Source organism: Staphylococcus sp. EG-SA-10, from assembly GCF_017151945.1.
GTDB classification, from domain to species: domain Bacteria; phylum Bacillota; class Bacilli; order Staphylococcales; family Staphylococcaceae; genus Staphylococcus; species Staphylococcus aureus.
Genome location: NZ_JACVZJ010000006.1, coordinates 1 through 57,671, shown reverse-complemented (window position 1 = coordinate 57,671; position 57,671 = coordinate 1). Strand labels below are relative to the sequence as shown.

Below are 57,671 nucleotides of genomic sequence, written 5' to 3'. Positions count from 1 at the left end.
GTCGTATTGTAAAATAAATATACGGACAAATTGAGAGCCTGAACTTTGTTCAGGCTCTTTTTAAATGTATATCAGACATGGGCAGCGACTTGATAGTGAAAGTCCATATATGCTTTGTAGTCAAAACTGCTAGCGGATATTGTTATCTTAACAAACGTGAAGCTCAAGCAGCAATTTAGTCATTTTATTTTTTATTGAAAGAAGTGGAAAACATGACAATGATATATAGAAATAATTTCATTGTGTTCGTTTTATCATTTTTTATTAGTATTATATTGTATTCATCGCACGTATTACTCCCATTTATGTTTGGTCCTATTATCGCATCAATCATTTGTGTGAAAGTTTTCAAACTTGATATTAAATGGCCATTCTTACTTAGTGAATTAGGGATTGTACTATTAGGTGTGCAAATCGGATCAACGTTTACGAAAAATGTCGTTATGGATATTAAAGACAATTGGCTTTCGATTATTGTTGTATCTATTTCGATATTATTAATTGCATTAGTAATGGCATTTATTTTCAAAAAAATTGCACGTATTAATACAGAAACAGCTATTTTAAGTGTTATACCAGGAGCACTAACACAAATGCTGGTCATGGCTGAACAAGACAAACGTGCTAATTTGTTAGTAGTTAGCTTAACGCAAACATCACGAATTATATTTGTTGTTGTTTTAGTACCGTTCATTTCATATTTTTTTCATGATGGTAACATGCATGCGAATGGTAAGTTAACAAAAGTCTTGCCTTTATCACAAGTATTAAACATAGGGCAAATAGTTATTTTAGTGATAGCTATCTTTATAGTTTATCTAATTATGTCTAAAATAAAGTTTCCAACATTTCAATTATTAGCACCACTCATTGTATTAATTGTTTGGAATTTTTCTACAGGTTTAACATTTACACTAGATCATTGGTTGTTGAACATGGCACAACTAATATATATGATTAGAATTGGAGTTCAAATAGCGCATTTATTGTCAGATTTAAAAGGTAGACTAGCAATCGCAATTACAATTCAAAATATTATGTTGATAATTGGTGCGCTAATCATGGTTTATGTCATACATTTCTTTGATAATAATCCTATAAATGAATTGTTTCTTGGTGCAGCACCAGGAGGGGTTAATCAGATAGTTTTAGTTGCATTAGCTACTGGTGCCGATGTTGCTATGATTACGAGTTATCATATTTTCCGAATCTTTTTCATCCTATTTATTATTGCACCAGGAATTAATTACTTTTTAAAATATCGTTCGAATAAGCGTGAAGATTAGAAACTATCATCCATTTAAGTTAAATTATGCTTAGGATAGAATTCATTATTAAGGTTTAAGCAAAGGTTGTACATCTATTTTTAGATTAAGATATTTAATATTAGCAGTGCATTAACATGGAACTTTAACTTGTGATTTGAATAAATTTCTACATTAAAAAACGAGACAGTCTATTAGTTAAAAATAGATGATGTCTCGTTTACTTTATGATGCTATAGCAAATTAATTGTGTTTAGGCTTTGATGGACAATCTTTTAAATGTGCATCATATAAACCGGCTGCTTCTAAAAACGAAAATACTGTTACTGGACCTAAAAATTTAAACCCGTATTGTTTTAAATCTTTAGATAGTTGTGTTGCAGTATCATCAACTGTGATACGATCAGAAGCATGTTCATACTGTAAATCTTTAGGCTTACCATTTACATAAGACCATAAAAATTTACTAAAACTACCATATGCTTGTTCAATTTTTAAATACCCTTGAGCTTGATTAACAATTGCTTCTAATTTTTTACGATGATGAACGATATTTGGAAAAGTCATTAAGCGGTCGATATCATGAGCGGTCATTTGTGCTACCTTTTCTGGTTCGAAATCATAAAATGCTTCTTCATAGGCTTCTTTCTTTTTTAAAATAGTTAACCAAGATAGCCCAGCATGTTGTGATTCTAATGCTAAAAGTTTAAACAATGCCTTGCTATCATAGAGCGGTTGCCCCCATACATGATCATGATAGTCTAAGTAGACTGGATCTTTAGTTCCAAATGCGCATTCATTCATTTTATTCCCACCTATACATTGACTTATTTTGTCAATCATTATACTATAAGTTAAGAGTTTAATATAGGATTTGGGAAGAGTAAGTTCAAATTATTTTAAAGAGAGCATATGATTTGGTGTGAGTATGTAAATGATTTTTACTGAAGGTAGCCCACAGAGTATCTTAGCTGAACGTGATTAATAGTAGGCTAAGACGTGTTTGAGCGTTAATCATAATCTAGAGTGCTTGAAGAGATGAAGCATTTCAAATTTCACGATGATAGTATTGGTATGAGTATTCCAATTATGTTAAAAGAGTGAATTTGATATTAATCATCCTTCTTGAATATAGGTGGTACCACGGAATATCCGTCCTATTTGTATATAGGATGGATATTTTTTATTTTTTAGGAGGTATAGCAAATGGAAATGAAACCAAAATATGATCCTCGTGAAGTTGAAGCGGGACGTTATGAAGAATGGGTAAAGAATGGTTATTTTAAACCGTCAGAAGATAAATCAAAAGAAACATACACAATTGTTATCCCGCCACCAAATGTAACTGGTAAATTACATTTAGGACATGCATGGGATACAACTTTACAAGATATCATTACACGTATGAAACGTATGCAAGGATACGATACGTTATACTTACCAGGTATGGATCATGCTGGTATTGCGACACAGGCAAAGGTAGAAGCTAAATTAAATGAACAAGGAATAACTAGATATGATCTTGGTCGTGAAAAGTTTTTAGAACAGGCATGGGATTGGAAAGAAGAGTATGCGTCATTTATTCGTGCGCAATGGGCTAAATTAGGTCTAGGTTTAGATTATAGTAGAGAACGTTTTACTTTAGATGAAGGTTTAAGTAAAGCGGTTAAAAAAGTTTTTGTTGACTTATACAATAAAGGAATTATTTATCGTGGCGAACGTATTATAAATTGGGATCCTAAAGCACGTACAGCTTTATCTGATATTGAAGTAATACATGAAGATGTTCAAGGTGCGTTTTATCATTTTAAATATCCTTACGCTGATGGTGAAGGTTTTATTGAAATTGCAACAACAAGACCAGAAACGATGTTAGGTGATACAGCAATTGTTGTTAACCCTAATGACGAACGATACAAAGATGTAATCGGTAAAACTGTTATATTACCAATCGTAGGACGCGAACTGCCTATTTTAGCAGATGAGTATGTTGATATAGACTTCGGTTCTGGTGCTATGAAAGTGACACCAGCACATGACCCTAATGATTTTGAAATTGGTCAAAGACATCAATTAGAAAATATTATCGTTATGGATGAAAATGGTAAAATGAACGACAAAGCTGGCAAATACGAAGGTATGGACCGTTTTGATTGTCGTAAACAGCTAGTTGAAGATTTAAAAGAACAAGATTTAGTTATCAAGATTGAAGATCATGTTCATTCTGTAGGTCATTCAGAACGATCTGGCGCTGTTGTTGAACCATATTTATCAACACAATGGTTTGTGCGCATGGAAGACTTAGCGAAACGTTCATTAGATAATCAAAAAACAGATGATCGTATTGATTTTTATCCGCAACGTTTCGAACATACATTTAACCAATGGATGGAAAATATTAGAGATTGGACGATTTCAAGACAATTATGGTGGGGTCATCAAATTCCGGCTTGGTATCATAAAGAAACAGGCGAAATATATGTTGGAGAAGAAGCGCCAACTGATATTGAAAATTGGCAACAAGATGAAGATGTATTAGATACGTGGTTCTCAAGTGCTTTATGGCCTTTCTCTACGTTAGGTTGGCCTGATTTAGAAAGCGAAGACTTTAAACGATACTACCCAACAAATGCCTTAGTTACAGGTTACGATATTATCTTTTTCTGGGTAGCACGTATGATATTCCAAGGCTTAGAATTTACAGATCGTCGTCCATTTAATGATGTGTTATTACACGGCTTAGTTCGTGCTGAAGACGGGCGTAAGATGAGTAAATCATTAGGTAATGGTGTGGATCCAATGGATGTTATTGACGAATACGGTGCTGATAGCTTGCGTTACTTCTTAGCAACGGGTTCATCTCCAGGACATGATTTAAGATACTCAACTGAAAAAGTTGAGTCAGTGTGGAACTTTATCAATAAAATCTGGAATGGGGCACGTTTCAGTTTAATGAATATCGGTGAAGACTTTAAAGTTGAAGATATCGATTTAAGTGGTAACTTATCATTAGCAGATAAATGGATTCTAACACGTTTAAATGAAACGATTGCAACAGTTACTGATCTAAGTGACAAATATGAATTTGGCGAAGTTGGACGTGCATTATATAATTTCATTTGGGATGATTTCTGTGATTGGTACATTGAAATGAGTAAAATTCCAATGAATGGTAATGATGAAGAACAAAAACAAATTACACGTTCAGTATTGAGTTATACTTTAGACAATATTATGAGAATGCTACATCCATTCATGCCATTTGTAACAGAGAAAATATGGCAAAGTTTACCACATGAAGGTGACACAATTGTTAAAGCTTCATGGCCAGAAGTGCGTGAATCATTGATTTTTGAAGAAAGTAAACAAACAATGCAACAACTTGTTGAAATCATTAAATCTGTAAGACAATCACGTGTAGAAGTAAATACGCCATTGTCTAAAGAAATACCTATTTTAATTCAAGCTAAAGATAAAGAAATTGAAACAACTTTATCACAAAACAAAGATTATTTAATCAAATTCTGTAATCCTAGTACGTTAAATATTAGCACTGACGTGGAAATTCCTGAGAAAGCAATGACATCAGTTGTAATTGCAGGTAAAGTGGTATTACCATTAGAAGGGCTAATTGATATGGATAAGGAAATCAGCCGTTTGGAAAAAGAATTAGCTAAACTTCAAAGCGAATTAGATAGAGTAGATAAAAAGCTCTCTAATGAAAACTTTGTAAGTAAAGCACCTGAAAAGGTTATAAATGAAGAAAAACGTAAAAAACAAGATTATCAAGAAAAATATGATGGTGTGAAGGCAAGAATTGAACAATTAAAAGCATAGGAGTTAGTAACAATGAATTACCTAGAGAGCTTGTATTGGATACACGAAAGAACTAAATTTGGCATCAAACCAGGTGTTAAACGTATGGAATGGATGCTAGCACAATTTAATAATCCTCAAAATAACATTAAGGGTATTCATGTAGGTGGCACAAATGGTAAAGGCTCTACAGTTGCTTACCTTAGAACAGCTTTAGTTGAAAATGGTTATGAAGTAGGTACATTTACGTCGCCGTTTATTGAAACATTTAATGAACGAATTAGTCTAAATGGTGTGCCAATATCAAATGACGCTATTGTAGAATTAGTATCACGTATTAAACCAATTAGTGAAATGATGGAACGTGAAACAGATTTAGGTGTTGCAACTGAATTCGAAATAATCACAGCGATGATGTTTTTATATTTTGGTGAAATACATCCTGTTGATTTTGTCATTGTTGAGGCTGGATTGGGTATAAAGAACGATTCGACAAATGTCTTTACACCGATTTTATCAATCTTAACTAGTATCGGTCTAGATCATACAGATATTTTAGGTGGTACTTATCTAGATATTGCTAGGGATAAAGGCGCGATTATAAAGCCTAACGTTCCAGTGATATATGCTGTTAAAAATGAAGATGCATTAAAGTATGTTCGTGAACGCGCAATTGAACAACATGCAAAGCCAATTGAATTAGATAGAGAAATTGTTGTTGTATCGCAAAATGATGAATTTACTTACCGTTATAAAGATTATGAATTAGAAACAATCATTTTAAGTATGTTAGGTGAACATCAGAAACAAAATGCTGCATTAGCCATAACAGCTCTTATTGAATTAAATGAACAAGGATTAATTGAATTAGATTTCAATAAGATGATAGACGGTATTGAATCAGTTCGTTGGACTGGACGTATTGAGCAGGTGCATGACAAACCTTTAATCATTTTGGATGGCGCACATAATTCAGAGAGTATAGATGCTCTAATTGATACAATTAAACAGTACCATGATAAAGAAAAAGTAGATATTTTGTTCTCAGCAATAAACGGAAAACCGATTAACGAGATGGTCAAACATTTAAGTTTAATTGCGCATACGTTTTATGCAACTGAATTTGATTTTCCGAAAGCGTTACGCAAAGAAGAAATTGTAGGTAGTATTGAAAATGATGAAATACAATTAGTAGATGACTACGTTGAATTTATAAAAAATTATCAAGGTGATACATTAGTAATTACCGGTAGTCTGTACTTCATAAGTGAAGTTAAATCAAAATTAGACTTTGAAGCATTATAAAACTAAAACTAAAATAGCCGTGAAGAATCTATTTAATCAATAGGTAGCTTCATGGTTATTTTTTATGCTCTAAATCGTATGTGTTTATAAGGTTCAATTTCTTACCATTATTAATTTTGACGAGCAGAAATGGGTTATTAAAGTATCCATCAATTATGCTTAGCAATATTGAAAAATTTAAATGAACAAGAGGGGCAATTCTTGGAAGATAGTGTATATTTACATTTTGGTAATAACTAACTATACTTTACGTAAGGAGGTTGTCATTTGGTAGTATTGTTATCTTATAGTTGCAGTTGTATCTTTAGTTTTCTATATCAATTTATATCTATAGAAGAAACGTCATTTGATTATTTACATAGAAGATCGAAATGTGATTATTGTAATTCATCACTCAAATGGTATGAATTAATGCCGATTATTAGTTTTTTATTATTAAAAGGGCGATGTCGAAACTGTCGTAAGCGTATTTCCCTAACACATTTCTTAGGGGAAACCTTTGCTTTAATACCTATCGTCTTTATTAAGTATGATTTCACATACGTAAATGCTACGCTATTTATAACTACATATGTTTTTCTGCTTATTTTTACTATGACCGATATCACTTCTTTAATGTTAGATTGTCGCTTAATTATAATTTATTGTATCGTTTCTCTTTCGTTAAGTATTATTTATCCAGTACCTTTTATCATTATTAGTATGACCACGCATATATTCTACTTTTTATTTCGGGCATATATTGGTTATGGTGACGTTTTACTAATATCTGCACTTTCTTTGTTTTTCCCTCTCCAATTCACTATTTATGTCATTTTATTTACATTTGTTATTGCTGGTTTAGTTGCTTTAATTACCATGATATTTAAGCCGATAAAACTATTACCCCTTGTTCCATTTATATTTATTTCCTTTTTTATCAATTCACTTTTTTATAATGATATCCATCAATTTTTAGGAGGCGTATATTTTTGAAAATTAAAGAAATGGTAACTTCAGAAATGCCAAGAGAACGTTTGTTAAGCCATGGTGCAAAAAGTCTTTCGAATACAGAATTATTAGCTATATTAATTAACACCGGAAGAAAAGGATTCTCGAGTATAGACATTAGTAATGAACTGCTTAAATCTGCTTCGAATCTGAATGAATTGAAAAAATCTTCAATTAACGATTTGATACAAGTTAAAGGGATTGGATTACAAAAAGCAATTACATTAAAAGCAGCATTTGAGTTAGGGGAAAGGATGGGGAGAAGAGCTGAAAATAATCGTATAAAAATAACGCAACCAAGTGATGTTGCTGATTATATGATTCCAACAATGAAAGATTTAACACAAGAACATTTTGTCATTTTATTGTTAAATTCAAAAAATGTAGTGATTAAAGAAAGCTGTGTTTTTAAAGGTACATTAAATAGTTCGATTGTACATCCACGCGAAATTTTTAGTATTGCGGTGAGAGAAAATGCCAATGCAATCATCGCAGTTCATAATCATCCATCCGGTGATGTAACGCCCTCACAAGAAGATATCATAACAACAATGAGGTTGAAGGAGTGTGGTTTGATTTTAGGGATAGATTTATTGGATCATATTATAATTGGTGATAATAGATTTACGAGTCTTGTAGAAGCGGGTTACTTTGATGAAAATGATTGAAGTTGATAGAATTAATGACGTATCTTGTGTATAATACCTACGAAGTACTTTCATTGGAGGAAAAATAGTGACTCTATTTATTATTATCGGGGTTCTCGTGCCAATGGTTTATACCATGCAGTTAAATATTAAAAATGAACCTGTAACAAAGCGCAATCTATTAATAACATTAGCTTTATCTACGGTAGGTATTTTAGTAACGGCGTTAGCAGGTGTGATTGTTACGAAACAAGCTTTTCCTTTATTAAGTGTAGCAATAGGCTCAATTTTTACTGGAATCGTTTGGGGCCTTTTACTAAGTGGTAGCTACGCGCTGATACGATTTTTATCTAACGCATTTGGGCGTAAGTAATAGTAATCTGTTCATCAAGTAGTATCCGTGCTTGAAAACAAATTAAAACTCCTAATGTGGAACTAGTTAAAAAATTCTAAACTAGTACATTAGGAGTTTTGTTATGCAGAATAAATTTAATTGTTAATTTGAAAGTGTGGTAAAAACCCACTATTTATTTGAAAAAAATCGAGCAACCATATTAAACCTTGATATCCTAAGTAAATACATAATAAAACAAGTCCGACATAAATTAAAAATCGCAAAATAGAAAGTCCAACTCTAAAAAGGAGGATGACTAATAGTGCTATTAAAATAATTGTTAGTATACTCAATGCTACAAACCTCCTCATACGCTTTTAAATCATAACAAAATTATAAGCTATTTTAAATGAACGTGCATCAGTCCTAAGATATATCATGATTAAGGCTGAAGACTGAGGAAAATATACATAATAAAATATATAATTAGATGAAGACATTGGAGGCGAACTATGAGATTGATATTTAGTATGATTAAAAACATTATAGCAGTAATAGCAATTGTGATAATTGTTTATATCGCCTTGAAATACGCACCTTTTTTAAAAGAACAAGATTGGAATCCTGTAAATCACGATAATGATCAAACGAATCAAGTTACGCAACCCACTAATGATGCCCAACATGTTTATGTAAGTGGTGAGAAATATTCATTAAAAGAAAATGATTTAATAAAGAATGTACCATTAAGCCAAATTAAAAATGTATTTAAAATGATAGATAAACAAGAGTTTATGGCTGTGTCTGGAATGAATCGCATGGCTTACAATGATCAATATATTATAGGTCAAAGAGGAGACGAATTTATTCTTTATAAATTTGGAGATGAGTCAATGCGTGTTTACAATACTGAATTTGAAATGCAACAAGACTTAAATGAATTAGGGCAAAATTTACAACTAAAACCTGAAAATGCTTATCAATAGGAAATTATTGCATAAGAAATATATTTTAGTTATCCTGTCACTAGAATAAATTTAAAAGGTTGGTGTAGTTCAAATGGCAGAACAATCAAAACAGAAACAAGCTAATGAACAACAAAAGGCCCAGAACTTATTCGCACGTTGGAGACAACTTCAGAATTCGAACAGTGAATCCTCGAACGATACAAACAGATAATTTTAAAATTTAAATCGATTATTTAAACTACTAGTGACTGGAATTTTTGCTAGTAGTTTTTGTTTTTAAAATGCCACAAATTTTTTACGGAGTTGTTCATTTTCAAAGTAATTCGTAGTTAGTGCTTTATTTCATAATGGGAGTAATATAAAATAGAAAAGGATATACAATATTTTGACATAATAGAGGTGTTCTGGGTGCTTAAGTTTTTTAAAAATAACAAATTAATTGTTGTTTTATGTGCAATTATCGTTTTTATTGCATTAATTGGGCTGTCCATACGTTCACAATCTCAATCACCTCCTGAACAATATATAGGTGATTCTGTGTCTTTTGGACAACGAGTTGTGAGTTATCCAGTTAATTTTGTTGCTGGTACGATTGGGGACTTTTTTAAAAAAGGAGATTCTAAAGAATCTAAAAATAAGATTAGCCAGTTAGAATCTAAGAACCAACAATTAGAAGCGGAAAATGAAAAATTAAAAAAAGAGCTTGATTTAAAAGATATTTCAAAATTTGATCCTATTTCTACTACGGTTTTAGCAAGAAATCCGGATCAGTGGATGAATACAATTGTAATTGATAAGGGATCTAAATCAGGTATAACTTCAAATATGGCTGTGATGACATCACAAGGTTTTGTTGGAAGAGTTACTAAAGTTAATAAATTTTCTTCACAAGTTGATTTAATCTCAACTAATACACGTGCGGGTAAATTATCTGTAAATATACAACACGGTTCTAAAAACATATTTGGCTTAATTGATCGTTATGATGAAAAGAACTCAGAACTTGTTATTAGTGATATTAATAATAGAGATAATATCTCAAAAGGTGATAAAGTCGTTACAAGTGGATTAGCTGATCAATTACCAAGTAATTTATATATAGGAGAAGTGACTAAGGTTCAAAATGATCAATACGGCTTAGCTAAAGAAGTTAGAGTTAAGACTGGTGCAGACTTAACAGATTTGAGCCATGTTTATGTTGCAAAAAGAGATCCTAAAACAATTCCTGATGATGAAAGCAGGGATAAATAATGCGTACACTGTATTATTTTTTGATAGGTATTTTACTATTTTATATAGATACTACAATTGGGCTTCTTATTCCAATGCACATAGGTAAGTTTGAACTTGTATTTGTACCACACCTTACATTTATGTATATTTTAATGATGGTAGTGTATCATGGCTTTGGCGTATCATTATTGCTCAGCATATTTTTAGGCGTAATGACTGATGTATACTTTGGTAGTATTTATGGAGTTTACTTATTTGGCTATATATTGTTTTTAGCACTTATAGATCGATTCTTTAAAATTTTTTACAAAGATCATTCGATGTTATTCGTTATTATATTAGCCAGTACCTTATTATTAGAAGTCTATGTGGCATTAATATACCGTATGTTAGGATTCATTCAATTTGATATTATTCATTTTGTAGTCTTTAGATTATTGCCAACATTAATTATGAATTTTGTACTGTTGATCATGCTTTATCCGTTGATTATAAAGTTCCTTAAAAAAACAAACAATGACATTGACATGAAACGCCGTCAATGGTAAGATGCAATAGTTGAGTAGTTATAAGTAGCTACATACAACCGCTCAAATATAGGTTCAAGAACATTTTTAATGAAGAAAGCGATTTTCCCACAGAGTGCAAACGCTTGACTCATTTGTAGAAGTTATTGAAAGAAAGCGATTGTCAATCAAGGCGTTGAAGGAAGAAACGAGAAGAGTTTATCTTTATAAATGACTCGAGTTGCGACCGAAACAACGTAGAGTGCAAACGCTTGACTCATTTGCATAAGTTATTGAAAGAAAGCGATTGTCAATCAAGGCGTTGAAGGAAGAAACGAGAAGAGTTTATCTTTATAAATGACTCGAGTTGAGGCCGAAACAACGTAGAGTGCAAACGCTTGACTCAATAACGAAATGTCACCTATGTATGGCGTGACTTATTATACAGGAGGTGCAAAGTATGTTTGCTATTATTGAAACAGGTGGAAAACAAATCAAAGTAGAAGAAGGTCAAGAAATCTTCGTTGAAAAATTAGACGTAAACGAAGGAGATACTTTTACATTTGATAAAGTATTATTTGTAGGTGGAGATTCAGTTAAAGTTGGAGCGCCAACAGTTGAAGGTGCAACAGTTACTGCTACTGTTAATAAGCAAGGTCGCGGTAAAAAAATCACTGTATTCACATACAAACGTCGTAAAAATTCAAAACGTAAAAAAGGCCATCGTCAACCATACACTAAATTAACAATCGATAAAATCAACGCGTAATTATTATGATTACTGTTGATATTACAGTTAATGATGAAGGCAAAGTAACAGACGTTATTATGGATGGCCATGCTGACCATGGTGAATATGGTCATGATATCGTTTGTGCTGGAGCTTCAGCTGTATTGTTTGGTAGTGTTAATGCGATTATAGGATTGACATCTGAGAGACCAGATATCAATTATGACGACAATGGTGGTCATTTTCATATAAGAAGCGTTGATACAAATAACGATGAAGCGCAACTAATTCTTCAAACAATGCTTGTGTCTTTACAAACTATTGAAGAAGAATATAATGAGAATATTAGATTAAATTATAAGTGAGGTGCATTCCGATGTTAAAATTAAACTTACAATTCTTCGCATCTAAAAAAGGGGTAAGTTCTACAAAAAACGGACGTGACTCTGAATCAAAACGCTTAGGTGCTAAACGTGCTGACGGTCAATTCGTAACAGGTGGTTCAATTTTATATCGCCAACGTGGTACTAAAATTTACCCTGGTGAAAATGTAGGTCGTGGTGGCGATGATACATTATTCGCTAAAATCGACGGCGTTGTTAAATTCGAACGTAAAGGTCGCGACAAAAAACAAGTTTCTGTATATGCAGTAGCTGAATAATTTTGTCTAGTTAACACCAGAAGTGAATCTTCTGGTGTTTTTTACTTTTTATAAAACGTTTTTCATTATTATTTTCATTTTGTTATTAAAAAATGGGAATTTTAGACGTTATACTAAATGTGCAACTGCATAAGAGCCCCTAATCGCTAAACTATAAGGGGCTAAAAGGAATACAGTTGCAGTATAAAAAGCAAAAAAGTATCATATTTGGTACTTGGAAATATCAGCAATTTGAGTAAAGTAAACATAAAAGCAACTGCATAAGAGCCCCTAATTATTTACATTATAAGGGGCTCTAATATGCTATAATTATTGGGAAAATGAAAATTATATGTAAAAGAGGTGAGATATATGTTTGTCGATCAAGTCAAAATATCTCTTAAAGCCGGTGATGGTGGTAATGGTATTACCGCATACAGAAGAGAAAAATATGTACCATTTGGTGGACCAGCTGGCGGTGACGGTGGTAAAGGTGCTTCAGTCGTATTTGAAGTGGATGAAGGTTTAAGAACGTTATTAGATTTTAGGTATCAACGTCATTTTAAAGCAAGCAAAGGTGAAAATGGCCAAAGTAGTAATATGCATGGTAAAAATGCGGAAGATTTAGTATTAAAAGTTCCACCTGGCACAATTATTAAAAATGTTGAAACAGATGAAGTGTTAGCAGATCTTGTTGAAGATGGTCAAAGAGCTGTAGTAGCGAAGGGCGGTCGAGGTGGACGAGGTAATTCACGTTTTGCAACGCCTAGAAACCCTGCACCTGACTTCAGTGAAAAAGGTGAACCAGGTGAGGAATTAGATGTATCTTTAGAATTGAAATTATTAGCTGATGTAGGATTAGTAGGCTTCCCTAGTGTGGGTAAATCGACTTTATTATCTATCGTTTCAAAAGCTAAGCCTAAAATTGGGGCATATCATTTTACAACGATTAAACCAAATCTAGGTGTTGTTTCAACACCTGATCAACGAAGTTTTGTTATGGCAGATTTACCAGGTTTAATTGAAGGTGCATCTGATGGCGTTGGATTAGGACATCAATTTTTAAGACATGTAGAGAGAACAAAAGTTATTGTTCACATGATTGATATGAGTGGTTCTGAAGGTAGAGAACCTATTGAAGATTATAAAGTCATTAATCAAGAATTAGCCGCGTACGAGCAACGTTTAGAAGATAGACCTCAAATCGTAGTAGCTAACAAGATGGATTTACCTGAATCACAAGATAATTTAATCTTATTTAAAGAAGAAATTGGCGAAGATGTGCCAGTTATTCCAGTTTCAACAATAACGCGTGATAATATTGATCAATTATTATATGCAATAGCAGATAAATTAGAAGAATATAAAGATGTTGACTTCACAGTTGAAGAAGAGGAGTCGGTTGGCATTAACCGAGTATTATATAAACATACACCGTCACAAGATAAATTTACAATTTCAAGAGATGATGATGGTGCTTATGTGGTAAGTGGTAATGCTATTGAAAGAATGTTTAAAATGACTGACTTTAACAGTGATCCAGCAGTACGTCGATTTGCTCGTCAAATGCGTTCGATGGGTATTGATGATGCGCTTAGAGAACGTGGTTGTAAAAATGGTGATATCGTTAGAATTCTTGGCGGAGAATTTGAATTCGTTGAATAGGAGCGTAACATGATGGACAATAAAGATTATAAAAAGTTTTATTTAATTAGAGAAGATGTCTTGCCTGAATCCGTGGTTAAAACATTGAAGATTAAAGATGCCTTGAAAAGTGATCCGACATTGTCCATTTATGATGCCGTTAAACAGTTTGATCTATCTAGAAGTGCTTTTTATAAATATAGAGAAACGATATTTCCAGTAGACGATAAAATGCTTGACCATCGAGAATTTACATTAATTTTATATGTAACTGATATTGTGGGTATGTTGGCACGTGTACTAGATGTTATATCAAAGTTAGAACTATCTGTATTAACGATTCATCAAAGTATTCCAATGGAAGAAAAAGCAACAATAACATTATCACTGAATGCTAAATCTAAAGAAACTTCAGTAGAAGATGTTATTGGCGCTTTGAGAAATTTAGATTATGTATCAAAAGTAGAATTAATTAGTATGAGTATGTAAGGATGTGCCTATAATGTACGCGTATGTCAAAGGTAAGTTAACACATTTATATCCTACACACGTAGTTGTTGAAACTGCTGGTGTTGGTTATGAAATTCAAACACCAAATTCTTATCGTTTTCAAAAGCATCTAGATCATGAAGTTTTAATTCATACATCTTTAATTGTTCGTGAAGATGCACAATTATTGTATGGATTTAGTAGTGAAGAAGAGAAAGATATGTTCTTGAGTTTAATTAAAGTTACTGGTATTGGTCCGAAATCAGCTTTAGCTATTTTAGCGACAAGTACGCCTAATGAAGTAAAACGTGCCATTGAAAATGAAAATGATACGTATTTAACTAAATTTCCAGGAATTGGTAAGAAAACGGCAAGACAGATTGTCTTAGATTTAAAAGGTAAAGTGAAAATCACTGAAGAAGATAGCGATTCATTATTACAAGTAGACGCTACATCGACGGTGCAAGATCAATTCGTGCAAGAAGCAATGTTAGCGTTAGAAGCATTAGGTTATTCTAAACGAGAGCTTGCAAAAGTTGAGAAAACGTTAAATAAAAATAAATATGACTCAGTTGATGAAGCTGTTAAGGCAGGTCTTCAATTAGTTGTATCTTAATTTTAAATAGATTAATAGGGGAAGTGTTGTCATGAATGAGCGTATGGTTGATCAATCAATGCATAGTGAAGAAACTGATTTCGAATTGTCGCTTAGACCTACGAGATTACGACAATATATTGGTCAAAATTCAATAAAAAGTAATTTAGAAGTATTTATTAAAGCGGCTAAACTTCGTCATGAACCATTAGATCATGTATTGCTTTTTGGCCCCCCCGGATTAGGTAAGACAACATTATCTAATATCATTGCCAATGAAATGGAAGTTAATATACGTACAGTATCAGGGCCTTCATTAGAAAGACCTGGTGATTTGGCTGCAATTTTATCAGGACTTCAACCTGGAGATGTTTTGTTTATTGATGAAATACACAGACTGAGTAGTGTTGTTGAAGAAGTGTTATACCCTGCAATGGAAGATTTCTTTTTAGATATTATCATTGGTAAAGGCGATGAGGCTAGAAGTATCCGAATCGACTTACCTCCATTCACTTTGGTAGGTGCAACAACGCGAGCTGGTAGCTTAACAGGTCCACTAAGGGATCGATTTGGTGTGCACTTAAGATTAGAATATTATAATGAATCAGATTTAAAAGAAATCATTATTAGAACAGCTGAGGTTTTAGGCACAGGTATTGATGAAGAAAGTGCCATTGAACTTGCTAAACGTTCTAGAGGGACTCCAAGAGTAGCAAATCGACTATTGAAACGGGTAAGAGACTTCCAGCAAGTGAATGAAGATGAACAAATATACATTGAAACAACAAAGCACGCATTAGGTTTACTTCAAGTTGATCAACACGGACTAGATTACATTGATCATAAAATGATGAACTGTATTATTAAGCAGTATAATGGTGGACCTGTTGGTTTAGATACGATTGCTGTAACAATTGGCGAAGAACGTATTACAATTGAGGACGTTTATGAGCCATTTCTTATTCAGAAAGGCTTTTTAGAACGTACGCCACGTGGCAGAAAAGCAACACCATTAGCTTATGAACATTTTGCAAAGTCGAATGAGGAGAGAGAATAACGTGAATATTGAAGAATTTGACTATGACTTACCAGAATCATTAATTGCTCAAACGCCTTTAAAAGATCGTGATCATAGTCGTTTATTAGTCATGGATAGAGAAACTGGTGAAATGAAACATTTACATTTCAAAGATATCATTGAGTATTTTAGACCTGGTGATACATTAGTGCTTAACGATACGCGAGTAATGCCAGCTAGACTTTTTGGTTTGAAAGAAGAAACTGGTGCAAAAGTTGAAATGTTAATGTTAACCCAAATTGAAGGTAATGATTGGGAAGTCTTACTGAAACCAGCTAAGCGTATTAAAGTTGGTAATAAATTGAATTTTGGTAATGGCAAAATTATAGCTGAATGCATAAAAGAAATGGATCAAGGTGGACGCATCATGCGTTTACATTATGATGGTATTTTACAAGAAAGATTAGATGAATTAGGGGAAATGCCACTGCCACCATACATCAAAGAACGTTTAGATGATCCAGATCGTTATCAAACAGTTTACGCTAAAGAAAGTGGTTCAGCGGCAGCACCAACAGCAGGATTACATTTTACTGATGAGTTATTAACTGAAATTAAAAATAAAGGTGTTAATATCGCATTTGTTACATTACATGTTGGATTAGGTACGTTTAGACCGGTGAGCGTCGACGATGTGAATGACCACGAAATGCATAGTGAATATTATCAAATGACACAAGAAACAGCTGATTTATTAAATGATACTAAGTCCAAAGGACATCGCATTATATCAGTTGGTACAACTTCAACACGTACACTTGAAACAATTCGACGCGATTATGATAAATTTGTTGAAACGAGTGGCTGGACTAATATATTTATTTATCCAGGATTTGATTTTAAAGCAATTGATGGCCAGATTACTAATTTTCATTTACCAAAATCAACATTAGTTATGCTAGTATCAGCGTTTAGTACTCGTGAAAATGTTCTGAATGCTTATAAAACGGCAGTAAATTTAGAATATAGATTCTTTAGTTTTGGCGATGCAATGTTAATTATATAAAAAGAATGTGAGGATTTTGAATATGCCTGCAGTAACATACGAACACATTAAAACTTGTAAACAATCAGGTGCGCGTTTAGGTATCGTGCACACACCACACGGTTCATTTGAAACACCTATGTTTATGCCAGTTGGTACTAAAGCAACCGTTAAAACAATGAGTCCAGAAGAGTTAAGACAAATTGAAGCAAAAATCATTTTGGGCAACACATATCATTTGTGGTTACAACCCGGAAATGATATTATCAAACACGCTGGGGGATTACATAAATTCATGAATTGGGATGGTCCGATTCTAACAGATTCAGGTGGTTTCCAAGTGTTTAGTTTAAGTAATTTACGTAAAATTACAGAAGAAGGCGTGGAATTTAGACATCATACTAATGGGTCTAAATTATTTTTGAGTCCTGAGAAATCAATGCAAATTCAAAATGATTTAGGTTCTGATATTATGATGGCATTTGATGAATGTCCACCGATGCCTGCTGAATATGATTATGTAAAAAAATCTATTGAACGTACAACACGTTGGGCGAAAAGATGTCTAGATGCACACCAAAGACCTGAAGATCAAGCATTGTTCGGCATTATACAAGGTGGCGAATATGAAGATTTAAGAGAACAAAGTGCAAAGGATTTAGTAGAATTAGATTTTCCTGGTTATGCAATCGGCGGTTTGTCAGTTGGTGAACCTAAACCGGTTATGTATAAAATGGTTGAACATACAGAGCAGTTTATGCCTAAAGATAAACCAAGATATTTAATGGGTGTAGGATCTCCAGATGCGTTAATCGAATGTAGTATTCGCGGCATGGATATGTTTGATTGTGTCTTACCGACACGTATTGCCAGAAATGGTACTTGTATGACATCGCAAGGTCGTTTAGTTATTAAAAATGCAAAATTTGCAGATGATTTAAGACCGTTAGATGAGAATTGTGACTGTTATACATGTCAAAACTACTCAAGAGCGTATATACGTCATTTAATCAAGGCAGAGGAAACTTTTGGTATTCGTCTTACTACTATTCATAATTTACATTTTCTGCTAAAATTAATGGAAGATATAAGACAAGCCATTCGAGAAGATCGTCTTTTAGATTTCAAAGAAGAATTCTTCGAGCAATATGGATTAAATGTTGAGAACCCAAAAAACTTTTAAGCAAGAGGAGCGTATAAAATGCAATTTTCATTACTAATTTATATAGTCGTAATTTTTGCGGTTATGTATTTCTTGATGATCAGACCACAACAAAAACGTGCGAAACAGCATCGTGAGTTGATTAATAACATTCAATCTGGTCAAAGAATTACAACTATTGGTGGTATTAAAGGTACTGTTAAAGCAGTAGATGAAACAACTGTTGTTATTACAGTTAATGGTCATGGTACTGAATTAACTCTCGAAAAACCTGCTATTAAACAAGTTGACCCTTCATAACAAGAAGTGGTATTAAAAAGGATGAAACGAATAGCGTTTCATCCTTTTTAAGTTATAAGTAGTATGTAGAATAGCTTATTTTTATTCCAAAAAAAGAAATTGTGATACATAATAATTGTTAAATTTAAATTAAATATATCTATGACTATTTTTACTCCCTGCTCTAGTATGTTAATATGTATAAGGCTAATAAATTTTGTAAGAAAGATTTAACTTGCGTTATAAAATAGTATTCAAGTATTCTAAATACATACGTAAATAATGAGGTGTTCATGTGAAGAAAAGTAGTAGAATAATTGCGTTCTTGCTTTTAGTCGTATTGTTGTTTGCCGGAATGGCTGCAACTTATAAAAGTGTTATAAAGAATGTCAATTTAGGACTTGATTTGCAAGGTGGATTTGAGGTGCTTTATCAAGTCGATCCTTTAAATAAAGGCGACAAAATAGATAAAAAAGCCTTACAATCAACAGCGCAAACATTAGAAAATCGTGTTAACGTTTTAGGTGTTTCCGAACCTAAAATTCAAGTTGAAGAACCTAATAGAATTAGAGTTCAACTTGCTGGTGTAACAGACCAGAATGAAGCACGTAAAATTTTATCTTCTCAAGCTAATTTAACAATTCGCGATGCAGAAGATAAAGTAAAATTAAGCGGTTCTGATATTAAACAGGGATCTGCCAAACAAGAATTTAAACAGGAAACAAACCAGCCTACAGTTACTTTTAAAGTAAAAGACAAAAACAAATTTAAAAAAGTAACGGAAGAAATCTCTAAGAAACGTGATAATGTCATGGTTGTTTGGTTAGATTTCAAAAAAGGTGACAGCTATAAAAAAGAAGCACAAAAGAAAAACCCTAAATTTATTTCTGCAGCAAGTGTTGATCAACCAATCAATTCTGATAGCGTAGAAATCTCTGGTGGATTTAAAGGACAAGAAGGCGTTAAAAAAGCAAAACAAATCGCCGAATTGTTAAATGCAGGTTCTTTACCAGTTGACTTGAAAGAAATTTATTCAAACTCAGTAGGTGCCCAATTTGGTCAAGATGCATTAGATAAAACTGTGTTTGCATCGTTTATTGGTGTAGCATTAATTTATTTATTCATGCTTGGATTCTACCGCTTACCTGGTTTAGTAGCGATTATTGCATTGACAACTTATATCTATCTAACGTTAGTAGCGTTTAATTTCATTTCTGGGGTTCTAACTTTACCAGGATTAGCGGCGTTGGTATTAGGTGTAGGTATGGCTGTAGATGCCAATATTATCATGTATGAGCGTATTAAGGATGAACTTCGAATAGGTAGAACGATAAAGCAAGCCTTTACTAAAGCAAACAAAAGTTCGTTCTTAACAATTTTTGATTCTAACTTAACAACAGTTATCGCCGCAGCAGTATTATTCTTCTTCGGTGAAAGTTCAGTTAAAGGTTTCGCGACAATGTTATTATTAGGTATTCTAATGATCTTTGTTACAGCCGTGTTCTTATCAAGATTCTTATTATCATTACTTGTTTCATCAAATATATTCAAAAATCAATTTTGGTTATTTGGTGTTAAAAAGAATAAACGACATGATATTAATGAAGGTGTAGATGTTCATGATCTTAAAACTTCATTCGAGAAATGGAATTTTGTTAAATTAGCTAAGCCATTAATTGGAGTAAGTATTTTAATTGTAGTTGTCGGTTTAGTTATTCTTTATATCTTCAAGTTAAACCTAGGAATTGATTTCTCAAGTGGTACACGTGTAGATTTCCAATCTAAACAAGCAATTACTCAACAAAAGGTTGAGCAAGTTGTAAAAGATAGTGGACTTAAAGCGGATCAAATTCAAATCAATGGTAAAGATAATAAAGTAGCAACTGTCCAATTTAAAGATGATTTAACGCGTGCTCAAGATAATAAATTGAGTGATAATATTAAATCGAAATTCGGTGACACACCTCAAATTAACACTGTATCACCAATTATTGGACAGGAATTAGCAAAAAATGCAATGCTTGCATTAATCTATGCATCGATAGGTATCATCATCTATGTATCATTACGATTTGAATGGCGCATGGGTCTTTCATCTGTATTGGCATTATTACATGATGTATTCATTATAGTAGCGATTTTCAGTTTATTTAGAATTGAAGTAGATTTAACATTTATCGCCGCTGTATTAACTATTGTCGGTTATTCAATTAATGATACAATCGTAACGTTTGACCGTGTACGTGAAAACTTACAAAAGGTTAAAGTGATTACGACAACAGAACAAATTGATGATATCGTTAATAGATCAATTAGACAGACAATGACACGTTCAATTAATACAGTATTAACAGTTATTGTAGTAGTAGTTGCTATACTATTCTTCGGTGCTCCTACGATATTCAACTTTACTTTAGCATTATTTATCGGATTGATTTCTGGTGTATTCTCTTCAATCTTCATTGCCGTTCCGCTATGGGGAATGATGAAAAAACGTCAGTTGAAAAAATCGCCGAAACACAAATTAGTTGTATATAAAGAAAAGAAATCGAACGATGAAAAGATTTTAGTTTAAAATGAATTAAGCGGTATGTGAAACAATAAAGAGTTCACATACCGCTTTTTACTTTGTTTAAATTTAACAAAATATATATAAATAAGTTCCCGCATTCATTTTTAAAAAATGGTATAATTAAAGTCTTGATTATTTAGATAAGTGCTTTTTATTTAATGTAATTTTAGATATAATGTCTTTTGGAAATGAGGCGTAAATATATATGATTAAACCGAAGTATAAGTGGAAATTAACTAAACCAGCTGAATACATAAGTGATGAATTAACATCAAAATTAAAGTTAACGCCAATCGTAAAAAAAATATTAGAAAGTAAATCGATTATTGATGAACAAGCAATTGAATCCATCATTTCAGATACAGATATCAATCATGATGCATTGCAATTGAGTGATATGACTAAGACTATAGAAAGAATTAAAAGAGCGATAGCGAATGGTGAGAAAATCCTAGTTTATGGTGATTACGATGCCGACGGTGTTACCTCAACTACAATTTTAGTGACAACATTACAACTTTTAGGTGCACAAGTAGGATGGCATATTCCTAACCGCTTTACCGAAGGATATGGACCAAACGAACTAGCATTTAGAAATGCTCATGATGAAGGCATAACATTAATCATAACTGTTGATAATGGCATACAAGGTCATAATGAAATTAAAATGGTTCAAGATTTAGGAGTTGATGTCATTGTAACTGATCATCATGAAATTGGTAGTACATTACCAGAAGCATATGCAATCGTACATCCAATGCATCCATCGTTTAATTATCCGTTCCAACAATTGTGTGGTGCAGGTGTTGCGTACAAATTAGCACAAGCATTGATTGAAAATGTACCTGATTATTTTAAAGCATTAGTTGCGATAGGTACCATTGCGGATTTAGTATCCTTAACTGATGAAAATCGATCATTAGTGAAACAAGGATTAAAAGTCTTAAATGATCAATGTCCGACCTCTGTTAAAGCATTGCTAAAAGAAGCGGGATACAATGACAATATTGATGAAGAAACAATTGGTTTTATTATTGGACCTAGACTTAATGCTGTAGGTCGTTTAGATGACGCATCATTAGCTTGCGAATTGTTGATGACTGACGACGAAGAAGAAGCTGCATTTTTAGCAGAACAAGTTGAACATTTTAACCGTGAAAGAAAAGATATTGTAGCAACTATCACAGAAGAAGCAATGGCAATGGCAGAAATGAAAGTTAAAAATGGAGATTTATTTTTACTTTTAGCAAAAGAAAATTGGCATGAAGGTGTCTTAGGTATTGTTGCTTCGAAAATTGTCGAAACGTTTGCTTTGCCAACATTAATTTTAAATATTGATAGGGAGCAAAATCATGCAAAAGGTTCCGCCAGATCAATTGATCAAGTGTCGATGTTTGAAATACTATCAGCACACCAAGAGTTAATCGCTAAATTTGGCGGCCATCATATGGCTGCAGGTATGACGATGGATATTGAAAATATAGAATCGTTAGCTGAAGGTTTAAATAAATGGATGAAAGAATTATCTGAAACAACTTCGTTAGATCCCGTAAAGCCAGTAGATGTATTATTAACAGAAAATGATATAACGATTAAAAATATTCGTGATATGAATCGTTTAAGACCCTTCGGAACAGATTTTTCTAGACCTATTTTTGAAATGGATGATTTATCAGTTTCTTCAGTTAAGGCGATAGGTCAACAAAAAAATCATCTAAAATTGACACTTGGTGAAAGTAATATCGCCGCACTATTTTGGCAAAATGGACACTTAGAACCTGAGTTACAAGATGAACAACCAATTAATATATTAGGTTCTGTTCAAATCAACGAATGGAATGGTAATCAATCACCGCAATTAATTATTCAAGATATTGCGATGAACGAACAGCAAATATTAGATTATAGAAGTAAGCGAAAAAGTTTACCTTTTACAGAAAATGATGAAAATATTGTCGTGCTTATTCATCCTAAAAGTGATAAAGTAAATGCGAATGAATATTATTATGGTGAAGAAATTAAACAACAAACTGATAAAGTAGTATTAAGAGATTTACCTACGTCGATGGAAGATTTGTCTAATTCCCTGCAACAACTGCAATTTTCTCAACTTTATATAGTTTTGCAACATAATCATTCGATTTACTTCGATGGTATACCTAATATGGATGTTTTTAAAAAGTGTTATAAAGCATTAATAACTAAACAAGAAACAAATATCCAGAAAGAGGGTATGTTATTGTGTCAACATTTAAGTGTGAAACCAGATACACTTAAATTCATGTTAAAAGTTTTCTTAGACTTAAATTTTGTAACACAAGAAGATGGTTTAATTCGAATCAATCAACAACCTGATAAAAGATCGATTGATTCCAGCAAAGTGTATCAATTAAGACAACAACGTATGGATGTTGAAAAGCAATTATTATATCAAGATTTTTCAGAAATAAAAAATTGGATAAAGTCACAATTGTCGTGAGCAATTTAGGAGGAAATATTAATGGATTTAAAGCAATACGTATCAGAAGTTCAAGATTGGCCGAAACCAGGTGTTAGTTTCAAGGATATTACTACAATTATGGATAATGGTGAAGCATATGGCTATGCAACAGATAAAATTGTAGAATACGCAAAAGACAGAGATGTTGATATCGTTGTAGGACCTGAAGCGCGTGGCTTTATCATTGGCTGTCCTGTAGCTTATTCAATGGGGATTGGCTTTGCACCTGTTAGAAAAGAAGGGAAATTACCTCGTGAAGTCATTCGTTATGAGTATGACCTAGAATATGGTACAAATGTTTTAACAATGCACAAAGATGCAATTAAACCAGGTCAACGTGTGTTAATTACAGATGATTTATTAGCTACTGGTGGTACGATTGAAGCAGCAATAAAATTAGTCGAAAAATTAGGCGGCATCGTAGTAGGTATTGCATTTATAATTGAATTGAAATATTTAAATGGTATTGAAAAAATTAAAGATTACGATGTTATGAGTTTAATCTCATACGACGAATAAAAAATAATATAATTTTATCAAATGAAATCCTTCATCAAATGTATAAGAACGAATGACTTAATTAAAAAAGTTGTTTAAGTTTTCTTAACATGAGATGTTAGGATTTTTTATTTACTGAAAATGTTAGATGATTGAGCATTATACCTTAATAACATCGTTTATTTATTTCATAAATTGTAGTATCATAGAACTAATATTTAAAAAATGAAACAGTAGATTTAGGTCGAATTTTTGTAAAAGTTTTAAAAGTAGGAATAGTATACAAATTAAACTCGCTCAAGTAAAATTAATATTACGATTAATGACGACAGGATAAATATTTATCGTCGACGGACGTATGATTGGTGTGGGACAAATACTATTCAACAAGAGTACCTAAATCATTGTTTAAGGCGAAGTAATAAATATGAATGGGGTGTATCATATAATGAACAACGAATATCCATATAGTGCAGACGAAGTTCTTCACAAAGCAAAATCATATTTGTCAGCAGATGAATATGAGTATGTTTTAAAAAGCTATCATATTGCTTATGAAGCACATAAAGGTCAGTTCCGAAAAAACGGATTACCATACATTATGCATCCTATACAAGTTGCAGGTATTTTAACAGAAATGCGATTAGACGGACCGACGATTGTCGCAGGTTTTTTGCATGATGTAATTGAAGATACACCGTATACATTTGAAGATGTAAAAGAAATGTTCAATGAAGAAGTTGCTCGAATTGTTGATGGTGTGACGAAGCTTAAAAAAGTAAAATACCGCTCAAAAGAAGAACAGCAAGCTGAAAATCATCGCAAGTTATTTATTGCGATTGCCAAAGATGTACGCGTAATTTTGGTGAAATTAGCAGACAGATTACATAATATGCGTACCTTGAAAGCCATGCCGCGTGAAAAACAAATTAGAATTTCTCGAGAAACATTAGAAATTTATGCACCTTTAGCACATCGTCTTGGTATTAATACAATCAAATGGGAACTAGAAGATACGGCACTTCGTTATATTGATAATGTACAATATTTTAGAATAGTCAATTTAATGAAGAAGAAACGTAGTGAACGTGAAGCGTATATCGAAACGGCTATTGATAGAATACGTACTGAAATGGACCGAATGAATATCGAAGGCGATATAAATGGTAGACCTAAACATATTTACAGTATTTATCGGAAAATGATGAAGCAGAAAAAGCAATTTGATCAAATTTTTGATTTGTTGGCGATACGTGTTATTGTCAATTCTATTAATGATTGTTATGCGATACTTGGATTGGTGCATACGTTATGGAAACCGATGCCAGGACGTTTTAAAGATTATATTGCAATGCCTAAACAAAATTTGTATCAGTCATTGCATACTACAGTAGTAGGTCCAAATGGAGACCCGCTCGAAATCCAAATACGAACGTTTGATATGCACGAAATTGCTGAACATGGTGTTGCAGCACACTGGGCTTACAAAGAAGGTAAAAAAGTAAGTGAAAAAGATCAAACTTATCAAAATAAGTTAAATTGGTTAAAAGAATTAGCTGAAGCGGATCATACATCGTCTGATGCTCAAGAATTTATGGAAACCTTAAAATATGACTTACAGAGTGACAAAGTATATGCATTTACCCCAGCGAGTGATGTTATTGAGTTGCCATATGGTGCTGTGCCGATTGATTTTGCTTATGCGATTCACAGTGAAGTAGGTAATAAGATGATTGGTGCCAAGGTGAATGGCAAAATTGTACCAATTGACTATATTTTACAAACAGGCGATATTGTTGAAATACGTACTAGTAAACATTCATATGGACCAAGTCGTGATTGGTTGAAAATTGTTAAATCGTCTAGTGCCAAAGGTAAAATTAAAAGTTTCTTCAAAAAACAAGATCGTTCATCTAATATTGAAAAAGGCCGAATGATGGTTGAAGCTGAAATAAAAGAGCAAGGATTTAGAGTCGAAGATATTTTGACAGAGAAAAATATTCAGGTTGTTAATGAAAAATATAACTTTGCAAATGAAGATGATTTATTCGCAGCTGTAGGATTTGGCGGCGTGACATCCTTGCAAATTGTTAATAAATTAACTGAGAGACAACGTATTTTAGATAAACAACGTGCTTTAAATGAAGCACAAGAAGTTACGAAATCATTGCCTATTAAAGACAACATCATTACTGATAGTGGTGTCTATGTAGAAGGTTTAGAAAATGTGCTTATCAAGTTGTCAAAATGTTGTAATCCTATACCAGGTGATGATATTGTAGGTTATATCACCAAAGGTCACGGTATTAAAGTACATCGCACTGATTGCCCAAATATTAAGAACGAAACTGAACGACTAATTAATGTTGAATGGGTAAAATCAAAAGACGCAACTCAAAAATATCAGGTTGATTTAGAGGTAACTGCGTATGACCGAAATGGCTTGTTGAATGAAGTACTACAAGCTGTTAGCTCAACAGCCGGCAATTTAATTAAAGTTTCAGGACGTTCAGATATTGATAAAAATGCAATAATAAATATTAGTGTCATGGTGAAAAACGTGAATGATGTTTATCGTGTGGTAGAAAAGATCAAACAACTTGGTGATGTTTATACAGTAACAAGAGTTTGGAACTAGAGGTGCAAAATATGAAAGTAGTTGTACAAAGAGTTAAAGAAGCATCGGTGACGAATGATACATTAAATAATCAAATCAAAAAAGGATATTGTTTATTAGTCGGTATCGGTCAGGACTCTACAGAGCAAGATGCAGATGTAATTGCAAAGAAAATTGCTAATGCAAGATTATTTGAAGATGACAATAATAAATTAAACTTTAATATCCAACAAATGAATGGTGAAATATTATCAGTTTCACAATTTACTCTCTATGCAGATGTAAAAAAAGGTAACCGTCCAGGTTTCTCAAATTCTAAAAATCCTGATCAAGCAGTAAAAATATATGAGTATTTTAATGATGCGCTACGAGCGTATGGTCTAACTGTGAAAACAGGTGAATTTGGAACACACATGAATGTTAATATAAATAATGATGGTCCAGTCACTATTATTTATGAAAGTCAGGACGGCAAAATTCAATGAAAAAAATAGAGGCATGGTTATCTAAAAAGGGTCTTAAAAATAAACGTACTCTAATAGTAGTGATTGCCTTTGTCTTATTTATCATCTTTTTATTTTTATTGCTGAATAGCAATAGTGAAGATAGTGGGAACATTACGATAACTGAAAATGCTGAATTACGTACAGGTCCAAACGCTGCGTATCCAGTCATTTACAAAGTTGAGAAAGGTGACCATTTTAAAAAGATTGGTAAAGTAGGTAAATGGATTGAAGTTGAAGATACATCCAGTAATGAAAAAGGTTGGATAGCTGGATGGCATACAAATTTAGATATTGTCGCGGATAATACAAAGGAGAAAAATCCTTTGCAAGGTAAAACAATAGTGCTTGATCCTGGTCATGGAGGTAGTGACCAGGGTGCTTCAAGCAATACTAAATATAAAAGTTTAGAAAAAGATTATACGTTGAAAACAGCAAAAGAATTGCAGCGTACTTTAGAAAAAGAAGGCGCAACTGTTAAGATGACAAGAACAGACGATACATATGTTTCACTAGAAAATCGTGATATCAAAGGCGATGCCTATTTGAGTATACATAATGATGCATTAGAATCATCTAATGCAAATGGAATGACAGTTTATTGGTATCATGATAATCAAAGAGCTTTAGCAGATACGTTAGACGCTACGATTCAGAAGAAAGGTCTACTTTCTAATCGCGGTTCAAGACAAGAAAATTATCAAGTGTTAAGACAAACAAAAGTTCCTGCTGTTTTATTAGAATTAGGTTATATTAGTAACCCAACTGATGAAACGATGATTAAAGATCAATTACATAGACAAATTTTAGAACAAGCAATTGTTGATGGCCTTAAAATTTATTTTTCTGCGTAGGGCTTGCAAAAATATGTGAAAGTAGTTATCATTGATATTGAATTTTATAACTAAAACCGTTTGTATTCTTGAAATGGTAAATGAAATAGGTAGCAATCTAACTAAGATTGTGTAGGAATATAATCCATAGACTGAAAGATTATGCTGAGTAGTTTATATACATTGAACACAAGAAGAGGTGCTTTATGAAAAGTAAAGCCGTTAAACGTACGTTAAACGTTTTGAGTGGGTTTATTAAATGCACGCTTATAAAAAGTAATGATGATTACAATTAGGCATGTTTTTTAAACCAATGAGGGTGGCAACACGGATATTCGTCCCTTGTGCAGTTTCAGGCTGTGCAAGGGCTTTTTCTTTTGCTTTTAAAATTATGATTTATCGTGCAAAGTTAAGTGGTCGTATATAGTTTTAGTTTTAAAAAGGTAATTAAATAAAATAGTTTGCCGAGGGAGATGTCAAAATGATTAAAATACCTAGAGGGACGCAGGATATTTTACCTGAAGATTCAAAGAAATGGCGTTACATTGAAAATCAATTAGATGAATTAATGACATTTTATAATTATAAAGAAATAAGAACACCAATTTTTGAAAGTACAGATCTTTTTGCAAGAGGTGTTGGTGATTCAACCGATGTCGTACAAAAAGAAATGTATACATTTAAAGATAAAGGCGATAGAAGTATTACATTAAGACCTGAGGGAACAGCTGCAGTTGTGCGTTCATATATTGAACATAAAATGCAAGGTAATCCAAACCAACCAATTAAACTTTATTACAATGGACCGATGTTTAGATATGAACGTAAGCAAAAAGGGCGCTATCGTCAATTTAATCAATTTGGTGTAGAAGCTATTGGTGCTGAAAATCCTAGCGTAGATGCAGAAGTATTAGCTATGGTTATGCATATTTATCAATCATTTGGATTAAAACATTTAAAGCTTGTTATTAATAGTGTAGGGGATATGGCGTCTCGAAAAGAATATAACGAAGCGTTAGTGAAACACTTTGAACCAGTAATTCATGAATTTTGTTCAGATTGTCAATCACGTTTGCATACAAATCCGATGCGAATTTTGGATTGTAAAGTAGACCGTGATAAAGAAGCGATTAAGACTGCACCTAGAATCACTGATTTCTTAAATGAGGAATCTAAGGCATATTATGAACAAGTAAAAGCTTATTTAGATGATTTAGGTATTCCATATATTGAAGATCCTAACTTAGTTCGTGGATTGGATTATTATACACATACAGCATTTGAATTAATGATGGATAACCCTAACTATGATGGTGCCATTACAACTCTTTGTGGTGGTGGCCGTTATAATGGTTTATTAGAATTGCTAGAGGGTCCAAGCGAAACAGGTATTGGTTTTGCGCTAAGTATAGAACGATTATTGCTTGCACTTGAAGAAGAAGGTATCGAATTAGATATTGAAGAAAACTTAGATTTATTCATTGTTACAATGGGTGATCAAGCAGATCGATATGCTGTGAAGTTATTAAATCATTTGAGACATAATGGTATTAAAGCAGATAAAGACTACTTACAGCGTAAAATTAAAGGACAAATGAAACAAGCAGACCGTTTAGGTGCCAAGTTTACAATCGTTATTGGTGATCAAGAATTAGAAAATAATAAAATCGATGTTAAAAATATGACAACTGGTGAATCTGAAACAATTGAATTAGACGCATTAGTCGAATATTTTAAGAAGTAGAGAGGGCGTTAAAATATGAGTAAGAGAACAACTTATTGTGGATTAGTTACTGAAGCATTTTTAGGACAAGAAATTACATTGAAAGGATGGGTTAACAATCGTCGTGACTTAGGTGGATTGATTTTCGTTGATTTAAGAGATAGAGAAGGAATTGTACAAGTCGTGTTTAATCCTGCATTTTCAGAAGAGGCATTGAAAATTGCTGAAACAGTACGTTCTGAATATGTTGTAGAAGTTCAAGGTACAGTTACGAAGCGTGACCCTGAAACAGTTAATCCTAAAATTAAAACTGGCCAAGTTGAAGTACAAGTTACAAATATTAAAGTGATTAATAAATCTGAGACACCACCATTTTCTATAAATGAAGAAAATGTTAACGTTGATGAAAATATTCGATTAAAATACCGTTATTTAGATTTACGTCGTCAAGAGTTAGCGCAAACATTTAAAATGAGACATCAAATTACACGTTCTATTCGTCAATATTTGGATGATGAAGGGTTCTTTGACATCGAAACACCAGTACTAACGAAGTCAACACCTGAGGGTGCACGTGACTATTTAGTACCATCTCGTGTCCATGATGGTGAATTTTATGCATTACCACAATCGCCACAATTATTTAAGCAACTATTGATGATTAGCGGATTTGACAAATACTACCAAATCGTAAAATGCTTCCGTGACGAAGATTTACGTGCAGATCGTCAACCTGAATTCACACAAGTCGATATTGAAATGAGTTTTGTAGATCAAGAAGATGTGATGCAAATGGGTGAAGAAATGCTTAAAAAAGTTGTTAAAGAAGTTAAAGGCGTTGAAATTAATGGCGCGTTCCCACGCATGACATATAAAGAAGCGATGCGTCGCTATGGTTCTGATAAACCAGATACGCGTTTTGAAATGGAATTAATTGACGTTTCTCAATTAGGACGTGATATGGACTTTAAAGTATTTAAAGATACTGTTGAAAATGATGGTGAAATTAAAGCAATTGTCGCTAAAGGTGCAGCTGAACAATATACACGTAAAGATATGGATGCTTTAACAGAATTTGTAAACATCTATGGTGCTAAAGGATTAGCGTGGGTTAAAGTTGTGGAAGATGGTTTGACAGGTCCAATTGGACGTTTCTTTGAAACAGAAAATGTTGAAACATTACTTACATTAACTGGTGCTGAAGCTGGTGACTTAGTAATGTTTGTTGCAGACAAACCAAATGTCGTTGCACAAAGTTTAGGTGCATTACGTGTCAAATTAGCTAAAGAATTAGGTTTAATCGATGAAACAAAATTAAACTTCTTATGGGTGACAGATTGGCCATTATTAGAATATGATGAAGATGCGAAACGTTACGTTGCAGCACATCATCCATTTACATCTCCAAAAGAAGCTGATATTGCTAAGCTTGGCACTGCGCCAGAAGAAGCTGAGGCAAATGCTTATGACATAGTATTAAATGGTTATGAATTAGGTGGCGGTTCAATCAGAATTCATGATGGTGAGTTACAAGAAAAAATGTTCGAAGTTCTTGGATTTACTAAAGAACAAGCACAGGAACAATTCGGCTTCTTACTAGATGCATTTAAATATGGTGCGCCACCTCATGGCGGTATTGCATTAGGATTAGACCGATTAGTCATGTTATTGACTAATAGAACAAACTTGAGAGATACAATTGCATTCCCTAAAACAGCATCTGCTACATGTTTATTAACGAATGCGCCTGGTGAAGTTTCTGATAAACAATTAGAAGAACTTTCTTTGCGAATTCGTCACTAAATTTAAAAAAATCAATAAACTTTGGTTTGTTATAATTTCATTAATTTTAATTATGTGGTAATATAACATCATAAGATAGTCATCTGAGTTGTTCGTAAGTTTGCTTTTTAATTTGGGCCTAACACTCTTTGATTAAGGGAGCCCAATGGGTTTTCTTGCAGCGTACACGCCTTATATGAAGGACGTACAAAACAAGAAACAGGGCACCCACCTGTATATAACAGGCCGAATGATCAAGCTATTATAACTACGGCAATACGGACTCTATCGATACGCAAGACTTTGTCTTGCGTATTTTTATGCTTTTCTTTAAGTTTTTAATAAAGAATTAGTTGGGTTTAATAGCGTTTAATAATTGTTTCCTCGTTGAATTTTGGAAAAATAATCAAAGCAATAATGCTAAATATAAAATTTTAAGTTACTATGTACTTATGTATAAATCAGTGAAAGAGGTAAAATAATGAAACATCAATTTTCAAGAAATGAACTAGCGATTGGACAACAAGGTTTAGATTTATTGAAGCAACAAACAGTTGTCATACTTGGCGTTGGAGGTGTTGGTTCATTTGCTGCTGAAGCATTAGCAAGAACGAATATTGGTCATATTATATTAATAGATAAAGATGATGTTGATATTACAAATGTAAACAGACAATTACACGCTTTAACTACAACGGTAGGACAAAGTAAAGTTTCTTTGATGGAAGAACGTATTAAATTAATTAATCCAGATTGTAAAGTCACGCCTTTACATATGTTTTATACAGAAGAGACATATGAAGAAATTTTCGATAATTACGATATAGATTATTTTGTAGATGCAAGTGATACAATAATGTACAAAGTACACTTAATGAAAGAGTGTCTTGACCGAGGGATTAAAGTGATTTCCAGTATGGGTGCTGCAAATAAAACAGATCCAACACGTTTTACAATTTCAGATATCTCTAAAACACATACCGATCCAATGGCCAAAATTATTCGTCAAAAATTAAAAAAACTAGGGATTCGTAAAGGGATTCCAGTTGTATTTTCAGATGAAAGTCCAATTGTCATAAGAGAAGATGTAAAAGATATAGTTGGAGATAAAAATGCTATCAATCGAAAAGGACAAATGCCACCTTCTTCAAATGCCTTTGTGCCAAGTGTTGTTGGATTAATTTGTGCAAGTTATGTAGTGAATGACGTATTAAAAGATATTCCAGTTCGTCGCATTAAAGACAAAGGGCAATAATTAATTTTGAAAGGGATAATTTTCAACGTAAGGCAAGTGTAACCACACCATAAAACTAAAACTGACTAGTTCGCAAGCATAGTAGAATATGCCTTGTGTACTAGTCAGTTTTGATTTGATTATAGCTAAAATATCAAAGGTAATCGATTTAATCTTATTTTTACGGCCTTTGTTTAAGTAAGTTGTTATATATTTCTTTGAGTTGTTGTTCACTTTTAGATGTCGTTTTTGGTTCATAATAAATTTTGCTTTTTAGTTTATCAGGTAAATATTGCTGTGAAACATAGCCATTAACATATTGGTGTGGATATTTGTAACCAATAGATCGGCCTAGATCTTTAGCACCTTGATAATGTCCATCTTTTAAATGGTTTGGAATTTGGCCCACATGACCGTTTCTAATATCGGACAATGCACTATCAATGGCACTCATTGCTGAATTTGACTTAGGTGATAAGCATAGTTCGATTACTGCTTGACTTAGTGGGATTCTAGCTTCTGGTAAACCTAGACGTTCTGCTGATTCAATAGCAGCAAGTGTTCTATGACCAGCATTAGGTGAGGCTAAGCCTATATCCTCATAGCTAATTACAAGTAATCGTCGAACTATTGTAGGTAAATCTCCAGCTTCAATTAATCGTGCTAAATAATGTAAAGCGGCATTGACGTCGCTACCACGGATAGATTTTTGGAAAGCGCTCATAACATCGTAATGCATGTCACCATCCTTATCACTTACAAATGCACCTTTTTGTAAACAGTCTTTAGCATCTTGCAATGTAACATGTCGATAACCGTCTTTGTCATTATCTGCGCTTAATACAGCTAATTCCAATGCATTTAACGCACTACGAACATCACCTTGACTTTGTGTAGAAAAGTAGGTCATGGCATCTTCATCAATTTTGGGTTGATATGTTTTTAAACCATTCTCTTCATCCTCTATTGCACGAGTTAACGCTTGGCGCACATTTTCATCATTTAAAGGATATAACTCAAAAATTTGCGCTCTTGAACGAATCGCTGGATTGATAGCATGATAAGGATTTGAAGTTGTAGCACCGATCAAGACGATTTTGCCATTTTCTAAATGAGGTAATAAAAAGTCTTGCTTAGCTTTATCTAGTCGATGTATTTCATCTAATAACAAGATAACTTGACCAGACATTTTAGCTTCTTCAACAACAAGTTGCATATCTTTTTTAGTGTTAGTTACAGCATTCAATTGTCTGAATTTATATTGCGTACTGCCCGAAATTGCTTTGGCAATACTTGTTTTGCCTATACCAGGTGGACCATAAAAAATCATTGAAGTTAATTTTTTTGTATCAACCATTCTTCTGATAATGCCTCTTGGTCCAACTAAATGTTGTTGGGAAATGATTTCATCTATATTTTTTGGGCGCATTCTCGATGCTAATGGTTCTGTACTCACATTTGTCACACCTTTCTTATACTATCTTAACTCAAAAAATGCTAAAATGGGAATATCAATATTCGAATTAAGTGAGGTTATACAATGAAAATTTCTACTAAAGGGAGATATGGACTTACATTGATGATTTCTCTTGCTAAAAAAGAGGGGCAAGGATGTATATCATTAAAGTCAATTGCTGAAGAAAATAATTTGAGTGATTTATATTTAGAACAGCTTGTAGGTCCTTTAAGAAATGCGGGGTTAATTCGAAGTGTACGCGGTGCTAAAGGTGGATACCAATTAAGAGTGCCAGCGGAAGAAATCTCAGCAGGGGATATTATAAGACTGTTAGAAGGTCCAATTACATTTGTTGAAAGTATTGAATCAGAACCACCTGCGCAAAAACAACTATGGATTCGCATGAGAGATGCAGTGAGAGATGTTTTAGATAATACAACATTGAAATATTTAGCGGAATATGTAGATACAAGTGAAGATTTAGACGGATACATGTTTTATATTTAATCGTATAAATACTATACTATAACATAAAAACTTCATATTATAATGTTTAGCGAACCTCCTTTGTGGTATATAAATATATACATCTAAGGAGGTTTCACTATGGCAGACGAAAGTAAGTTCGATCAATTTAAAGGCAATGTTAAAGAAACAGTAGGTAACGTTACTGATAACAAAGAATTAGAAAAAGAAGGTCAGCAAGATAAAGCGACTGGTAAAGCAAAAGAAGTTGTTGAAAATGCTAAAAACAAAATAACTGATGCAATTGATAAACTTAGAAAATAAGTTCAATTAAACTAATCAAATATAAGAGGAGCGATTAATATGAGTTTTATGGATAAAGCTAAAGACGCAGTAGAAAAATTTAAAAATAGCGATAATGAACAAGTTAAAAATGTAAAAGATAAGATAAATGAATATACAGGATTGAATAACGAAGAGAAAAAAGAAAATGAAGATAAAGAGAAATAAATTTCTTTAAATTTTGGATATGCTTTTCAATATTTTGAAAGCGCCCCATCAAATAAACACTTACAAAGTGTAAAGTTGAAGGGGCGCTTTCATATTTGCGTTAGAATTTTAAGTGAATTTGAATCATTACTAAAATAAATGATTGAACAATAAAGACATCTTTCATTCAAAATGCTGTTACTGTTTATTTTTATTAATATTATGGATACATACTTTCACTTAGTTTATTTATCACATTATAAAGTGTTTTTTTCATTTATCTGATTTATAACATTCTTGAACCGACGATAAGAGTCTAATTGCATATCTTTATCATAAATATAACTTATTGCCATAATTTCGTTGACTTCACCATAAGTTTCCATAAAATCTTGAATTTTTTGTTGAACAGTAATTTCTGAACCTATTAATGATATTTTCTGTCTTTCCATAGCCATCGCATATTCTCTCGGCGTTAATATATTTTGTAGTTCATGTGTTGGCGGTTGAACGGGCTGCATTCTGCCACGAGTAATACTAACCATTACTTGTGCCATAGATGAAGCTAAATATTGTGCTTCGTCATCATTTTCAGCAACGATTGTATTTAAACATACAATAACATAAGGTTCGTCTAACACATCAGAAGGTTCAAATAATGTTTTGTAAATTTCGATAGCTTCTTTCATTTGTTGAGGTGCAAAATGTCCAGCGAACACATATGGAAGCCCTTTGCGAGCAGCTAAATGTGCAGAATCTGTTGAAGAACCAAGAATGTATAAAGGCACATTTTTACCTACTGCTGGATAAGCACGAACATATGCTTGTTGGTGAGCGGGGCCGAAATATTGTTGTAATAATGAAACTTCTTCTGGAAATTTATAAACACCATCATGTTGATCTCGTCTTAATGCACTTGCGGTCATCATATCTGTTCCAGGTGCACGTCCTAATCCTAAATCGACACGATTTGGAAATAATGTTGCCATCGTGCCGAATTGTTCCGCAACGATTAATGGAGCATGGTTAGGTAACATGATTCCTCCAGAACCTACACGTATGTGTTTCGTATGTTCTAACGTATGTTGAATTAATAAAGCAGTTGCTGAACTTACTAGGTTGGGAGCGTTATGGTGTTCAGCAATCCAATATCTTTCATATGATAATTCGTCTAAATGTTGTGCGAGCTTAACCATATCATTAATTGCTGTTCGTTCATCTTCACCTTCTCGAATAGGGACAAGGTTTAATGCTGAATATTTAATCGCCATTTTTGTATCGTCCTTCCTTTTTATGATATAAGAAGTATACCAATCGAATAACCAGATAAATATTAAATTGCTCATAACCAAAATAATAGTACGTTACATTTTATAAATGAAAAAATATCTTCAAATACTAAAATTTATAAAAAAGACAAGAATAAAGCGATAAACTTAAAAAAGCCTATCGAAAAGCATGTGTAGAAAATGGTAAAATATAATTAAAAACATTATAAATAAAGTTAAACAGAAAAGTAGAAAAATAGTATGTAAGGTGCTATTATTGGAACATTGATAAAATTGTGAGGAGTGTCCAAACATGGAAATTTATGCAGATTATGCTGCGACCACACCAGTAAAACCTGAAGTAGTAGATGCGATGATGACGATTTACAATTCGCATTATGGTAATCCATCATCAATACATGCTAAGGGAAGAGATGCGCGTAAATATTTAGATGAGTCAAGACGTCAAATTGCACAATTACTTGGTGCAGATACACATGAAATTATATTTACGAGTGGCGCAACAGAATCGAATAATACGGCAATTAAAGGCATAGTAAAAGCAAATGAACAATTGGGTAATCACATTATCACATCGAAGATTGAACATCATTCTGTGTTACATGTTTTTGAACAATTAGAGCGAGAAGGTTTTGATGTAACATATCTAGATGTTGATGATACAGGTGCTATTGATTTAGATCAACTTGAAGAAACAATTACAGATAAGACGATTTTAGTATCTATTATGTTTGTAAATAATGAAGTTGGCACAGTGCAACAAATTTATGATATTCAAGATATTATTGCTGAGACAAATGCATATTTCCATGTTGATGCGGTTCAAGCAATTGGACATCTTGATGTTAAGTTTGACGAATTTGAGATCGACGCAATGAGTATTACTGCTCATAAGTTTGGAGGACCAAAAGGTGTCGGTGCATTATTAGTTAAAGACCATGTCACATTAGATTATCCTCAACTTGGCGGTGAACAAGAATTGAAACGCCGTGCAGGTACTGAAAATCTTGCACAAATTGTCGGGATGGCTAAAGCATTACAATTAGCAGAAAAGAATCGAGACGATAACAATATTCATTTAATGAATTTAAAAGAACAATTTTTAGTTAAATTACAAGAAAGAGCGATTCCATTTGAATTAAATGGTTCAATGACGGATGCTACAGGCCATATTGTAAATCTATATTTTCCGTTTGTTGAAGTTGAAACGATGTTAACATTGTTGGATATGGCACAAATCTATGTGTCGTCTGGATCTGCATGTACAGCAGGCTCTACACAACCGTCGCATGTTTTAGATGCAATGTTCGAAGATGAGGAGCGATCAAATCATTCGATTCGATTTAGTTTTAACGAATTGACTACTGAAAATGAAATTAATGCAATTGTAGCTGAAATTCATAAAATATATTTTAAATTTAAGGAGGAGTCATAATTGTCAAATAAAGATATACGTGTTGTCGTTGGTATGTCAGGCGGTGTAGATAGTTCTGTAACAGCCCACGTCTTAAAAGAACAAGGTTATGATGTCATTGGCATATTTATGAAAAACTGGGATGACACTGACGAAAATGGCGTATGTACTGCAACTGAAGATTACAACGATGTTATTGAAGTGTGTAATCAAATTGGCATTCCATATTACGCTGTTAATTTTGAAAAAGAATATTGGGATAAAGTCTTTACGTATTTCTTAGATGAATACAAAAAAGGTCGTACTCCAAATCCAGACGTTATGTGTAATAAAGAAATTAAGTTTAAAGCCTTTTTAGATCATGCGATGAATTTAGGTGCAGATTATGTAGCAACAGGACATTACGCACGCATACATCGTCATGAAGATGGTCATGTTGAAATGTTACGTGGTGTAGATAATAATAAAGATCAAACATACTTCTTGAATCAATTATCTCAACAACAACTTTCAAAAGTGATGTTCCCAATTGGTGACATCGAAAAGAGTGAAGTGCGTCGAATTGCTGAAGAACAAGGACTTGTTACTGCTAAGAAAAAAGATTCTACAGGCATTTGTTTTATCGGCGAAAAAAACTTTAAAACATTTTTATCACAATATTTACCTGCACAACCGGGTGATATGATAACACTTGATGGTAAGAAAATGGGTAAACATAGTGGTTTGATGTATTACACAATAGGACAAAGACATGGTTTAGGTATAGGTGGAGATGGCGATCCTTGGTTTGTTGTCGGTAAAAATCTAAAAGATAATGTTTTATATGTAGAACAAGGATTCCATCACGATGCATTATACAGTGATTACTTAATTGCTTCAGACTATTCATTTGTAAATCCAGAAGATAATGACTTAGATCAAGGTTTGGAATGTACAGCTAAATTTAGATATCGCCAAAAAGATACGAAAGTTTTTGTGAAACGTGAAAACGACCATGCACTACGTGTTACTTTTGCTGAGCCAGTAAGAGCAATCACACCTGGACAAGCAGTTGTTTTTTATCAAGGTGATGTGTGTCTTGGTGGAGCAACAATTGACGATGTGTTCAAAAATGAAGGTCAATTAAATTATGTTGTATAAACAATGGCAACAATAAATTACTTATTTGAAATTTCAGCGTTGGAAATGACGAAAGACAGTTTTTGATGAGAATAATTCATGATGATAGAGTCTGGGACATCACAATGTCCTAGGCTCTACAATGTTATATTGGCAGGGGCCCAACATAGAGAAATTGGAACCCCAATTTAAACAGGCAATGCAAGTTGACGGGGCCCCAACATAGAGAATTTCGTAAAGAAATTCAACAGGCAATGCAAGTTGGCGGGGCCCCAACACAGAGAATTTCGTAAAGAAATTCAACAGGCAATGGAAGTTGGGGACGGGGCCTCAACATAGAAGCTGACGGAAAGTCAGATTTCAATAATGTGCAAGTTGGGGATGGGGCCCCAACACAGAAAATTTCGTAAAGAAATTCTACAGGCAATGCGAGTTGGGGTAAACAAATTAATTTTGTAAAAATATCATTTCTGTCCCACTCCCTATACATGAGTCTAATTATGTATTCCTATTTTTAAGTACATAATAGTGGTGGCTAATGTGGAAGAACCATTACATAATAAACCGTTAATGGTTCTTTAGCATTTCTATTCCATTCCCGCTTTTTCATGAATGAAGATGATATTAGATTATATTTTATTCGTTGTTAAGTGATTCGAGACATACAATTTATCAAGATGTTATAATTGATGAGAAATGAGGTTCGTAAATGATAGATCAACAAACAATTTATCAATACATACAAAATGGAAAAATAGAAGAAGCGTTACAAGCATTGTTCGGAAATATCGAAGAAGATCCTACAATTATTGAAAATTATATTAATGCCGGTATCGTACTTGCTGATGCGAATGAGATTGAAAAGGCAGAGCGTTTTTTCCAAAAAGCTTTAACAATAGATCCGAAGAATGGCGTCGTATTTTATAATCTAGCAAATGTATATTATAATCAGCAACGTTATCAAGAAGCTATTAAATTATATCAACAAGCATTACAAACAGAGATTGAACAAGTTGATTGTAATTATATGATTGGTATGGCGTTTAATCAGTTAGAATCATTTAAGCTGGCATTGCCGTATTTAATGACTGCTGCGGAACTAGATAAAGACAAAGATGCAGAAGTTCAATTTCAATATGGTCTTGTATTATGTCAATTAGAAATGTTTAATGAAGCCATAACTCAACTTAAACATGTATTAACGATTGATAAAAATCATGTTGATGCAAGATACAATTTAGGTTTAGCGTTATTTATGAAAAATGAAGATATTGATGAAGCCATAACTCATTTTAAAGAAGCTGTGACTATCGACCCTAAACACTTATTAAGTCAGCATGCGCTGAAAACATTCACTAAAATGAAAGAGGAGGAGTAACATGTCAGACCCTACACTATTTGATTATTCAATGATCAAAGGTACTGTTGAAGCGATATTGTTTCAAAACAGTGATAATTTTTATACAGTGCTTAAAGTAGATACTATTGAAACAAATGAAGACTTTGATACAATGCCAACTGTTGTAGGGTTTCTTCCGAATATTGTTGAAGGCGATGTCTACACATTTAAAGGTCAAGTTGTTGATCATCCCCGTTATGGTAAACAATTAAAAGCAGAGACTTTTGAAAAAGAAATGCCACAAACGAAAGAAGCAATTATAAGTTATTTATCAAGCGATTTGTTTAAAGGTGTAGGTAAAAAGACAGCTCAAAATATTGTTAATACATTAGGTGATAATGCGATAAATGATATATTAGATGACCATTCAGTTCTAGAAAAAGTTTCGGGATTATCTAAAAAGAAACAGAAACAAATTGCAGAACAAATTTCAGCAAATCAAGAATCTGAAAAAATAATGATTCGTTTACATGATTTAGGGTTTGGTCCTAAACTTTCAATGGCAATTTATCAGTTTTATCTCGGTGATACACTGACTATTTTAGATCGAAATCCATATCAATTGATTTATGATATTAAAGGTATTGGTTTTAATAAAGCAGATCAACTTGCTAGAAATATTGGTATCGCTTATAACGATAATGAACGATTAAAAGCTGCGTTGCTCTATACGTTAGAAGAAGAATGTATTAAACAGGGACATACATATTTGCCTATCAATGTTGTTATAGACTTAACCGTTGATGTATTAAATTATCAAGATGAAGAAGTCATCGACCCTGAAAAATTAGACGAAATGTTGCAATACTTAAATGAGGAAAAACGACTAATTATTGACAATGAACAAGTTGCAATTCCAAGTTTGTATTATTCTGAAATCAAAAGTGTTCAAAACTTATTCAGAATAAAGACGCATACAAATAAACTTACGGAAATTGAACAGTCAGATTTACAAATGCATATTGGTGAAATAGAAGATGCGAATCAAGTGAACTATGCAGCTTCACAAAAAGAAGCTTTGCAAACGGCTATCAATTCTAAGGTGATGCTATTAACCGGTGGACCGGGAACAGGAAAGACGACAGTAATTAAAGGCATTGTAGAATTATATGCTGAGATTCATGGTTTATCATTAGATTATGATGATTATGTCAATGATGATTATCCAGTTGTATTAGCAGCGCCAACAGGAAGAGCGTCCAAGAGACTACAAGAGTCAACTGGATTAGAAGCAATGACGATTCATCGTTTAATAGGTTGGAATCAAGACACAAAGCCAGAGGATATATTAGAAAATGAAATAAACGCACGACTCATAATCATTGATGAGATGTCTATGGTAGATACTTGGTTGTTCCACCAATTTTTAAGTGCAGTTCCTTTAGATGCACAATTGATATTTGTAGGTGATGAGGACCAATTGCCTTCTGTAGGTCCTGGTCAAGTATTTAAAGATTTAATTGAATCGAAAGCTATACCACGAGTAAATCTGACTGAAGTATATCGTCAACAAGATGGTTCAAGCATTATAGAATTAGCACATCGAATGAAGTTGGGTCAGAAAATTGATATTACACAGCGTTTTCATGATAGAAGTTTTATTAATTGTCAGGCAAACCAAATACCAACAGTTGTTGAGAAGGTAGTTACTAGTGCTGTTAATAAAGGGTATACTATGGCTGATATTCAAGTGCTTGCACCAATGTATAAAGGAAATGCCGGTATTAAACGTTTAAATCAAGTTTTACAAGATATTTTAAACCCTAAAAAGAAAGACACACGAGAAATTGAGTTTGGTGATGTAGTCTTTAGAAAAGGTGACAAAGTATTACAACTTGTTAATAGGCCAAATGATAACATATTTAATGGTGACATAGGAGTTATTGTTGGTATTTTTTGGGCGAAAGAAAATGCTCTTAATAAAGATGTACTTGTTGTGGATTTTGAAGGTAATGAAATTACATTTACGAAACAAGATATGATGGAATTAACGCATGCATATTGTACATCAATCCATAAATCACAAGGTTCAGAATTTCCTATTGTTATCATGCCTATTGTTAAACAGTATTTTAGAATGTTACAAAGACCGATATTATATACTGGTTTAACTAGAGCGAAAACGAGTTTAGTTTTACTTGGGGATCCGGAAGCATTTGATATTGGATTGAAAACAAATGGTCAAGCGCGTTTAACACAATTATGTACATTGTTGAAAAATTATTTTAATTCAGAAGATGAAGAAATGCTGGAAAACACAGCAACTAATGATACAGGAGCTTCACAAACGACAATAGATGATCAAGTAGAAGCGCCAATGTCATCGAATGATAGTGAAGAAGTTACGTCTGATTCAACAAAAACAGATACAAATGTATTAACGGAAGCTACAATGTTTAAAATTGACCCAATGATTAATATGGGAGAAATCACGCCGTATGACTTTATAGAACGTTGACAACAAGCGTAAATGTAACTAAAATAGAATTAAATTCGTATAAAGATGAGTAGTTAATGATTTGTTTATCAGAGATGTACTGGTTGGTGAAAAGTACAACAAACATTAGTGAACGCTACTTTATGCACAACTGTATAGTCGATTTAAAGTGATAAATGTGTTGAATTACATTTATAACTAGGGTGGTACCGCGATAACGTTCGTCCCTTTTGAGGATGGGCGTTTTTTATTTTTTAATAATAAAAAGTGATATTGATTTATACTAGTTTTTCAAACCGACTATCTGTGTCATCAATTTTTATGGAATGGTAATTTAAAAACAGTAAATAGGATGTGTAAATGATGAAAAAGTTAAAAGCGAGTGAAATTAGACAAAAATATCTAGATTTCTTTGTTGAAAAAGGACATATGGTTGAACCTTCTGCACCATTAGTCCCAATTGATGATGATACATTATTATGGATTAATTCAGGTGTAGCAACATTAAAGAAATATTTTGATGGACGTGAAACACCTAAAAAGCCAAGAATTGTAAACTCTCAAAAAGCTATTCGTACAAATGATATTGAAAATGTTGGTTTCACAGCGCGTCACCATACATTCTTTGAAATGTTAGGTAACTTCTCAATTGGTGATTACTTTAAACAAGAAGCGATTGAATTTGCTTGGGAATTTTTAACGAGTGATAAATGGATGGGTATGGAGCCAGATAAATTGTACGTTACGATTCATCCGGAAGATATGGAAGCATACAACATTTGGCATAAAGATATTGGGCTTGAAGAAAGTCGTATTATTCGCATTGAAGGTAACTTCTGGGATATTGGTGAAGGGCCTTCAGGACCGAACACTGAGATTTTCTATGATCGCGGAGAAGCATATGGACAAGACGATCCGGCAGAAGAAATGTATCCAGGTGGAGAAAATGAACGCTATCTTGAAGTATGGAACTTAGTATTTAGTGAATTCAATCATAATAAAGATCATAGTTACACACCATTACCTAATAAAAATATTGATACCGGCATGGGGCTTGAGCGTATGGCCTCAGTTTCTCAAAATGTACGTACTAACTATGAAACAGATTTATTTATGCCTATAATGAATGAAATCGAAAAAGTATCAGGTAAACAATATTTAGTAAACAACGAACAAGATGTGGCATTTAAAGTAATTGCTGACCACATTCGTACGATTGCATTTGCAATTTCTGATGGTGCATTACCTGCCAATGAAGGTAGAGGATATGTATTACGTCGATTGCTACGTCGTGCCGTTCGTTTTAGTCAAACGTTAGGAATCAATGAGCCATTTATGTACAAACTTGTTGATATTGTTGCAGACATTATGGAACCATATTATCCAAATGTTAAGGAAAAAGCAGATTTCATTAAGCGTGTTATAAAGTCTGAAGAAGAACGATTCCATGAAACATTAGAAGATGGTTTAGCGATTTTAAATGAATTAATTAAAAAAGCTAAAGAAACAACAAATGAAATTAATGGGAAAGATGCATTTAAATTGTATGATACGTACGGGTTCCCAATTGAATTAACTGAAGAAATAGCAGTGCAAGCAGGATTGAAAGTTGATATGACAACATTCGAGTCAGAAATGCAACAACAACGTGATCGTGCACGTCAAGCACGTCAAAATTCTCAATCAATGCAAGTTCAAAGTGAAGTATTGAAAAATATTACATCTGCAAGTACTTTTGTTGGTTATGATACTGCGACAGCTCAAACAACACTAACACACTTGATATATAATGGTGAAGAAGTTTCACAAGTTGAAGCGGGTGAAACAGTATACTTCATGTTAACGGAAACACCATTTTATGCAGTCAGTGGTGGACAAGTTGCGGATACAGGTATTGTTTATAATGACAATTTTGAAATTGCTGTTAGTGAAGTAACCAAAGCACCAAATGGTCAAAACTTGCATAAAGGAGTAGTACAATTTGGCCAAGTAAATGTTGGCGCTACAGTGTCTGCTGAAGTGAACCAAAATGATCGACGTGACATTCAAAAGAACCATAGTGCAACACATTTATTACATGCAGCGTTGAAATCAGTACTGGGTGATCATGTTAACCAAGCTGGTTCACTAGTAGAAGCAGATCGTTTACGTTTTGATTTCTCTCATTTTGGTCCAATGACTAATGATGAAATTGATCAAGTTGAACGCTTAGTAAATGAAGAAATTTGGAAAGGTATTGACGTTAACATTCAAGAAATGGATATTGCTTCAGCTAAAGAAATGGGCGCAATGGCATTATTCGGTGAAAAATATGGTGATGTTGTGCGTGTAGTAAATATGGCACCATTTTCAATTGAATTATGTGGTGGTATTCATGTCCGCAATACTTCTGAAATTGGCTTATTCAAAATAGTAAGTGAGTCAGGTACAGGAGCTGGTGTGCGTCGTATTGAAGCATTAACAGGTAAAGCAGCTTTCTTATATTTAGAAGATATTCAAGAGAAATTTAATACGATGAAATCACAGCTGAAAGTGAAATCTGATGATCAAGTAGTCGATAAGTTAACACAATTGCAAGATGAAGAAAAAGCATTATTAAAACAATTAGAGCAACGTGACAAAGAAATCACATCACTTAAAATGGGTAATATTGAAGATCAAGTTGAAGAAATCAATGGCTATAAAGTATTGGTTACTGAAGTGGATGTACCAAATGCGAAAGCAATTCGCTCGACAATGGACGATTTTAAATCTAAACTACAAGATACAATTATCATTCTTGCAAGTAATGTTGATGATAAAGTATCGATGGTTGCAACTGTCCCTAAATCTTTAACAAATAACGTTAAAGCCGGTGATCTTATCAAACAAATGGCACCAATTGTTGGTGGTAAAGGTGGCGGTCGTCCAGATATGGCTCAAGGTGGCGGTACACAACCTGAAAATATCTCAAAATCATTAAGCTTTATTAAAGATTACATTAAAAATCTATAATTTAAAGCCATAATATTGTATGATGATAGTGAGTTATATTTGTAATTAAAGGAGTGTCGCAAATGGAAAACTTTGATAAAACAATGAAATTCGACTATGAAGAACTTCCAACACAAGATGTAAGAGATGTTTTAAATAATGTTTATCGAACATTAGATGAACGAGGATATAATGCCGTAAATCAAATTGTAGGTTATTTATTATCAGGTGACCCTGCGTATATTCCACGCCAAAATGAAGCAAGAAATCAAATTCGTCATATTGATAGAGATGTTATTATGGAAGAGCTTGTTTCTTACTATTTAAAAGAGCAAAATAAATAATTTATGTTACAACATAAAATTTTAGGACTCGATGTCGGTAGTAGAACGGTAGGAATTGCAATTAGTGATATAATGGGTTGGACGGCACAAGGATTAGACACACTCCGAATCAATGAAGAAAATAATGAATTAGGTATTGACCAATTAGTAGACATTATTAAAAAACATAATGTGGGTACAGTCGTAATAGGACTACCTAAAAACATGAATAATTCAATAGGATTTCGAGGCGAAGCTTCGTTAACATATAAAGAAAAATTATTAGAAGCTTATCCTTCTATTGAGATTGTGATGTGGGATGAAAGATTAAGCACAATGGCTGCTGAACGATCATTATTAGAAGCAGATGTTTCAAGACAAAAAAGAAAACAAGTGATTGATAAAATGGCAGCGGTATTTATTTTACAAGGCTATTTAGATTCACTACATTAAAAGGAGATTTTACTATGACTGAACATAATCATGATTCACAACTAGAAATTAATAACGAAGAAGAATTATTAACTTTATTCGATGAAGAAGGAAATGAAGTTTTATACCGAAAAGTTTTAGAATTTTATCATCCTGAATTCAAAAAAGAGTATGTTATCTTAGCTGAAGAAGGTGCTCAATCAGATGAAGACGATATGATTGAGCTTGTACCAATGATCAATGAACCAGATGAGTCAGGTGACGGTGGTAAGTTAGTACCAATCGAAACTGATGAAGAATGGGACATGATTGAAGAAGTTGTAAATACTGAAATGGAAGAATAATTAAAAAGATTTTACTCTTGCTAACCTTAAGATGGGGAGGCAAGAGTATTTTTTTAAGTCAAGCAATGTATAAATAATTAACGCTTATAATTTTATTGAAAATATGGTAAAATATCTAAAGTTAAATTTTATATGAATGATTCGCTTCTATAAATAAAATAGCTTTGCGTCTAACACGAAATCAGTCATTTAATTGGTTGGCAAAATTATAATCAATTGTGAAGGCTGATTTATTTTATTGTCATAATCATATTGACTTATTTTACATAAAGGAAGTTTAAAACATGGATGACCTAAATAAAAAATATTTAATAGATTTACATCAACATCAAAATAGTTCAATCGAAGTTTTGCGTGAATTTGCCGAAGTAAATGAAGTGCCAATCGTAGATCGTTTAACATTAGATTTAATTAAGCAATTAATTCGTATGAATAATGTTAAAAATATTTTAGAAATTGGCACAGCAATCGGCTATAGTTCTATGCAATTCGCTTCTATATCTGATGACATTCATGTCACAACGATAGAGCGTAATGAAACGATGATTCAATATGCTAAACAAAATTTAGCTACTTATCATTTTGAAAACCAGGTTCGAATTATTGAAGGTAATGCTTTAGAGCAATTTGAAAATGTAAATGACAAAGTTTATGATATGATATTTATTGATGCAGCAAAAGCGCAATCAAAGAAATTTTTTGAAATATATACACCACTTTTAAAGCACCAAGGTCTCGTAATTACAGATAATGTTTTATATCACGGTTTTGTATCGGATATTGGGATTGTTAGATCGAGAAATGTAAGACAAATGGTTAAAAAGGTTCAAGATTATAATGAGTGGTTAATAAAGCAACCAGGATATACAACGAATTTTTTAAATATAGACGATGGATTAGCGATTTCAATTAAAGGAGAATGACTATGACAGAATTACTTGTCACACCCAAGTCATTAAGCCATATGGAAACACTTATTGATTTAGGTGCAGATGCTTTTGTAATTGGCGAGCAAAAGTTTGGTTTAAGACTTCCAGGGGAATTCAATAGACAACAAATGACAGAGGCTGTCGCATTAGCTCACAAAAACGATAAAAAAGTATATGCGGCGGTGAATGGATTATTTCATAATTATCATTTAGATGCTGTAGAAGATTATATTAATTTTTTACATGAAATACGAGTTGACAGAATTATTTTCGGAGATCCAGCAGTAGTAATGTATGTGAAGGCGCAAGAGAATCCAATACCACTTCATTGGAATGCAGAGACTTTAGTAACTAATCATTTTCAATGTAATTACTGGGGTAAAAGAGGCGCATCAAGAGCTGTCTTAGCACGTGAGCTGAATTTGGATGAAATTATTAATATAAAAGAAAATTCAAATGTGGAAATTGAGGTGCAAGTTCAAGGAATGACTTGTATGTTCCAATCAAAGCGTATGCTACTAGGCAATTATTATACGTTCCAAGATCGTCAAATGAAAATTGAACGTCGCAATGATGAACAATCTTTATTACTTTATGATGAAGAAAGACAAAATAATTACCCAGTTTACGAAGATTACAATGGTACGCACATTATGTCACCAAACGACATTTGTTTAATTGAAGAATTAGCACCATTTTTTGAGGCGGGAATAGATTCATTTAAAATCGATGGTATTCTACAAACGGAAGAATATATTAATGTGGTAACGGAACAGTATCGTCAAGCGATAGATTTGTACAATGAAGATCCTGAAATCTATGAAGATGAGAAATTTATGTTGATGGACCCAATTGAAGAAATTCAACCTGATCATCGACCATTTGACGAAGGTTTCTTATATAAACAAACAGTATATTAAGGAGGTTAATCATGAAGACAATAGAAGAGATTAAATCAACTCCTAAAACAGTTATGAAGAAACCAGAATTATTAGCACCTGCTGGAAACTTAGAAAAGTTAAAAATAGCAGTACATTATGGCGCTGATGCCGTATTTTTAGGTGGTCAAGAATATGGATTACGTTCAAATGCTGATAATTTCACGATGGAAGAAATAGCTGAAGGTGTTGAATTTGCGAACCGTTACGGTGCCAAAATTTATGTTACGACAAATATTATTGCACATGATGAGAATATTGAAGGTCTAGAATCATATTTGCGTAATTTGGAAAAGACAGGTGCGACAGGTATCATTGTTGCAGATCCTTTAATTATCGAAACATGTAAAGAAGTTGCGCCAAAACTTGAAATTCATTTATCTACTCAACAATCACTTTCTAATTACAAAGCTGTAGAATATTGGAAAGAAGAAGGATTGGATCGTGTTGTATTAGCACGTGAGACCGGCGCGATGGAAATGCGTGAAATGAAGGAAAAAGTAGATATTGAAATCGAAGCATTTATTCATGGTGCTATGTGTATCGCCTATTCAGGTAGATGTACATTAAGTAATCATATGACTGCAAGGGATTCCAACAGAGGCGGTTGCTGTCAAAGTTGTCGTTGGGATTATGAATTATTAGAAGTTGATGATAATGGTGAACTTGATGTATTTTATAATCAAGGTGAAGTTACACCGTTTGCGATGAGTCCTAAAGATTTAAAATTAATCGAATCTATTCCTCAAATGATGGATATTGGTGTGGACTCATTAAAAATTGAAGGACGTATGAAGTCAATTCATTATATTGCAACAGTTGTCTCAGTATATCGTAAAGTCATTGATGCGTATGCAGCAGATCCTGATAACTTTAAGATTAATCCGGAATGGTTAATTGAGTTAGATAAATGTGCAAATAGAGACACTGCACCAGCATTCTTTGAGGGTACACCTGGTTATGAAGAACAGATGTTTGGTCAACAACAATCTAAAAAATCACCATTTGATTTTTGCGGTTTGGTATTAGATTATAATGAAGATACAAAAATTGCGACTATTCAACAACGAAATAACTTTAAACCAGGTCAAGAAATAGAATTCTTTGGTCCAGAAATTGAAACATTTACACAAGTAGTAGAAGCAATTTATGATGAAGAAGGTAACAGCTTAGACGCGGCGCGCCATCCATTACAAATCGTTCAAATTAAAGTGGATCGCCCGATATATCCAAACAACATGATGAGAAAGGAAATTGGCTAATGAAAGCTACTACAATCATTGGCATAGCTGGTGGATCTGGCTCAGGAAAAACAACTGTAACTAACGAAATTATGAAAAACTTAGAAGGTCATAGTGTCGCTTTACTTGCTCAAGATTACTATTATAAAGATCAAAAGCACTTGACTTTCGACGAGCGCCTAGAAACCAATTATGACCATCCATTTGCATTCGATAATGATTTATTAATTGAAAATCTTAAAGACTTGAAAAATGGTAAAGCAGTAGAAGTACCGACATATGATTATGCTAGTCATACAAGAAGTGACATTACCATTGATTTTAAACCTAAAGATGTTATTATCGTAGAAGGTATTTTCGCTTTAGAAAATAAGGTATTACGTGATATGATGGATGTTAAAATATATGTTGATACAGATGCAGACTTGAGAATATTACGCCGTTTAACACGAGATACTAAAGAGCGTGGGCGTTCAATGGACTCTGTTATCAATCAATATTTAAGTGTTGTTAGACCTATGCATGACCAATTTATTGAACCGACTAAGAAATATGCTGATATAATTATTCCTGAAGGTGGGAGCAATAAAGTTGCAATAGATATTATGACAACAAAAATTCAGTCTTTAGTTAGCAAGCAATAGTATAATTCAGTAAAGGAAGATGACAATATGGAAAATCAAAAGCAATATCCAATGACTCAAGAAGGTTTTGAAAAATTAGAGCGTGAACTTGAAGAATTAAAAACAGTTAAGCGTCCTGAAGTTGTAGAGAAAATTAAAGTTGCACGTTCATTTGGTGACTTATCAGAGAACTCTGAGTATGATGCAGCAAAAGATGAACAAGGATTCATCGAACAAGATATTCAAAGAATTGAGCATATGTTAAGAAATGCATTAATCATTGAAGATACTGGAGATAACAACGTTGTTAAAATTGGTAAAACAGTAACGTTTGTAGAATTACCAGGTGATGAAGAGGAAAGTTATCAAATCGTTGGTTCAGCTGAATCAGATGCATTTAATGGTAAGATTTCAAATGAATCACCAATGGCTAAAGCGTTAATTGGTAAAGGTTTAGATGATGAAGTTCGTGTTCCACTACCTAATGGTGGCGAAATGAACGTAAAAATTGTTAATATCCAATAAATGGTCAAATAGATTGTTTAATTGCGCGATTGAAGTGTGTTAATGATACTTCGGTCGTGCTTTTTTATATTCAAAATCAAAAAATCGGACAGATGAAAAGTGAAATTTTCCATCAGACCGATTGATAGCAGAACCTAAATTAGTGTAAGAGTTTCAATATTAACTACTCCATTTAAAAAAAGCAAAATATTTCCGAGAAAACAAATTGATTATCATTTGTTATTGTATACGATTTGAATTACTTATTAAACAACTTGTGCTTCTCAATGATACAATGAAAAGGTATTCAATACTGGTTTATTGCAATACAAAGGGGGATTTAGAGTGGATGTAAGATTTATTAACGAGCAGACAATTATGATTTATTTTGAAAATAAAATATCCGAAGAGACATATCGAAATGTCACAGCAATGGTACGGTGGATACGAGAAAAAGAAATATTAGAAATTCAAGATATTGTCCCTTCGTATCGAGCAGTTCTAATATATTTTGATGAACAAGCTATAACACCTTCTAAATTAATTGAAAATTTAGAACTTAACAAATTTAATGAAAAAAATGTTCATGCTGTGAATCAAACCAATCGTATTATTAAAATACCTGTTCAATATGGTGGTACATATGGACCTGATATTGAAGAAGTAGCAAAGCATAATCGAATAACTGTTGAGCAAGTTATTGAAAAACATACAAGTAAACCTTATTTAATATATATGCTAGGATTTATGCCTGGATTTCCATACTTAGGCGGACTTGATGAACAATTACATACACCTAGACGTAATCAGCCAAGGTTAAAAATTCATGCAGGTTCTGTAGGTATTGCGAATAATCAAACAGGACTATATCCATCAGATTCTCCTGGCGGATGGCAAATTATTGGACGCACACCGTTAAAAGTATTTAGCAGCGAGCGTGAACCAATGTCAATGTACGAAGCAGGAGAATGGATACAATTTTATGCAATAGATGAACAGGAATTTATACAAATCGAAAGAGATATATCAGATGGCAACTTTAATGTTGATGACTGGGTGGTGATCGAAAATGTCAATTAAGATTTTACAACCAGGTCTCTTTTCAACGGTACAAGATCTAGGAAGAAAAGGTTATGAACATATTGGATTTTCAGGCGCAGGTGCCATGGATCAATTTAGTTTTAAGGTTGCGCAGTCATTAATTAACAATGATGGTCCAGCGATTGAATATACTTTGATTGGTCCTACCATTCAATTTAATACGCAAAATACATTTGTTATAACCGGTGGTAGTGTTAATGCCTCGCTAAATAATAAAACTATATCAATGAATTCTGTCATATTAGCTGAGAAAGGTGACATTTTAAAAATAGGTGCTATAACCAAAGGTGCACGCGGTTATCTTACTTTTGATCATACTATCAACGTACCTCCAATTGCTGAAAGTTATGCAACACATACCCGAAGCAGTATAGGAGGATTCAAAGGTAGAAAGTTATTAGCTAATGATGTAATAACAGTGAAAATAAATAATAACTTTAAAGAAAACATTGGAAAGACTATTCATTTACAGGACGATTTATTGCCAGAAAATAATATTATACACATTCTTCAAGGACCTCAATTCGAGGCGTTTTCTGAAGAGGCTAGAGCGAAAATTGTAAATCATCCATATTTAATTACTGAACAATCAGACCGTATGGGGTATCGTTTGGAAGGTGACAGCGTTGCACCAATTAATCAAGCAGATATCATTTCTGAACCGGTTGCTCTTGGCAGTGTTCAAGTGCCAAATGATGGTCAACCTATTATTCTGCTTAATGATAAACAAACGATAGGTGGTTATACCAAAATTGCAACTGTATGCAAATTTGATCTGCCAAAGTTAGCACAGATGAAACCACAAGATACAATTCAATTTAAATGGATATCATTCCAAGAAGCTGTAGATAAGAATCGGGAACAAATGTCTCTGTTTAATGAATTTCTTAAGAGTCATCAAAAGACTCCAATTTTTGATACATCTAGCTTGCGACATACTTCGAAAAAATTAGCAACAATTTTAAAAGAGGATTTGTAAAATGAATATTGAAAAAATCGAACAAATAATCAAATTAGTGAAGGAAAATGATGTTAAGAAATTTAAATATAAAAACTTTGAAGATGAAATAGAAATTGACTTCACTGACTCGAATCATTTGGCTGCACACAGTAATCAATCAAATCAAAGTATGAACAATAATGATTTGACAGCTTCAAAAGCGAATGATAACTCCGATGTTTCGACAAATGATTATCATGACATTAAATCACCAATGGTAGGTACATTCTTTTTACAAGACAGTAAAGAATTAACTGAACCAATTGTGAAAGTCGGTGACAAAGTTAACAAGGGAGATATTATAGGATATGTTGAAGCGATGAAAGTATTAAACGAGGTAACAACAGATGTTGCTGGAGAAATTACTGAAATAGTAGCTGATCATGGCACAAATGTTGAATACGACCAAGTTTTGGTACGTATTAAGTAAAGGGGGTAAGTAAATGCTTCGTTGTTTAATTGCAAACAGAGGTGAAATTGCTGTAAGGATTATAAGAGCTTGCAGAGAATATGGGATTGAAACTGTAGCAGTTTTTGCAAAAGGGGACGAGCAAAGCTTGCATGTACATTTAGCAGATCAAGCTATATGTATTGGGGAAGCTAATGCTTTAGATAGTTATTTAAATATTGACCGCATCATATCTGCTGCACAAATCACTGGTGCTAATGCAATTCACCCAGGTTATGGCTTTTTATCAGAATCAACAAAATTTGCTCAAACCGTTGAGGAACAAGGCATAGCGTTTATAGGGCCTACTAAAAAAACGATGGAAATGATGGGGGATAAAATAACAGCAAGACAAACAGTTCATCATGCAGGTGTTCCTGTGATTCCAGGATCAAATGGTGCTGTGAACCATGTGTCTGAAATTGAGAAGCTTGCCAAAGACATCGGTTATCCAGTTGTTATCAAAGCTGCCAGTGGCGGTGGTGGTAAAGGTATACGTATTGTAAAGAAAGCTGAAGATTTAGAAAAGGCATTTAAAGAAGCTAAAAGTGAAGGGAAAAAATACTTCGATGATGATCGTGTTTATGTTGAGGCTTTTATACCTGTTGCAAAACATGTTGAAGTTCAAGTTATGGGGGATGGGCAGGATAATTATGTACATTTAGGGGAACGTGATTGTTCTGTACAACGTAAAAATCAAAAATTAATCGAAGAATCTCCTTGTGCATCATTAACTGAAGAAAGACGACAACAAATATGTAACGATGCTGTTAAAGTTGCACGTGCAGCAAATTATAGAAGTGCAGGTACGATTGAATTTTTAGTAACTGATACCGCACATTACTTTATTGAAATGAATGCTCGAATTCAAGTTGAACATACTGTTACAGAGATGCGAGCAGAACGTGATTTGGTTGCAGCACAATTGTATTTATTGGAACATAATCATTTACCTTTTTCACAAAGCGATATTCAATTTAATGGTCATGTGATAGAAGCGAGAATAAATGCCGAAAATCCTGAAAAGAAATTTCAACCAACACCAGGTAAAGTGACAGCGTTACATTTACCACAAGGATTTAATGTGCGAGTCGATTCTTTACTATATCACGGTTATCAAGTTTCACCATATTATGATTCTTTAGTAGCTAAAGTAATTGTAAAATCTCATGATAGAGCTTCAGCAATTGATAAAATGAAAGCCACCTTAGATGAAATGGTGATAGATGGATTTTCTACAACTGCCGATTTTTTATATGCAGTTTTAAATTATCCACTGTATCGTGATGGAGATGCAAAAGATGTTGATATTAAATTTTTAGAAAAACATCAAATTGTTAAAGGGGTGGAATTATAATGCGAGTTGATTTGAATTGTGATTTAGGAGAAGCATTTGGAAATTATTCCTTTGGTGGTGATCATCAAATTATTCCGTTAATTACAAGTGCGAATGTTGCTTGTGGTTTTCACGCTGGTGATGAAAATGTAATGAATGAAACGGTAAAACTTGCCAAAGCACATAATGTTGCAGTAGGTGCACATCCTGGTTTACCTGATTTGAAGGGTTTTGGCAGACGAAATATAGATATCTCTAACGAGGAGATTTATAATTTGATGATTTATCAATTAGGTGCATTACGAGGGTTTTGTCGCATTCATCAAGTTAAAATTAATCATGTTAAACCGCATGGTGCATTGTATCAGATGGGTGCAAAAGACAGAGAAATAGCAAGTGTTATAGCACAAGCTGTTTATGACTTTGATCCATCATTAGTGCTAGTAGGATTAGCAAATTCATATCTAATTTCAGAAGCAAAGAATGTCGGATTAATTACAGCTTCTGAAGTGTTTGCTGATAGACGATACGAAGATGATGGGCAGCTCGTTAGTAGAAAAGAAAGTGATGCTGTGATTACTGAAACTGACGAAGCACTTAAGCAGGTTTTGAAGATGGTGAAGGAAAATAAAGTTATTTCAAAAAACAATAAGGAAGTAACGTTACAAGCAGATACAATTTGTGTGCATGGTGATGGAGAACATGCAATATTATTTGTTTCGAAAATTAGAGAAATTTTAATGAAAGAAGGCATTGATATTCAATCCTTATAGGGGGCTAAAAAATGGGGAGAAATTTAAAGCTTAAAAAAGAAAGTGACTTTGAATTCACAAAAAATCATAAAAGGTTATTATTAGGTTCTGTATTTTTGATGGCAACTTCTGCAATTGGGCCAGCATTTTTAACGCAAACAGCAGTATTTACATCACAATTTTTTGCAAGTTTCGCATTTGCCATATTACTGTCTATCATCATTGACATTGGTGCACAAATTAATATATGGCGCATATTAGTTGTAACTGGTTTAAGAGGTCAAGAAATATCAAATAAAGTTGTTCCTGGGCTTGGTACTGTTATCTCAATATTGATTGCATTTGGTGGTCTAGCTTTTAATATTGGTAATATTGCTGGTGCCGGTTTAGGTTTAAATGCAATTTTTGGATTAGATGTAAAATGGGGCGCAGCTATTACTGCAATCTTTGCAATATTAATCTTTGTAAGTAAAAGTGGCCAAAAAATTATGGACGTTGTTTCAATGATTCTTGGTATTGTGATGATATTAGTTGTGGCATATGTGATGTTTGTTTCTAATCCACCTTATGGTGATGCTTTTGTGCATACATTTGCACCAGAACATCCAATGAAATTAGTCTTGCCAATCATTACGTTAGTTGGTGGAACTGTAGGTGGTTATATTACCTTTGCAGGTGCACATCGTATATTAGACTCTGGCATTAAAGGTAAGCAATATTTACCATTTGTAAATCAATCAGCAATTGCAGGTATTTTAACTACAGGTATTATGAGAACGTTACTATTCCTAGCGGTATTAGGAGTTGTTGTAACAGGTGTGACACTAAGTTCTGAAAATCCACCAGCGTCAGTTTTTGAACATGCAATCGGACCAATTGGAAAGAATATTTTTGGTATTGTGTTATTTGCTGCAGCTATGTCATCAGTAATTGGCTCAGCATACACAAGCGCAACATTTTTAAAAACACTTCATAAATCACTTAACGAAAGAAGTAATTTAATTGTGATTGTGTTTATCGTTATTTCAACAATGATTTTCTTATTTATTGGAAAACCAATCAGCCTTTTAATTATAGCAGGCGCGATAAATGGATGGATTTTACCTATTACGTTAGGTGCAATTTTGATTGCAAGTAAAAAGAAATCAATCGTCGGTGATTATAAACACCCAAATTGGATGTTCATCTTTGGTATCGTTGCAGTACTTGTTACAATATTGACAGGTATATTCTCATTCAAAGAAGTACTTCAGTTATTTTAAAAGACATTTTGACTAATAGCATCACTGTAAATGTTGTTAGTATTAGGCAAGATGTATTTTGATTTCCGGTAATTCATTTATAAAGCATAAATAGATATATTTGTTGAGAGTGGTGCATGACAAGTGTACTGCTCTTTTTGTTGTGATGAAAAATCTTTTTCTATTGATTGAGAAAATAGTTATTTATATAGTTTTTAAAGAAAAAAAGTGATAATATTTAGCTAATCTAATAAAAATGGATTTATTGAGCTAAAAATACATTTTAAATGAGTAGAGGAGGCTGCAAATGGGTTACAGAACTTTAAAAAGTATTTTTCATGAACACAATGAAAGTAAAATGAAAGTCAAGTCCAGACTCCTGTGTAAAATGCTATACAATGTTTTTACCATTTCTACTTATCAAAATTGATGTATTTTCTTGAAGAATAAATCCATTCATCATGTAGGTCCATAAGAACGGCTCCAATTA

Annotated in this window: 58 protein-coding genes, 1 other RNA gene and 2 other annotated features (1 of these 61 running past the window's edge); of the genes, 55 read left to right on the top strand and 4 right to left on the bottom strand. The window is 33.1% G+C overall.

The genetic code is table 11. From position 1 onward, the window contains the following. The 3 genes in view from hemL to IDG45_RS06715 are tightly spaced (at most 60 nt apart) and all read left to right on the top strand, a layout consistent with a single transcriptional unit that may run on beyond the window. On the top strand, positions 1 to 17 hold the 3' end of the coding sequence (gene hemL, locus IDG45_RS06725) for a glutamate-1-semialdehyde 2,1-aminomutase (RefSeq protein WP_001270872.1). Its footprint begins 1,270 nt before the window's first position; the window shows 17 of its 1,287 coding nt (coding positions 1,271-1,287); the start codon falls outside the window, past its left edge; its stop codon occupies positions 15 to 17. Positions 18 to 77: 60 nt separating this feature from the next. Next, positions 78 to 179 (top strand): hypothetical protein, encoded by a 102-nt coding sequence (locus IDG45_RS06720; protein WP_014532642.1) that lies wholly within the window; start codon positions 78 to 80, stop codon positions 177 to 179. 33 nt (positions 180 to 212) lie between these two features. Then, positions 213 to 1,286, top strand: coding sequence for an AbrB family protein (locus tag IDG45_RS06715; RefSeq protein WP_000177995.1), 1,074 nt, complete (start codon positions 213 to 215; stop codon positions 1,284 to 1,286). A 222-nt stretch (positions 1,287 to 1,508) separates the two neighbouring features. Here the strand turns inward: IDG45_RS06715 and IDG45_RS06710 are convergent, their stop codons facing one another. Next, positions 1,509 to 2,069 carry a DNA-3-methyladenine glycosylase I gene (locus IDG45_RS06710; protein WP_001001222.1) on the bottom strand — a complete coding sequence of 187 codons (561 nt, stop codon included), beginning with the start codon at positions 2,067 to 2,069 and terminating at the stop codon, positions 1,509 to 1,511. A 57-nt stretch (positions 2,070 to 2,126) separates the two neighbouring features. Next, positions 2,127 to 2,428, top strand: a binding site (T-box leader). 43 nt (positions 2,429 to 2,471) lie between these two features. On the opposite strand from IDG45_RS06710, the gene IDG45_RS06705 reads away from it, so the two are divergent. From IDG45_RS06705 to IDG45_RS06685, 5 genes are all read left to right on the top strand, one after another. After that, entirely contained in the window at positions 2,472 to 5,102 is a 2,631-nt protein-coding gene (locus tag IDG45_RS06705) for a valine--tRNA ligase (protein ID WP_000425345.1), read from the top strand. A gap of 12 nt (positions 5,103 to 5,114) precedes the next feature. Next, positions 5,115 to 6,386 carry a bifunctional folylpolyglutamate synthase/dihydrofolate synthase gene (locus IDG45_RS06700; protein ID WP_001108334.1) on the top strand — a complete coding sequence of 424 codons (1,272 nt, stop codon included), beginning with the start codon at positions 5,115 to 5,117 and terminating at the stop codon, positions 6,384 to 6,386. 267 nt (positions 6,387 to 6,653) lie between these two features. Then, complete coding sequence (locus tag IDG45_RS06695) at positions 6,654 to 7,361, top strand: prepilin peptidase (protein ID WP_000261113.1); 708 nt, start codon at positions 6,654 to 6,656, stop codon at positions 7,359 to 7,361. Then, positions 7,358 to 8,044: a RadC family protein gene (gene radC / locus IDG45_RS06690; RefSeq protein ID WP_000692876.1), complete on the top strand. Its 687-nt coding sequence runs from the start codon at positions 7,358 to 7,360 to the stop codon at positions 8,042 to 8,044. The genes IDG45_RS06695 and radC overlap by 4 nt, the downstream gene beginning before the upstream one ends. 67 nt (positions 8,045 to 8,111) lie before the next feature. Further along, positions 8,112 to 8,396, top strand: a complete 285-nt coding sequence (locus tag IDG45_RS06685; RefSeq protein WP_000171863.1) for a hypothetical protein — start codon at positions 8,112 to 8,114, stop codon at positions 8,394 to 8,396. Between the two features lie 116 nt (positions 8,397 to 8,512). Here the strand turns inward: IDG45_RS06685 and IDG45_RS06680 are convergent, their stop codons facing one another. After that, positions 8,513 to 8,710, bottom strand: coding sequence for a hypothetical protein (locus IDG45_RS06680; RefSeq protein ID WP_054194364.1), 198 nt, complete (start codon positions 8,708 to 8,710; stop codon positions 8,513 to 8,515). A gap of 159 nt (positions 8,711 to 8,869) precedes the next feature. Between IDG45_RS06680 and IDG45_RS06675 the strand changes: the two genes are divergently transcribed. The 25 genes from IDG45_RS06675 (at position 8,870) to IDG45_RS06555 (ending at position 32,949) form a co-directional block, all read left to right on the top strand. Further along, a complete protein-coding gene (locus tag IDG45_RS06675) occupies positions 8,870 to 9,343 on the top strand; it encodes a DUF4930 family protein (protein ID WP_001236737.1) in 474 nt (157 codons plus the stop codon). Between the two features lie 73 nt (positions 9,344 to 9,416). Further along, complete coding sequence (locus IDG45_RS06670) at positions 9,417 to 9,536, top strand: hypothetical protein (RefSeq protein ID WP_000840603.1); 120 nt, start codon at positions 9,417 to 9,419, stop codon at positions 9,534 to 9,536. A 197-nt stretch (positions 9,537 to 9,733) separates the two neighbouring features. Continuing rightward, positions 9,734 to 10,576, top strand: a complete 843-nt coding sequence (gene mreC / locus IDG45_RS06665; protein ID WP_000911041.1) for a rod shape-determining protein MreC — start codon at positions 9,734 to 9,736, stop codon at positions 10,574 to 10,576. Further along, on the top strand, positions 10,576 to 11,106 hold the full coding sequence (mreD, locus tag IDG45_RS06660; RefSeq protein WP_206171573.1) for a rod shape-determining protein MreD: 531 nt from the start codon (positions 10,576 to 10,578) through the stop codon (positions 11,104 to 11,106). The genes mreC and mreD overlap by 1 nt, the downstream gene beginning before the upstream one ends. Before the next feature lie 418 nt (positions 11,107 to 11,524). Beyond that, a complete protein-coding gene (gene rplU / locus IDG45_RS06655; RefSeq protein ID WP_000457386.1) occupies positions 11,525 to 11,833 on the top strand; it encodes a 50S ribosomal protein L21 in 309 nt (102 codons plus the stop codon). Between the two features lie 5 nt (positions 11,834 to 11,838). Next, on the top strand, positions 11,839 to 12,159 hold the full coding sequence (locus IDG45_RS06650) for a ribosomal-processing cysteine protease Prp (RefSeq protein WP_000633692.1): 321 nt from the start codon (positions 11,839 to 11,841) through the stop codon (positions 12,157 to 12,159). 11 nt (positions 12,160 to 12,170) lie between these two features. After that, on the top strand, positions 12,171 to 12,455 hold the full coding sequence (gene rpmA / locus IDG45_RS06645; protein ID WP_000916187.1) for a 50S ribosomal protein L27: 285 nt from the start codon (positions 12,171 to 12,173) through the stop codon (positions 12,453 to 12,455). A 351-nt stretch (positions 12,456 to 12,806) separates the two neighbouring features. Beyond that, positions 12,807 to 14,099: a GTPase ObgE gene (gene obgE, locus IDG45_RS06640; RefSeq protein ID WP_000496098.1), complete on the top strand. Its 1,293-nt coding sequence runs from the start codon at positions 12,807 to 12,809 to the stop codon at positions 14,097 to 14,099. A 12-nt stretch (positions 14,100 to 14,111) separates the two neighbouring features. Further along, a complete protein-coding gene (locus IDG45_RS06635) occupies positions 14,112 to 14,567 on the top strand; it encodes an ACT domain-containing protein (RefSeq protein ID WP_000368902.1) in 456 nt (151 codons plus the stop codon). 13 nt (positions 14,568 to 14,580) lie between these two features. Beyond that, positions 14,581 to 15,183, top strand: a complete 603-nt coding sequence (ruvA, locus tag IDG45_RS06630) for a Holliday junction branch migration protein RuvA (protein ID WP_000271547.1) — start codon at positions 14,581 to 14,583, stop codon at positions 15,181 to 15,183. A gap of 31 nt (positions 15,184 to 15,214) precedes the next feature. Then, positions 15,215 to 16,219, top strand: coding sequence for a Holliday junction branch migration DNA helicase RuvB (gene ruvB, locus IDG45_RS06625; RefSeq protein ID WP_001005767.1), 1,005 nt, complete (start codon positions 15,215 to 15,217; stop codon positions 16,217 to 16,219). Between the two features lies 1 nt (position 16,220). Further along, positions 16,221 to 17,246, top strand: a complete 1,026-nt coding sequence (queA, locus tag IDG45_RS06620; RefSeq protein ID WP_001019170.1) for a tRNA preQ1(34) S-adenosylmethionine ribosyltransferase-isomerase QueA — start codon at positions 16,221 to 16,223, stop codon at positions 17,244 to 17,246. A 22-nt stretch (positions 17,247 to 17,268) separates the two neighbouring features. Continuing rightward, the gene (gene tgt / locus IDG45_RS06615) at positions 17,269 to 18,408 is read left to right on the top strand and encodes a tRNA guanosine(34) transglycosylase Tgt (RefSeq protein WP_001112045.1); all 1,140 of its coding nucleotides are present in this window, start codon (positions 17,269 to 17,271) and stop codon (positions 18,406 to 18,408) included. Between the two features lie 18 nt (positions 18,409 to 18,426). Next, entirely contained in the window at positions 18,427 to 18,687 is a 261-nt protein-coding gene (gene yajC / locus IDG45_RS06610; RefSeq protein WP_001160683.1) for a preprotein translocase subunit YajC, read from the top strand. 274 nt (positions 18,688 to 18,961) lie between these two features. Continuing rightward, the gene (secDF, locus tag IDG45_RS06605) at positions 18,962 to 21,241 is read left to right on the top strand and encodes a protein translocase subunit SecDF (RefSeq protein WP_000749803.1); all 2,280 of its coding nucleotides are present in this window, start codon (positions 18,962 to 18,964) and stop codon (positions 21,239 to 21,241) included. Between the two features lie 202 nt (positions 21,242 to 21,443). Further along, complete coding sequence (gene recJ, locus IDG45_RS06600) at positions 21,444 to 23,717, top strand: single-stranded-DNA-specific exonuclease RecJ (RefSeq protein ID WP_042908036.1); 2,274 nt, start codon at positions 21,444 to 21,446, stop codon at positions 23,715 to 23,717. Between the two features lie 21 nt (positions 23,718 to 23,738). Further along, positions 23,739 to 24,257 carry an adenine phosphoribosyltransferase gene (locus IDG45_RS06595; protein WP_000364542.1) on the top strand — a complete coding sequence of 173 codons (519 nt, stop codon included), beginning with the start codon at positions 23,739 to 23,741 and terminating at the stop codon, positions 24,255 to 24,257. A gap of 427 nt (positions 24,258 to 24,684) precedes the next feature. Then, positions 24,685 to 26,874, top strand: coding sequence for a RelA/SpoT family protein (locus IDG45_RS06590; RefSeq protein ID WP_001058583.1), 2,190 nt, complete (start codon positions 24,685 to 24,687; stop codon positions 26,872 to 26,874). Positions 26,875 to 26,885: 11 nt separating this feature from the next. Continuing rightward, positions 26,886 to 27,338 carry a D-aminoacyl-tRNA deacylase gene (gene dtd, locus IDG45_RS06585; RefSeq protein WP_000869979.1) on the top strand — a complete coding sequence of 151 codons (453 nt, stop codon included), beginning with the start codon at positions 26,886 to 26,888 and terminating at the stop codon, positions 27,336 to 27,338. Then, positions 27,335 to 28,210, top strand: coding sequence for an N-acetylmuramoyl-L-alanine amidase family protein (locus tag IDG45_RS06580; RefSeq protein WP_000717800.1), 876 nt, complete (start codon positions 27,335 to 27,337; stop codon positions 28,208 to 28,210). The genes dtd and IDG45_RS06580 overlap by 4 nt, the downstream gene beginning before the upstream one ends. Before the next feature lie 460 nt (positions 28,211 to 28,670). Then, complete coding sequence (gene hisS / locus IDG45_RS06575; RefSeq protein ID WP_000590827.1) at positions 28,671 to 29,933, top strand: histidine--tRNA ligase; 1,263 nt, start codon at positions 28,671 to 28,673, stop codon at positions 29,931 to 29,933. Between the two features lie 15 nt (positions 29,934 to 29,948). Next, positions 29,949 to 31,715, top strand: a complete 1,767-nt coding sequence (gene aspS, locus IDG45_RS06570) for an aspartate--tRNA ligase (RefSeq protein WP_000044799.1) — start codon at positions 29,949 to 29,951, stop codon at positions 31,713 to 31,715. A gap of 77 nt (positions 31,716 to 31,792) precedes the next feature. Then, positions 31,793 to 31,983, top strand: a non-coding RNA gene (gene ssrS / locus IDG45_RS06565) — 6S RNA. A gap of 64 nt (positions 31,984 to 32,047) precedes the next feature. Then, positions 32,048 to 32,176, top strand: a complete 129-nt coding sequence (locus IDG45_RS06560; RefSeq protein ID WP_014937034.1) for a hypothetical protein — start codon at positions 32,048 to 32,050, stop codon at positions 32,174 to 32,176. Beyond that, positions 32,176 to 32,949 (top strand): tRNA threonylcarbamoyladenosine dehydratase, encoded by a 774-nt coding sequence (locus tag IDG45_RS06555; protein ID WP_000682646.1) that lies wholly within the window; start codon positions 32,176 to 32,178, stop codon positions 32,947 to 32,949. Before IDG45_RS06560 ends, IDG45_RS06555 begins: the two co-directional genes overlap by 1 nt. A 160-nt stretch (positions 32,950 to 33,109) precedes the next feature. Here IDG45_RS06555 and IDG45_RS06550 read toward each other — a convergent pair whose 3' ends face one another. After that, positions 33,110 to 34,384 (bottom strand): replication-associated recombination protein A, encoded by a 1,275-nt coding sequence (locus tag IDG45_RS06550; RefSeq protein ID WP_031927749.1) that lies wholly within the window; start codon positions 34,382 to 34,384, stop codon positions 33,110 to 33,112. Positions 34,385 to 34,468: 84 nt separating this feature from the next. Between IDG45_RS06550 and cymR the strand changes: the two genes are divergently transcribed. From cymR to IDG45_RS06535, 3 genes are all read left to right on the top strand, one after another. After that, a complete protein-coding gene (gene cymR, locus IDG45_RS06545; protein WP_000704122.1) occupies positions 34,469 to 34,891 on the top strand; it encodes a cysteine metabolism transcriptional regulator CymR in 423 nt (140 codons plus the stop codon). 99 nt (positions 34,892 to 34,990) lie between these two features. After that, entirely contained in the window at positions 34,991 to 35,173 is a 183-nt protein-coding gene (locus IDG45_RS06540) for a CsbD family protein (RefSeq protein WP_000752912.1), read from the top strand. Between the two features lie 39 nt (positions 35,174 to 35,212). Further along, positions 35,213 to 35,359, top strand: a complete 147-nt coding sequence (locus IDG45_RS06535) for an SAS049 family protein (RefSeq protein ID WP_000009236.1) — start codon at positions 35,213 to 35,215, stop codon at positions 35,357 to 35,359. 236 nt (positions 35,360 to 35,595) lie between these two features. Here IDG45_RS06535 and IDG45_RS06530 read toward each other — a convergent pair whose 3' ends face one another. Next, positions 35,596 to 36,609 carry an LLM class flavin-dependent oxidoreductase gene (locus tag IDG45_RS06530; protein ID WP_000985892.1) on the bottom strand — a complete coding sequence of 338 codons (1,014 nt, stop codon included), beginning with the start codon at positions 36,607 to 36,609 and terminating at the stop codon, positions 35,596 to 35,598. A 310-nt stretch (positions 36,610 to 36,919) separates the two neighbouring features. Between IDG45_RS06530 and IDG45_RS06525 the strand changes: the two genes are divergently transcribed. The 19 genes from IDG45_RS06525 (at position 36,920) to IDG45_RS06435 (ending at position 57,202) form a co-directional block, all read left to right on the top strand. Then, positions 36,920 to 38,062: a cysteine desulfurase family protein gene (locus IDG45_RS06525; protein ID WP_000409167.1), complete on the top strand. Its 1,143-nt coding sequence runs from the start codon at positions 36,920 to 36,922 to the stop codon at positions 38,060 to 38,062. Next, complete coding sequence (gene mnmA / locus IDG45_RS06520; protein WP_000066101.1) at positions 38,063 to 39,181, top strand: tRNA 2-thiouridine(34) synthase MnmA; 1,119 nt, start codon at positions 38,063 to 38,065, stop codon at positions 39,179 to 39,181. 688 nt (positions 39,182 to 39,869) lie between these two features. Further along, positions 39,870 to 40,538, top strand: coding sequence for a tetratricopeptide repeat protein (locus IDG45_RS06515; RefSeq protein WP_000567017.1), 669 nt, complete (start codon positions 39,870 to 39,872; stop codon positions 40,536 to 40,538). 1 nt (position 40,539) lies between these two features. Beyond that, positions 40,540 to 43,017: an SF1B family DNA helicase RecD2 gene (recD2, locus tag IDG45_RS06510; RefSeq protein WP_031927747.1), complete on the top strand. Its 2,478-nt coding sequence runs from the start codon at positions 40,540 to 40,542 to the stop codon at positions 43,015 to 43,017. A 33-nt stretch (positions 43,018 to 43,050) separates the two neighbouring features. Further along, positions 43,051 to 43,228, top strand: a binding site (T-box leader). Positions 43,229 to 43,359: 131 nt separating this feature from the next. Continuing rightward, positions 43,360 to 45,990: an alanine--tRNA ligase gene (alaS, locus tag IDG45_RS06505; RefSeq protein ID WP_000734084.1), complete on the top strand. Its 2,631-nt coding sequence runs from the start codon at positions 43,360 to 43,362 to the stop codon at positions 45,988 to 45,990. A gap of 62 nt (positions 45,991 to 46,052) precedes the next feature. Further along, entirely contained in the window at positions 46,053 to 46,313 is a 261-nt protein-coding gene (locus tag IDG45_RS06500) for an IreB family regulatory phosphoprotein (protein WP_000426912.1), read from the top strand. Between the two features lie 3 nt (positions 46,314 to 46,316). Continuing rightward, positions 46,317 to 46,745: a Holliday junction resolvase RuvX gene (gene ruvX, locus IDG45_RS06495; RefSeq protein ID WP_000939059.1), complete on the top strand. Its 429-nt coding sequence runs from the start codon at positions 46,317 to 46,319 to the stop codon at positions 46,743 to 46,745. A 14-nt stretch (positions 46,746 to 46,759) separates the two neighbouring features. After that, the gene (locus tag IDG45_RS06490; protein WP_000134779.1) at positions 46,760 to 47,068 is read left to right on the top strand and encodes a DUF1292 domain-containing protein; all 309 of its coding nucleotides are present in this window, start codon (positions 46,760 to 46,762) and stop codon (positions 47,066 to 47,068) included. A 284-nt stretch (positions 47,069 to 47,352) separates the two neighbouring features. Beyond that, positions 47,353 to 47,991: an O-methyltransferase gene (locus tag IDG45_RS06485; RefSeq protein WP_000342266.1), complete on the top strand. Its 639-nt coding sequence runs from the start codon at positions 47,353 to 47,355 to the stop codon at positions 47,989 to 47,991. 2 nt (positions 47,992 to 47,993) lie between these two features. Beyond that, positions 47,994 to 48,917, top strand: a complete 924-nt coding sequence (locus IDG45_RS06480; protein ID WP_000137775.1) for a peptidase U32 family protein — start codon at positions 47,994 to 47,996, stop codon at positions 48,915 to 48,917. Positions 48,918 to 48,928: 11 nt separating this feature from the next. Then, the gene (locus IDG45_RS06475) at positions 48,929 to 50,197 is read left to right on the top strand and encodes a peptidase U32 family protein (protein WP_000848304.1); all 1,269 of its coding nucleotides are present in this window, start codon (positions 48,929 to 48,931) and stop codon (positions 50,195 to 50,197) included. After that, positions 50,197 to 50,820 carry a uridine kinase gene (udk, locus tag IDG45_RS06470; RefSeq protein WP_000648617.1) on the top strand — a complete coding sequence of 208 codons (624 nt, stop codon included), beginning with the start codon at positions 50,197 to 50,199 and terminating at the stop codon, positions 50,818 to 50,820. The genes IDG45_RS06475 and udk overlap by 1 nt, the downstream gene beginning before the upstream one ends. A gap of 27 nt (positions 50,821 to 50,847) precedes the next feature. Then, positions 50,848 to 51,324, top strand: a complete 477-nt coding sequence (gene greA, locus IDG45_RS06465; protein ID WP_000431312.1) for a transcription elongation factor GreA — start codon at positions 50,848 to 50,850, stop codon at positions 51,322 to 51,324. 324 nt (positions 51,325 to 51,648) lie between these two features. Then, positions 51,649 to 52,383 carry a 5-oxoprolinase subunit PxpB gene (gene pxpB, locus IDG45_RS06460; protein WP_000383167.1) on the top strand — a complete coding sequence of 245 codons (735 nt, stop codon included), beginning with the start codon at positions 51,649 to 51,651 and terminating at the stop codon, positions 52,381 to 52,383. Beyond that, positions 52,373 to 53,383: a 5-oxoprolinase subunit C family protein gene (locus IDG45_RS06455; protein WP_111063767.1), complete on the top strand. Its 1,011-nt coding sequence runs from the start codon at positions 52,373 to 52,375 to the stop codon at positions 53,381 to 53,383. The genes pxpB and IDG45_RS06455 overlap by 11 nt, the downstream gene beginning before the upstream one ends. Before the next feature lies 1 nt (position 53,384). Continuing rightward, the gene (locus IDG45_RS06450; RefSeq protein WP_001019339.1) at positions 53,385 to 53,834 is read left to right on the top strand and encodes an acetyl-CoA carboxylase biotin carboxyl carrier protein; all 450 of its coding nucleotides are present in this window, start codon (positions 53,385 to 53,387) and stop codon (positions 53,832 to 53,834) included. 13 nt (positions 53,835 to 53,847) lie between these two features. Continuing rightward, complete coding sequence (locus IDG45_RS06445) at positions 53,848 to 55,209, top strand: acetyl-CoA carboxylase biotin carboxylase subunit (RefSeq protein ID WP_000942721.1); 1,362 nt, start codon at positions 53,848 to 53,850, stop codon at positions 55,207 to 55,209. Continuing rightward, complete coding sequence (pxpA, locus tag IDG45_RS06440; protein ID WP_001261804.1) at positions 55,209 to 55,961, top strand: 5-oxoprolinase subunit PxpA; 753 nt, start codon at positions 55,209 to 55,211, stop codon at positions 55,959 to 55,961. The genes IDG45_RS06445 and pxpA overlap by 1 nt, the downstream gene beginning before the upstream one ends. Positions 55,962 to 55,972: 11 nt before the next feature. Beyond that, positions 55,973 to 57,202 carry an NRAMP family divalent metal transporter gene (locus IDG45_RS06435; protein WP_000533238.1) on the top strand — a complete coding sequence of 410 codons (1,230 nt, stop codon included), beginning with the start codon at positions 55,973 to 55,975 and terminating at the stop codon, positions 57,200 to 57,202. The last annotated feature ends 469 nt before the right edge of the window (positions 57,203 to 57,671 follow it).

What these genes read in the sequence shown, in the direction of transcription:
- IDG45_RS06720 (WP_014532642.1), top strand. Translation starts at nt 78, where the DNA reads ATGGGCAGCGACTTGATAGTGAAAGTCCATATATGCTTTGTAGTCAAA.
- IDG45_RS06715 (WP_000177995.1), top strand. Translation starts at nt 213, where the DNA reads ATGACAATGATATATAGAAATAATTTCATTGTGTTCGTTTTATCATTT.
- IDG45_RS06710 (WP_001001222.1), bottom strand. Translation starts at nt 2,069, where the DNA reads ATGAATGAATGCGCATTTGGAACTAAAGATCCAGTCTACTTAGACTAT.
- IDG45_RS06705 (WP_000425345.1), top strand. Translation starts at nt 2,472, where the DNA reads ATGGAAATGAAACCAAAATATGATCCTCGTGAAGTTGAAGCGGGACGT.
- IDG45_RS06700 (WP_001108334.1), top strand. Translation starts at nt 5,115, where the DNA reads ATGAATTACCTAGAGAGCTTGTATTGGATACACGAAAGAACTAAATTT.
- IDG45_RS06675 (WP_001236737.1), top strand. Translation starts at nt 8,870, where the DNA reads ATGAGATTGATATTTAGTATGATTAAAAACATTATAGCAGTAATAGCA.
- IDG45_RS06670 (WP_000840603.1), top strand. Translation starts at nt 9,417, where the DNA reads ATGGCAGAACAATCAAAACAGAAACAAGCTAATGAACAACAAAAGGCC.
- mreD (WP_206171573.1), top strand. Translation starts at nt 10,576, where the DNA reads ATGCGTACACTGTATTATTTTTTGATAGGTATTTTACTATTTTATATA.
- rplU (WP_000457386.1), top strand. Translation starts at nt 11,525, where the DNA reads ATGTTTGCTATTATTGAAACAGGTGGAAAACAAATCAAAGTAGAAGAA.
- IDG45_RS06650 (WP_000633692.1), top strand. Translation starts at nt 11,839, where the DNA reads ATGATTACTGTTGATATTACAGTTAATGATGAAGGCAAAGTAACAGAC.
- rpmA (WP_000916187.1), top strand. Translation starts at nt 12,171, where the DNA reads ATGTTAAAATTAAACTTACAATTCTTCGCATCTAAAAAAGGGGTAAGT.
- obgE (WP_000496098.1), top strand. Translation starts at nt 12,807, where the DNA reads ATGTTTGTCGATCAAGTCAAAATATCTCTTAAAGCCGGTGATGGTGGT.
- IDG45_RS06635 (WP_000368902.1), top strand. Translation starts at nt 14,112, where the DNA reads ATGGACAATAAAGATTATAAAAAGTTTTATTTAATTAGAGAAGATGTC.
- ruvA (WP_000271547.1), top strand. Translation starts at nt 14,581, where the DNA reads ATGTACGCGTATGTCAAAGGTAAGTTAACACATTTATATCCTACACAC.
- ruvB (WP_001005767.1), top strand. Translation starts at nt 15,215, where the DNA reads ATGAATGAGCGTATGGTTGATCAATCAATGCATAGTGAAGAAACTGAT.
- tgt (WP_001112045.1), top strand. Translation starts at nt 17,269, where the DNA reads ATGCCTGCAGTAACATACGAACACATTAAAACTTGTAAACAATCAGGT.
- yajC (WP_001160683.1), top strand. Translation starts at nt 18,427, where the DNA reads ATGCAATTTTCATTACTAATTTATATAGTCGTAATTTTTGCGGTTATG.
- recJ (WP_042908036.1), top strand. Translation starts at nt 21,444, where the DNA reads ATGATTAAACCGAAGTATAAGTGGAAATTAACTAAACCAGCTGAATAC.
- IDG45_RS06595 (WP_000364542.1), top strand. Translation starts at nt 23,739, where the DNA reads ATGGATTTAAAGCAATACGTATCAGAAGTTCAAGATTGGCCGAAACCA.
- IDG45_RS06590 (WP_001058583.1), top strand. Translation starts at nt 24,685, where the DNA reads ATGAACAACGAATATCCATATAGTGCAGACGAAGTTCTTCACAAAGCA.
- dtd (WP_000869979.1), top strand. Translation starts at nt 26,886, where the DNA reads ATGAAAGTAGTTGTACAAAGAGTTAAAGAAGCATCGGTGACGAATGAT.
- IDG45_RS06580 (WP_000717800.1), top strand. Translation starts at nt 27,335, where the DNA reads ATGAAAAAAATAGAGGCATGGTTATCTAAAAAGGGTCTTAAAAATAAA.
- hisS (WP_000590827.1), top strand. Translation starts at nt 28,671, where the DNA reads ATGATTAAAATACCTAGAGGGACGCAGGATATTTTACCTGAAGATTCA.
- aspS (WP_000044799.1), top strand. Translation starts at nt 29,949, where the DNA reads ATGAGTAAGAGAACAACTTATTGTGGATTAGTTACTGAAGCATTTTTA.
- IDG45_RS06555 (WP_000682646.1), top strand. Translation starts at nt 32,176, where the DNA reads ATGAAACATCAATTTTCAAGAAATGAACTAGCGATTGGACAACAAGGT.
- cymR (WP_000704122.1), top strand. Translation starts at nt 34,469, where the DNA reads ATGAAAATTTCTACTAAAGGGAGATATGGACTTACATTGATGATTTCT.
- IDG45_RS06540 (WP_000752912.1), top strand. Translation starts at nt 34,991, where the DNA reads ATGGCAGACGAAAGTAAGTTCGATCAATTTAAAGGCAATGTTAAAGAA.
- IDG45_RS06535 (WP_000009236.1), top strand. Translation starts at nt 35,213, where the DNA reads ATGAGTTTTATGGATAAAGCTAAAGACGCAGTAGAAAAATTTAAAAAT.
- IDG45_RS06530 (WP_000985892.1), bottom strand. Translation starts at nt 36,609, where the DNA reads ATGGCGATTAAATATTCAGCATTAAACCTTGTCCCTATTCGAGAAGGT.
- IDG45_RS06525 (WP_000409167.1), top strand. Translation starts at nt 36,920, where the DNA reads ATGGAAATTTATGCAGATTATGCTGCGACCACACCAGTAAAACCTGAA.
- IDG45_RS06515 (WP_000567017.1), top strand. Translation starts at nt 39,870, where the DNA reads ATGATAGATCAACAAACAATTTATCAATACATACAAAATGGAAAAATA.
- recD2 (WP_031927747.1), top strand. Translation starts at nt 40,540, where the DNA reads ATGTCAGACCCTACACTATTTGATTATTCAATGATCAAAGGTACTGTT.
- alaS (WP_000734084.1), top strand. Translation starts at nt 43,360, where the DNA reads ATGAAAAAGTTAAAAGCGAGTGAAATTAGACAAAAATATCTAGATTTC.
- IDG45_RS06500 (WP_000426912.1), top strand. Translation starts at nt 46,053, where the DNA reads ATGGAAAACTTTGATAAAACAATGAAATTCGACTATGAAGAACTTCCA.
- ruvX (WP_000939059.1), top strand. Translation starts at nt 46,317, where the DNA reads ATGTTACAACATAAAATTTTAGGACTCGATGTCGGTAGTAGAACGGTA.
- IDG45_RS06490 (WP_000134779.1), top strand. Translation starts at nt 46,760, where the DNA reads ATGACTGAACATAATCATGATTCACAACTAGAAATTAATAACGAAGAA.
- IDG45_RS06485 (WP_000342266.1), top strand. Translation starts at nt 47,353, where the DNA reads ATGGATGACCTAAATAAAAAATATTTAATAGATTTACATCAACATCAA.
- IDG45_RS06480 (WP_000137775.1), top strand. Translation starts at nt 47,994, where the DNA reads ATGACAGAATTACTTGTCACACCCAAGTCATTAAGCCATATGGAAACA.
- IDG45_RS06475 (WP_000848304.1), top strand. Translation starts at nt 48,929, where the DNA reads ATGAAGACAATAGAAGAGATTAAATCAACTCCTAAAACAGTTATGAAG.
- udk (WP_000648617.1), top strand. Translation starts at nt 50,197, where the DNA reads ATGAAAGCTACTACAATCATTGGCATAGCTGGTGGATCTGGCTCAGGA.
- greA (WP_000431312.1), top strand. Translation starts at nt 50,848, where the DNA reads ATGGAAAATCAAAAGCAATATCCAATGACTCAAGAAGGTTTTGAAAAA.
- IDG45_RS06455 (WP_111063767.1), top strand. Translation starts at nt 52,373, where the DNA reads ATGTCAATTAAGATTTTACAACCAGGTCTCTTTTCAACGGTACAAGAT.
- IDG45_RS06450 (WP_001019339.1), top strand. Translation starts at nt 53,385, where the DNA reads ATGAATATTGAAAAAATCGAACAAATAATCAAATTAGTGAAGGAAAAT.
- IDG45_RS06445 (WP_000942721.1), top strand. Translation starts at nt 53,848, where the DNA reads ATGCTTCGTTGTTTAATTGCAAACAGAGGTGAAATTGCTGTAAGGATT.
- pxpA (WP_001261804.1), top strand. Translation starts at nt 55,209, where the DNA reads ATGCGAGTTGATTTGAATTGTGATTTAGGAGAAGCATTTGGAAATTAT.
- IDG45_RS06435 (WP_000533238.1), top strand. Translation starts at nt 55,973, where the DNA reads ATGGGGAGAAATTTAAAGCTTAAAAAAGAAAGTGACTTTGAATTCACA.